This is a genomic window from Nocardia abscessus NBRC 100374, from assembly GCF_000308455.1.
Classification (GTDB): Bacteria; Actinomycetota; Actinomycetes; order Mycobacteriales; family Mycobacteriaceae; genus Nocardia; species Nocardia abscessus.
This window is the reverse complement of sequence record NZ_BAFP01000274.1, coordinates 343,167-392,035: the sequence shown is the minus strand read 5'-3', so window position 1 is coordinate 392,035 and position 48,869 is coordinate 343,167. Positions and strand designations below refer to the sequence as shown.

Sequence of the window (48,869 nt, the reverse complement as noted above, 5' to 3'; positions counted from 1 at the left end):
AGCCACTCGGACGCGAGCCGGGCCGCGAACGGCGCATGCTCGGTCTCGCTTCGCTCGAAACCCGGGGATGAGGTGAGCTGGTGGTGTGGGTGCGATGACCTCGCTGTCGGGGGCGCGCGATCAGCTTGCGGTCGGGAGCATGATCTGTCGCGGTGGTGGCCTGAGTTGCCTCGATTTGTGCGCGGGCGAGCTTCACCGACGCCGCCCGCGATCCCGCGTACGCCGGGCCGGGCCGGGCCGGGCCGGGCCGGGCCGGGCCGGGCCGGGCCGGGCCGGGCCGGGCCGGGCCGGGCCGTGAGGACGTTGCTACCGGTCACGTGGATTCGCCGCATGCGCTCGCAAACGGCAGGCGCGGCGACGGTCGCTTGTTAGCACGCGGCGCAAGGCCTGCAGGCGGGGGCAGTCGCTGCGCCGCAAGGGTTCTCGTCGCTCCGACGCGCCATCGTGTGACGGCAGGTACAGCACAGCAGGTCAAGCGCAGTTCACCCAGGCGGTGACCGCATTGCCGTCCACGGCGTATTCGATCCCGCGGGCGGTCAGCATGCGCAGCACGGCTGCGTTGTCCGCCGTCGTGCTCACCAAGAGGTTCGCGTAACCCTCGGCGGTCGCCCGCTCGATCAGTCCGCTGAACACCGCGGTTGCGATGCCTGCTCCCCTGCGGGAACGGCCGATCCATACTCCGGCCTCGACAGCGCCCGCCGCGGCGGGGAGCGGACACAGGCGTGCCGCTCCGACCACAGCGCCGTCCACGCGGATGCCGTAGGTCGACTCGATCGGCGGACTCCCCAGCGCCCGGCTTCGGTGGAATGCCAAGAAGCTCGCTTCCCGCTGGGCATTCCAGTCGCTATCGGGCCCTTCGACCGGCATCACCTCGCCAGGCTCCGCATCTGCCACCGCCGCCTGCAGCAGATCGGTGAGCAACTGCTCGTCGAGCGGTTCCAGGGTGACATGGCCGGGCACAGCGCCGATCCTGTCACCCGGCACGGTCGCCAGGCGACCGGTTTTCCGCCCGGCTCAGACCGGGGTGATCGGCAGACGCAGCGCGCCGGGCGCGGCGACCGGGACCACCGGGTTCTTCGGTCCGATCGACGCGAGCCTGCGGTAAGCCGCGCCCAGGGGCGGGCGCTGGTCGTCCTCGCCTTTGTTCGGCCACAGCGCCATCGCGCGTTCGGCTTGGGCGGTGATGGTCAGCGACGGATTCACGCCCAGGTTCGCCGAGATCGTCGAGCCGTCGGTGATGTGCAGACCCGGGTGTCCGTAGACCCGGTGGTACGGGTCCACAACGCCGGACGCGGGCGAGTCGCCGATCGCGCAGCCGCCGATGAAGTGGCCGGTGATCGGGATGTTCATCAGATCGGTCCAGGCGCCCTGCGGGAGGCCGTCGATCTTCTCCGCGATCCGCCTGGTCACCTCGTGACCTTCCGGAATCCAGGTCGGCGGCGCGGCGCCGTCACCCGGCTTGGTCGTCATGCGCCTGCCGAACAAACCGCGCTTGGTGTAGGTCACGATCGAGTTGTCGACGTTCTGCATGACGAGCACACCCACCATGCGCTCGGACCAGTGCCGCGGATTGTGCAGCCGATGAAGGTTGCGTCGCTGCGCGATGAGCGATTTCACCCCGAGCAACCAGCGGGCCTTGCCCTCCTGACCGTCCACCAGCACCGTGGTCAGCAGACCCATCACGTTGCTGTTCTTGCCATAGCGGACCGGCTCGACGTGGGTGTGGTCGTTGGGGTGGATGGACGAGGTGATCGCGACGCCTTTGGTGAAGTCGGTGTCCTTGCGCAGCGACCGCGCGGCGAGCACCGCTTCGGAGTTGGTGCGGGCCAGATACCCCAGACGCGGCGAGACATGCGGCAAGCTGCCTCGCTCGCGCAGCCGGTGCAGCAGCTTCTGGGTGCCCAGCGCCGCGGCCGCGAAGATTACCTGGTCTGCGGTGAACGTCTGCTTCGACTTGCGCACCCACCTGCCGGTGCGCACCGTCCGTACCTCGTAGCCGCCCTCCGGCCGGGGCCGCACGTCGGTCACCGTCGTCAGGGGATGCACCGTGGCCCCGGCCTTTTCGGCCAGATACAGGTAGTTCTTCACCAGGGTGTTCTTCGCGCCGTGGCGGCAGCCGGTCATGCATTCACCGCAGTGCGTGCAGGTCGAGCGCGACGGGCCGACTCCGCCGAAGTACGGGTCGGCGACCTCTTGGCCCGGCCGGGAATCGCCGTCCGCGAACAACACGCCCACCGGGGTGCGGCGATAGGTGTGGCCGATGCCCATGTCCTCCGCGACCTCGCGCAGGATCCGGTCCGCCGGAGTGGTCGCCGGGTTCTCGGTGACGCCGAGCATTCGTTTCGCCTGGTCGTAGAACGGCGCCAGCTCCGCGCGCCAATCGGTGATGTGCGCCCACTGCTTGTCGCGGTAGAACTTCTCCGGCGGCTCGTAGAGCGTGTTGGCGTAGACCAGCGACCCGCCGCCGACCCCGGTCCCGCTCATGATGAAGGTGTCGTTGAGCAGCGTCAGCCGCTGGATGCCGTAGCAGCCGAGTTTCGGCGCCCACAGGTACTCGCGCAGATGCCAGGAATTCTTCGCGTACTCGTCGTCGGCGAACCGACGGCCCGCCTCGAGCACGCCGACCCGGTATCCCTTCTCGGTCAACCGCAGCGCGGCAACGCTGCCGCCGAAGCCGGATCCGATGACGAGCACGTCGTAGTGGCTGTCCATGTACTCGAGCGTATGGCGGTAAACGCGCAGGCCGGACGAGAGATACGGACGCGATATCGAGATTTCCGGCCATCTTCGCCCCCGGTCGCCCCCGCGGCGAGCAACCGGCCGGGAAGCTCCGGCGGCCACTCGTATGCTCACTGCGTCGCGTCCAGCGAGAGGGAGAACCGGTGACGGATCGCGAAGTACTGACCTGGGAGTCGTTCGGTTCCGCCAGCCGGGAGCTGGCGACGACCATCGCGGCGGACGGTTTCGAACCCGACCTGATCCTGTCCATCGCCCGCGGCGGGCTGTTCGTGGCGGGCGCGCTCGGCTACGCGCTGGAGGTGAAGAACCTGCACGTGATGAACGTGGAGTTCTATACCGGCGTCGACCAGCGCCTCGATTTGCCGGTGATGCTGCCGCCGGTGCCGCAGGCGGTGGATCTGGCCGGCGCCACCGTGCTCGTCGCGGACGACGTCGCCGACACCGGCGCCACCCTGAAGCTGGTCCGCGACTTCTGCTCCGGCAAGGTCGCCGAGGTGCGCTGCGCGGTGATCTACCAGAAGCCGTGGTCGGAGGTGGACAGCGAGTACGTCTGGCGGCGCACCGACCGGTGGATCAACTTTCCGTGGTCCACCGAGCCACCGGTGATACAGCGCCGCCCGCGCGTGCTCGACGCGTAACCGACGGCACGGCCGCCGGACATCGCTCAGCGACTGGAGCCGCTCGCAGACAGCGAGGCCAGCAGGCAATCCCAGTGCGGAGCGCCGCCGGGACAACCCGGGCTCGCGACGGGGGCCGACGCTTCGACGGGCTGGGCGGACTCCAGCGGTACAGCCGAAGCCGGGACCGCGGGAGCCAGCGGAGCCAAAAGCAATGCGACGATGAACATTCCGGCGCGGAGTCGGGTACGCATCGAGGTTCCTTCGAGCGGCGAGGGCAGCCTCCGCCAGAGACCGGATCAGCTCAATCGCCTTGCGCTTCAGCCACTCCGCCGCTCGGACAGCACCGCCTCCAGGCGTTCACCGAGCGCGTTGACCTGGTCGCGCAGCTCGATGACCGCGTCCACGCGATAGCCGACCTCGCCCAGCACCGAGACGATCATCGACCTGGCTTCCCGTTGCAGCGCATCACCCGCTTCCGTGGAGCGCAGCTCGACCGAGCGGCGGTCGTGCGTGCACCGGACGCTCTCGACCAGTCCTCGCGACTGGAGACGCTGGATCAGCGGCGAGACGGTGCCGTAATCCAGGCGTAGCTGTTCGCCCAGCTCCTTCATGGTCATCCCCGGCCGCTCCCAGAGCGCGAGCAGGGCGATGTACTGCGGGTAGGTGACCTCCATCGCGTCCAGGAACGGCCGATACGCCGCGGTCATCGCGCGGGAGGTGGAGTAGAGAGCGAAGCACAGCTGATCTGCGAGCGCGAGCAGATCGCGCTCTGCCGCTCTCGCGGTGGCGGGCGCCCCGGCCGGGTCGACACGCACCGCTGGAGAAGGATGCGCTACATCGGACATCAGGACACCCTACTGGAGCGAATCCGCATGTCCTGCTCCGACCGAGTCGCCTGCTGGATGACCGTTCGCACCCCAGCACGTCCAGCCGAACAGTCAGAGGGCGAGCATGGCGGCAGCGACCTGGTCGGCCGCGGCGTGCCGCAGGGCGGTACCCATGTCGTCTAGGACGAGCAGTCGCGCCGCGGGGATCTCGGCGGCGAGGACCTCGCCGTTGCCGACCGGGAAGAACGGGTCGGCGCGACCGTGCACCACGAGCGTGGGCACTTCGAGCTCACCGAGCCGCTCCCGCCATCGCGGGGCGCAGTCGATCCGGGAGAACACCATCCCGAGCTGGTTCGCCTGGTGCACCGCGGGATCGCTCGACGGCGTCCGGTCCCAGATACGGGCCGCCGTCGCCCGCGCTTCCTCCGGATCGTCGCCCAGCGGCTCGGCGCCCTCGGCGGCGAACGCGGCGACGGCATCCCGGTCGGTCCAGTCCGGCATCGGGTGGGAGAACAGCGCGACCATGATCGCCGGGTCGTGGTCCGGCAGGTCCTCGTCGACCGGGCCCGGCGCCACCGGCCGGGTGCCGACCAGGGTCAGTGCGGAGAACACCTCCGGGTAGTCGAGCGCGGCGACCTGAGCGACCATTCCGCCGACGCCGACCCCACCGAGATGGGCGGTCTCGGCGCCGAGCACCCCTACCAACGCGGCCGCGTCGGCGACGAGATCCCGCAGGTCGTACGCCGGATTCTCCGGGTCGAGAGTCGTCGACGCGCCGGAGTCACGCAGGTCGTAGCGGACCACGCGCCGCCCGCCCGACGCGAGCCGCTCGCACAGCGCGTCGGGCCAGGACAACATCGTTGTGCCGCCGACCAGCAGGACCAGCGGATCGTCCGCACGGCCGAAGCTCTCGATGCCGAGATCCACACCGTTCGCCCGTACCGTGGTCATGCCAGATCGAAACGGTCTCGTCATGCCTGAACTCCTGTCTGTCGGTATATCCAGAGGTATAGACGACGGATCCACCCGAAAGTCATCGGTGCAGCCGAAGTCGCGTACACACTCCTGCGAACGCCCCGAGCGCGGCAATACCGGATGTCCTGAGCCGCAGCGGCGCTGGCCCGCCGACCACTGCGGCGTGGCCGCTTCGCTCAGCGCTACATGTGGCAGGTGCGGATGTTTTGGTCGATGGTTCTACGGTGCTGTGGTGACGCCGGAGCTGATCAGAGTGATGGCGGCGTTCGAATCCCGTGGGTCGCAGCATGTGCGTGAGTGGCCCTGACTCGGCTCGATTCAGTGCGCACGGCATGGGTCATCCGAGCGGTTGCCCGTTTCCGTCTCGTCGGGGTGGGTAGCTCGGAGTGGAACACACGAAAGTTCGTGCTGGTCGCGGACTTCGGTGGCGAGACGCCGCGGGCGTCGGCCTCGGCTCGGCTCGGGTCGCGGCGAACTTGCTCGATCCGGTTGGAGGAACAATGAGTCGATCGCTGATGAAGGTTGTCGCCGCGGCGGCGCTGGCGTGCGGCCCGGTCTCGGCCGGCGCCGGCGCGGCGGTCGGTGTTCCACAGTTGCCGCCACCGCCGATAGGCGGTGGATCAGGGATCGTGATCGATGATCAAGCCGAGTGCACGCTCACCACCATCGGCTACGACGCGAGCGGCCGGTTGGTGGGGTTGACCGCGGGCCATTGCGGTGAGCCCGGCGCGCGCGTCGCGTCCGTGACGTATCCCAGCTACGGAGTGCTGGGGCGCTTCGTCTACGCCGATCGTGAACTGGACTACGGGATCATCGCATTCGATGCCGCACGGGTCGATCCCACCCGAGACGTCGGCGGGTTCTTCATCGACGGTCTCGGCGCTCCCGCGCAATTTCCCGACGTCGTGTGCAAGAAGGGCCGCACCACCGGCCGGACCTGCGGTGTCGCCTGGGGCGACATGATGGGCGACAGCCGCGACACCTGGACCCAGATGTGTGTGCTCAAAGGCGATTCCGGCGCGCCGGTGGTGATCGGTTCGACCCTGGTCGGCATGGTCAACGCCTACTTGGGCATGGGGTGCCTGGGGCCGGAGGTGGGAACCGACATCAACGCCATCCTCACCGACATCGACGCCCGCGGTGACATAGGCGCCGGATTCCGGCCGATCTGAGATTGCGACAATTCCTGGATGGCGGTGCTGCTGTCTCGACTCGACCGGTTCAACCAGCGACATCCGTGGAGCCACAACGATCACTACGGCCGCTGGGTCGTCGGTCGGGTGGCGTCGTCCGGAGCTCGTCACGTTCTCGATGTCGGTTGCGGCACAGGCAACCTCGTCGCCCGGCTGCGTCAGCGCGTCACCACCGTGACGGCGCTCGAACCGGACCCCGCGACTGCCCGGGTCGCGGCGGAGCGCTTCACCGACGATCCCGCGGTGACCATCGTGCACGCCGATTTCGCCGGGCGGGACCCACGGCGGCGCTGGGACGCGATCACCCTCGTCGCCGTCCTGCACCATCTGCCCCTGGCGCCGACCTTGCGCGAGTTGCGCGACTGTCTGGCACCGGGCGGGCGGCTCGTGATCGTCGGCTGCTACCGCCAAGCCGGACCCATCGACTTGCTCGCCGACCTGCCTGCCATAGTCGCCAACCCGGTGATGGGACTGATCGAGCACCCGGCCCGAGCCGCCGCGCTGCCCCCGCATATGACCGCACCGACCGCCGATCCGAAGGAAACTCTCGCGGAAATCCGGGCCGCCGCCGCGCGGGAACTGCCGGGGGCCCGGATCCGGCGTCGCCTGTTCTGGCGATACTCCCTGGTCTATGACGCCCCCGCCGACCGTGCCACCGACTCGATGAACCAGGAATGAGCGCTGGACTCGCGCCACCAGCCTGACGCGGTTGGATCGTTCCGGCTGTTGCTCGGCGATCCGGGCCGCGTTCGGTCGTGCTTCAGCCCCCGGCCGCCTGCCGGTCGACAACGACACCAGGAGCCACCGTCACGCCGCTTGTTCGAGACGCGCCGCCGCGGCGACACGCCCGACTCCCGAGCACCGATGGAGCGCCGCCGTGCAGCTGCTGTTCGGGCTACCATCTGGATGAGGTCGCTCACCAGCGGTTTCAGCCGGTGATCCGCATCGCCTTACGCCGGTAAGCGGACCCAGCGCCGGTGAGTTGCCCGCACTTGCGCAAGGTGTCAGGTCAGAGGTTCCCATGTCTGACTATGACGGCGCTCCGGGGCCGCCGCGGCGCAACCTAGGATGATCTCCCGATCCCGGGCGCGACGGGCCGCAAGCGCGGAGGAAGCGAGTTGCCCTCGACGACAGTCTGATTCGGATCTGATCGGTCGGTGAACAGGAAGAGGCCAGGAGGAATGCGGGTGGGCATGGCAGCGCGATCTGGGAAGCAGCGGGTTGTTCGTGGTCGGCTGAGGAAGACCGGCGCTGCCATGGTGACGGCTGTGCTCATGTCGTCGCTCGGTGTGGCCGCGGCTACCGCCGCGCCGATCCACGCACCGATATTGCGCGCACCGGCAGGCGGTCACACGGAGCTTTCCGTGCCGTCCAGCATGGGGCCGATCAAAGTCCAGGTCCAGTGGGCCGCCCGCGGCGGGAGCGCGGCCCTCTACGTGCTCGACGGTCTGCGTGCGCCGGCCGACCACAATCAGTGGACGACCGATACCGACGCCCTGCGCCAGTTCGCCGGAGACAACGTCACATTGGTGTTCCCGGTCGGCGGACACTCGAGTTTCTACACCGACTGGTACCGGCCGAGTAGCACCAACGGTCAGAAGACCACGTACAAGTGGGAGACCTTCCTCACCCGTGAACTGCCTGCCTACCTGCAGCGGTACGGTGTGTCGCGAACCAACAACGCCATCGTCGGCGCCTCCATGGGGGGTAACGCCGCCCTGACGCTGGCCGCCCACCATCGCAACCAGTTCAAGTTCGCCGGCTCCTTCTCCGGATTCCTGCACCCGACGTTTCCGCTCTGGAACGAGGCGATGCGTGCCGCCATGTGGGACGAGGGCAACTTCAATGTGGACGACATGTGGGGTCCGGTCGGAGACCCGGCCTGGAGCCGCAACGACGCCACCGTGCAGGCGGAATTGCTGCGCGGACTGCCGATCTACGTATCGACCGGCAATGGCCTGCCCGGTCCGCTCGACCTGCCGTACGGAGTCGGGAACACGGTCAACGCGATGGGCCTGGAGTCGATGACGACCGCTGCCGCCCAGATGTTCCGTGATCGAATCGCGGCGCTGGGGATCACCGCCCGCGTCGACGTCATCGACGGAACGCACACCTGGCCCTACTGGCAGCAAGCGCTCGCGACTGCGCGTCCGATGATCCTCGATACGCTCGGCGCGCACTGACCTGCTGCCACCAACGCAGTTCGTCTTCCCCGCCGAGGCACGCACAGCTGTCGCCGCTGTCGACCGGCAACTGCCGAGGGCCGAGCAGCCACCGAATCGCAGCGACCGTCGCCGAGGCGGCGGATCGGTGTCCCGCCATGGGCGATCGTCGCTAGGCTGACGCCGTCGAAGGCGCCCGGACGACCGTTCGCGGTGCGGCAAGGTCAGCACCGATGGCCGGTGTGGAACCAGTGAGGTGTGCGCGATGCGGGACAGTCGGTGGCGGCGGGCGGTGGCGGCCGTCGTATGCGGAGTCGGCCTGTGTGCGGGATCGTCGGTGAGCGCGGTGGCCGACCCGGTCGGTGACGCCGGTGTCGTGTGGTTGTGCAGGCCGGATCAGGCGAACGATCCCTGCCGCAGCGGCTCGGCGACGACGGTGCGGCAGGCGGGGCAACCCGATGTGCGTGAGCAACCAGCTCCCGCCGCCGATTCCGAGGTGGACTGCTTCTATGTCTATCCCACGGTGTCACTGGAGCCGACGCCCAACTCCGACACCGCGGTGACACCGGAGGTACGGGCGGTCGCCGAACAGCAGGCGGCCCGATTCTCCCAGGTCTGTCAGGTGTTCGCGCCGGTGTACCGGCAGCGGACCGTTACCGCGCTGGCGGCGGAGCGGGCCTACTCCCCCGAGCAACGCGCCGAGATGGCGCGGATTGCATACGAGGACGTCCTGCGGGCGTGGCGGCAGTTCGTCGCAGAGCGCGAGAGCGGAAGGCCGGTCGTGCTGATCGGGCATTCGCAGGGTGCGCGCATGCTGCGCCAACTGATCCGAGAGGAGATCGAACCGCAGCAGGCGGTGCGCGACCGTATCCTGTCGGCGATCCTGCTCGGCGGCAATGTGGTGGTGCCGAAGCACGCTGACGTCGGCGGCGACTTCCGCTACCTGCCGCTGTGCCGCAGCGAGCGGCACACGCGATGCGTGCTCGCCTGGCAAACCTTCGGCGCAACCCCGCCCGCGGACAGCCGATTCGGCCGCAACCCGATGACCCCGGAGCCGCTGCCTCGGCCGTACGGCCCCGACTACGAGATCGCCTGCACCAACCCGACCTCGCTGGCCGAGAACGAACCGCGCACCGCGGCCACCGTGCTCCGCACGAGCCCGGTGCCCAGCCCGCTCGGCGTGGAAGTGGCGCTGCGCCGCGGGCCATCCGCCGTCGCCGCGCCGACCCCGTGGCTGGTCCCCGCCGAAAAGTACCGGCTCCAGTGCGTGCGCGGCGGCGACGCCACGGCACTGCTGGCGACTCCGGAACCGGGCAGCCCCGAGCTGTACCCCGTCCCCGACGCGAACTGGGGTCTGCACCTCACCGACGTGGAGATCGCCCTCGGCGATCTGGTTCGCATCGTGGCGTCCCAGCGCGGCGCCGATCGCGCGGCGCACCGCTGAAACCACCGGCGCCGCCGGGACGCGCTCGCACCCGAGCGGCGAAAATCTTGCACCGGTGGCCGTGTCAGCAATCTGCGGGGAAACTTCTGTGGCAGGGTGGTCGGCTGTGCAGACAATCCTGATCACGGGGGCGACATCGGGTATCGGTCTCGAATCGGCTCAGCAACTGGCGGCGCAGGGGCATCGGCTCGTCTTGGTCGGCCGGAATCCACAGAAGCTCTCCGGTGCGGCGCGACTGGTCCGCTCGGCCGGGGCGGCGAGCGTCGACACGCTGGAGTGCGATTTCGCCTCGCAGTCGTCTGTCCGGCAGCTGGCGAAGGAGGTGCTGGCCACGTATGACCACCTGGATGTGCTGGCCAACAACGCCGGTGGCTATTACCCGACCCGAATCGAGACCGAGGACGGCATCGAGTCGACGTTCGCGGTGAACCATCTCGGCGGTTTCCTGCTCACCGAACTGCTCGTCGATCTGATGGTGCACAGCGCCCCGTCCCGCATCGTGTTCACCTCATCGGTCATGCAGTTCGGCGCCACCATGGATTTCGCGGATCTCGGCTTCCGGCGCGGATATTCGGGAGAAAAGGCCTACAGCCGCTCCAAATTGGCGAATGTCCTCTACGCCCGGGCGCTGGCGCGGCGCCTCGACGGCACCGGTGTGACAGTCAATGCCTTCCACCCCGGTGCGGTAGCGACCGGAATCTGGGATTCGATGCCCTGGTTCGGGCGACCCTTCGCGGCGCTCGCCAAACGAGTGTTCATGATCTCCGCCGCGGAGGGCGGCCGGGCACTCACCTACCTGGCCACCGATCCCGCCGTCGCCACGGTCAGTGGCTGCTATTTCCAGAAGAACCGCATCAAGACTCCGTCGCGTGCGGCGCAGGACGACGCGGTCGGACAGCAGCTCTGCGATGTCAGCGCGACCTTGGTCGGGCTGACCGACTAGACGCAGCGGACCGGCGACGCGTTGTCGCCGAGCACAACACGACCTTCGTCGCCGACTGGAGCAGAAAGCAGGGGACCATGCTTCGTACGCGTTTCGAGTCGATCGGCTCGTACACACCCACCACCGTCCGCTCCACCGAGGATCTGATCGCCGACCTGGCTGTGCCGAGGTCGCTGGATCTGGAGCGAATCACCGGAATCAGGAATCGGCGGGTCTACGACTCGGATCCGGACCGGTACGAATCGTCCTTCGAGCTGGCGTTGCACGCGATCGAGGATTGTCTGCGGCACTCCGATTACCGGGCCGACGAGCTGGACATCGTGATCTCGGCTTCCATCACGCGCACGCGTGGCGCGGGGATCTTCTGTTACGCACCGTCTTTCGCGCTGATGCTGGGCAGAGCGATCGGTGCGAAGACGGCACGGCACTTCGACGTTTCGAACGCCTGCGCCGGGATGATCACCGGTGTGATGGTGCTCGACCGCATGATCAAGGCCGGTGTCGTGCGCAATGGCCTGGTGGTGAGCGGTGAGCAGATCACGCCGATCGCCGAGACAGCTGTCCGCGAGATCAGCGAACCCTACGACCCGCAGTTCGCGGCGCTGACCGTCGGGGACGCGGCAGTCGCGGTCGTGCTCGACGGCCGCGGTAACGACGACGACGAGATCCACTACGTCGAACTGATGACCACGGCCGACGGCGCCGAGCACTGCATCGGAATGCCCAGTGACCGTACCGGCGGTATCGCGATGTACACCGACAACCGCGCCATGCAGAACGAGGCCCGCTATCAGCAGGCCATCAACCGAATGGCCGACTTCCTCGCCGAGAACGGGCGCAGGTGGGAGAGCGAGAAGTACGACTACTGGATTCATCACCAGTTCAGCGCCCCGGCCATCGACTACATCTCCGATCTGACCGAACGTCACTTCGGCACGCCGATGCCGCAGGCTCTCAACGTGTTGCACGACTACGGCAATACCGCCTCTACCTCGCACTTCCTGGTTCTGCACGAGCATCTCGCGCAGGAGAGAATTCCGAAAGGGTCGAAAATTCTCATGATTCCGGCGGCGTCGGGCATCGTCTCCGGATACCTCGCCGCGACCATCTCGCGTCTGGAGGCATGAGAATGGGGACGACGATCATCTCGGCCGCGACGAACTCCGACCCGGACACCGGTAGCTACTTCGAACTGGCCGCGCGCGCGGCACTCGCCTGCGTGGAGCGCTCCGGTGTCGGCCTCGACGAGGTCGGCATGCTGGTCAACGCGGGCGTCTTCCGCGACTGCAACATCTCCGAGCCCGCAGTGTCGGCGCTCATCCAGAAGCGGATCGGCCTGGGACTGGCTTACGAGGCAGAGCGTGCTCCTACCTTCTCCTTCGACCTGATGCACGGCGCCACCGGGCTGCTGCATGCCCTCGTGACCGCCGATTCGTTCCTGGCAACGGGTGCCGTGCGGTACGCGTTGCTCGTCGCGGGTGACACCCACCCCTCGACCCGGCGCCACGTCGCCGGTTTCCCGTACAGCGCGAGCGGCGCGGCGCTGCTGCTCGGGACTTCGCCTACCGCAGGCGGATTCGGCCGGCTCCAGTTCCGCGAGACCACCGGCGTCGTCGACCCGACTGCCTGGGTGGCCTTGGACGATGCCGGCGCAGACGGCCGTAGCGCCATGTGCGTTCGCGCCGGTGCGGAGGACCCGGTCGCTCTGGCGACCGCGGCGGTGCGCTCCTGCCTGGACGCGGAAGGACTCGACGGCGTCGACTTCGCCGAGGGGAACGCGGTGCTGCTGGCTCCGGTCCGGGATTTCGGATTCCGTACCCGTTTGGCCGACACCCTTGCCATCCCGTCGTCGTCGGTCGTCGGTTTCGACCCCTCGATCGGAGATCCCTACACCGCGGCCCCCGTCCATGCGTACCTCAACGCACTGGACACGGGTTTGGTCGACACCGCGCGCACGGTGATCTTCCTGGCCGCGGACGGCGCATCGGCCGCCTGCCTCGCCTACCACCCACGGCTGGTGTCACCGGCGCGGCAGAAAACGCACGCGTAGAACCGGGAGCGGCCATGACGAGAAGCCCCCCTGCCCCGCCTCGGATGGTGGAGTAGCCCCCGTTGACACCGGCAGGGCCGGTGGCAGCGCCGAGGACGCCGTTCAGTAATCCGCCTCGCGGGCGATCACCTCGTTGACTCGGTGGGAGAAATCTCTGAGCAGTCCCATGCGCCGGTCGATCTCCCCGTTGGAGTTGGCGGGCGCCCGTGAAACAAAGGCCCATTCGAGTTGGAAGTCGCACAGCATCGCGTTGATCGACTGCGCGTTCCGGAGGTCACGCGTCCACGCCGTCGAGACGCCGAAGAACCGATCGAAGGCCGCGCAGGCGGCGGCGCAGGCGAGCAGTGCGTACCCCCAGCTCGGGTTGACGGCATCGACTCCGGCGGTGGTCAACAGGGGCACCAGGATTCCGAGTAGGCCCAGAACGATCACCGCCGCGGTGAGGGCTAGGCTCGTCCGCCGCTTCATCTGTTTGTCCCGCGCATACCAATCGCGTGCCTCTATGGCATACGTCTCGACGCGTTGAAACAGCCGGGCAAGGGTCTCATCGGAATTCGACCAGTCGGCGGAACGGAGGTCCAGCGAAGGCGGCACTCCGAGGTCCTGCGAGCGATCCCCGCCGAAGGGCGATCGGTGCTCTGTCACGGCCGTACTGTAGCGCCCACCACCCTCGAAGTTCATATCTTCAGCTGTTGCGCAGGTCGGCAGGCGGTACCGTGCACGGCTCGGACGTTCGATCGGTCCCCACGACACGTGCGACGCGCTGCCGCAACAGGTTTCAGGCTCTGCACACGATGGCTCGATCTCGCTGGTCTACGCGGCCGTGCGCGCGGTGTAGAGGTACTTCGCGCGACGAGGCGCCACACCTGCCGCGGCCGCGAGTGCCACGGCGTAGAGCCGCAACGCGTGCCGGTCCCCCGGACGCTGCGGCACGCCCAGCAAGTCGCGGGCTCGCGGGTGCTGTATCGCGCGCACAACGCGGTTCGGCAACGCCCGCGGTATCCACGCGTCCGGGCGCAACACCTGCGGCGCCAGTCGCAGCGCGGCTGGACTCACGCGCAGCGCCGTGCCGCACGCCTCGTCGAAATAGTCGCGGAACTCCGGCAGCGTGCGCGGCATATGCCGAGCGGAGATGCCGTATCGGTCGTACCAGACGACACTTTCGTCGTAGAGGCGCAAGCTTTCCGTGGGCGTCAGCGGACGAATGAACGTATTGATCGCGAAGAACAACGTATCGACATACGTCGCATGCTGGAAGAAGAACACGTCCGGCCGAAGCGCGTGATAGCGGGCGCCGGAATCGTCGACGCCTTGCACATGGGCGTGCCCGGCATGGATCAGCGATCGCAGATCACGGCCCGAGTACGCGATCTGAACCATCGCGTTGACGGTGCGCCGCTTGTGCAGCCACAGCCGGTAGGTCACGTGCTCGGTGAGCGCCGTCGCGATCGCTGGATGCAGGATCTGCAGAGCCACCGCCCGGGGAAGTGCCAGCGCGAAACGACGGTCACCGAGGTACTTCCGCAGCAACGGCCCTGGTGGGTCAAGGCCGCCCGCGCGACGCTCGGCGTGCGCCCCGGCACCGTTGAGTCCGGTCTTCACACCAATGTTTTCCCGAGTTCGCGCCGCCTGCGCATCTCACGGAGATACGTTTCGAACGGATACAAGCGCCAACGCTCCGGCAGCACGCGCATCACCAGCCCGATCGAACGCATCGTCCGCTCGAACACCCGCTGCCGGCGAGGGCTCCACGCCAACCCCAGCTCCTCGCGGAAGCGTTGCGGGAGAAAGCCGGTGGTGAAGAACCGGTTCACTCGGCGAAACAGCACCCGCTCGACTCGCCGGTAGGGCCCCAGATCGACAACCTGATCGAGCAGATACGCCCGCACTTCCTCGTCCACCGCGAGGTCGGACAGCTTGGCGTCCCAATATTCGGCGAATGCCGCGCGATCGCGCGGCCACAGCTCCGGGCGCATCTGCAATGTCGTTCCGAAGCGGCTTGCCTCACGGTACAGCTCGTCGGCCAGATCGTCGTCCGCGCGGCCGTAGAGAAAGGTGAGCGAATCGAGAGTGCCGCGGTAGAGGCATGCGGCAACCCACAGTTGCAGTTCCGGATCGAAGGCGTTGTACTTCACCGGACTGTCGGGACCGGATCGCACATGACGATGTGACGTGTCGACCGCTGCCCGATAGGCCGCTCGGTCTTCCTCGGTGCCCAGCATCGCCACCGCCAGATAGGTCAGGGTCGTGCGGCCGCGTTTGCGGGGATGCAGGGTGTACCGACCGCTGTCGACCGTGCTCTCGACCACGCCGCGGCCGACCGGAGGCAGGCTGAGCTGCATGATCACATTGGCCGGGCCGCCCAGCAGCGCCGCGGGCCCCGCCATGTAGCGGCGTCGCCGGCCGTGCTCCACCCCGGAAATGGTCGATGACCGCGCTGACGGTTCAGGACGAGACATACGGGCTCCACTCGCTCAGATCAGGTTCTTCTGCTTGCGGATCCGCCGCCGCAGGTCGACCATCAGCCCGTGCGATCCCCCGTGGCGCACGAAGCGGGGAATGAAGCGGTTGACGAAGGAGACGAACACGAACAGGTTCTCGAAGCGCCGCTGGTCGGCGGCGGTCCACTCGACCCGGAGTTGTTCGCGGAAGATAGGGGCCAGGAACCCGATGGTGAGGAATCTGAGCAGGTTCCGGAAGGGCAGCCGCAGATACCAGTGGATCATGCGCAGGTCGAGCAGGCTTTCGAGGTAGCCGCGTACGTAGTCGTCGAGCACGACTTGTTCGCACGCGGCGTTCCAGTACTCGTCGAACGCGGCCCGGGTCGCGGGCCACATGTCCTCGGTGACCTGCAGGGTGGTGCCGAGAGTGGAGGACGAGGCGTAGAACGCTTCGGCCTGCTCGTCGTTCATCCTGCCGTGCAACAGCTGATAGGTGTCTTCGAAGCCGATGTACAGGCAAGCGGCGACCCATAATTGGAGGTTGCGGTCGAACGCGTTGTACTTCACCGGCGCTCCCGGGGCCGAATGCACCTGCCGATGAGCCACATTCACCGCTTCCCGGTACGCCTTGCGCTCCTCGTCCGTGCCGAGAATGGCGACCGCGAGATATTGCGTCGTGGTCCGCGCCCGCTTCCACGGGTGCTTCATCAGCGATCCCGACTCCACCTTGCTTTCGGCCACACCGTAGCCGACACCCGGCCGGGCCATCTGCATGACGACGTTGGCGGCAGCCCCCGCGAAGGACCAGAAGTCCAGCGCGTCGGTGAGCTCGAGGGGTCGTTTCGTGAACGGCTGATGCGTCACACTGATGCCGATCCGGGTGCGGTCCTTGGTGAGCGGCACGTTCTGGTCGTGATCGGATTGATGAGCGACTGCGGTCATCGTGGTTTCCTTCCCTCTGCGTTCAGGTCGCGCGAGCAGACGAATCAGTCGCGTCGACGCCCGGACGGACGCCGCCGAACACCGGCCCGGCTACGGCCCGCCCCACCCGTCCAGCCGCGGTGGCATCGGACTCTCCTGCGTACGACGACCCGAGCTAGCCATCTGACATTATGTTACTGAATATTCTCACGCTCGCATAGCGCATTCGAGTGTCGATACTGCACTCTGTAGTGCAGATTTGCATTCTATTGCTGAAATATGTAGTTGAATGTTCCTATCCCGCACGGGATCTGGGCCGCTCACTTCAGCACGACGGGCGGCTGGGGGGCCGTGTCGAACAAGGTGACCTCCATCAGGCGGATCACGGCATCTCGCGGAAGGTCGCGCCTGCCGTCCCCCAGCGCTCTACCGAGGTCGACGACCAAGCCGAACGCGGCGTGCACGAGAATGCGCGCCTGCGCTTCGGAGAGGTCGGATCGCACGGCGACAAGCAGTTTCACCCACTCGGCCACCGAGAGCCGCTGGATGTTGCGCAACACCACCCGGTCCTCAGGGGGAATGTGGGAGAACTCCGTGTAGTAGACGAACGTCAGTTCCCGCTCGGCGAAGGATCCTGCCACGTAGAGGGCGATCAATTCGGTCAGCGCCTCGCCCGGGGTGGCCGACGAGGCGATGGCGGGACCGATAGCACCGGCGACCCGGTCGGCGGCCCGACGGAAAGCCGCGGTCAACAGATCGCTTTTGCTGCGGTAGTAGCGGTAGACCGCCGACGCGGCGGTCAGATCCGCCGCGGTCGCGATGTCTTCGACGCTGACATTCGGATATCCCCGCTCGTGGAACAGTTCCACGGCTTTCGTCAGCAACAGTTGATGCTTGAAAGGAGTGGGCGTGTCCGTCGCCCGCGCCGCGGCGGGAGACTGCTCGGCGAAGGCGGGCAGTTGCGCGTGCACCGCCGTCCAGCACGCAGAAGTAAGCAGCGCCGCAAGGGATTTCGTCGGTAGTGCGGCGTGGTGGTCACCGATGCTGCTGACGACGCTGAGCACCGCCACGGCCCGGACGAATCTGTCCTGCTTGCTCCACTGCGGGCGCACGGCACCGATCAGCTGCCCCAGCGCGGCGAGCGAGACCGCGAACTGACCGGTGAGCGTCTCGCCGTCGTCCTCGTCGAGGTAGCGACCTTCCCAGCGCGCCAGGGTGACGGTCGGCCGGTTGGCCAGGGCCTGGGCGACGAGCGCATCGATGACGTGCCGCAAACGGGCGGCGGCGCTCCAGGTTTCGGCCTGCGCCGGAAGCGTCGCGGCCTCGACGGTGACCTGCCCCAAGCGCAGCAATTCTTCGCGGAACAGCGCGTACTTGCTGGGGTAGTGGCGATACAGCGCCGCGGAGCTGATGCCGACCTTGGTCGCGATCTCCTCCATGCTCACGCCGTGATAGCCGAGTGCACCGAACGCGGCCGCGGACGTCGCCGCGATCTGCGCCTTCCTGTCACGCGGGCGTCGCCGCACCGCCCGCTGCGAGCCGGGCTCGGTCCCGGCGCTCTTTTGCCGCACCACTCTGCGCACCGCCGACCGTCAGGGTTGCGGCGGCGTCGTCAAGGGCGAATTGACCTTGTTCACCAGCCAGCGGTCCCCGACTTTCTCCAGGCGCATCACCATCGACAGCTGACCCGGCGCGGGCTTGCCCTTGGTGCCGAGACTGGTGATGGTCTGGCCGATGATCACGATAGCTTCGGCCGAGTGTTCGTCACCGGCGCGTATCGCGCACTGCACGTCCCGCGTGGCCGAGGTGACCTCGCCTTGGCCGAGCACTTCGCGCAGTTCGGTGCTGGTGGACTCGAACTGTTTCTTCCAGTCGCCGGTGGCGCCGTCGGTGACCGCGGCGAAATAGGCGTCGAGGTTCTTGGAGTCGTAGTTCGCCAGGATGGGCGCATAGCGGCAGGCGGCGGCGCGCGCGTCCTCCTGCGCTGCCAGCTGGTCCTTGCTGTTGTCGCTCTGGACGTACCAGTAGCCTGCCGCGGCCACCGAGACGCCCACCAGTATCGCGGCGGCCGACCGCACCGCGATCGTGCCGGGACGCCCGATCGGCAGACCGCGCAGGCGGCGCCACCAGGCCGGGGATTCGGCGGCAGCGGTGGTGTCCGCCCCGCGGTTCACCTCGACCGGCTTCGCGGCGGCGGAGTCGGATTTCCCCGGCTCGGCCGCTTGCTCGTCCGTGGATGGCGCGGGCGACTCGGCTTCGGCGCTCGAATCGATGTCGTCACTGGTCATGTGCATTCTCCTAGTTGCCGGGGACCGGGCGCGACAGTTCGTCGCCACCTACGCCCGGTGGCCGGGTGGCTCCGTTGTCCGGCACGTCGGGACGTGGCGCATTCGCCGAACCGCGCACCTGCAGGGCGGGATCGCTGGTGACGCAGTAGTTGTAGAGCCGGATCCGGGTGTCGGTCATCTTGTCCGTGGGGACCACGGGGATGGTCTCGTACTCGCACGTGGGGCGCGGCCAGAAGTCGACCAGCGTATGGAAGGCGTTGTCGTGCGCGGGAATTCCCAACGCCTGCGAGCCGACCCGCAACGCAGGGAACAGTGCCGCGATCGCCGGTGCGCGCAGTTTGGCGGCCTTGGTGATCGCGACGAAGTTCGTCACCAGGTTCGTGATGGGATCCTGCGTGCGGGACACGAAGCCGCCGAGCGTGTTGAGCTGGTCGGGCCCTTCGTCCAGGAAGTGCCGTACCTCTCGGTCGGCTGCCGTCAATTGCTCGAACAGCACGCCGCCCGTGCGGGTCAGTGTCGCGAGGTCCGGTTGCGCGTGTGAGGTCGTCTCCGCGATCACTTCGAGGTTCTCGATCAGTTGCCGGGTCTGCGGGAGCAGATCGCTCAACCCGGCCATGGCGCGGCTGATGCCCGACACCATGTTCCGCAGCTGGTCCGGGCCGCCCGCCAGCGCCTTGTCGAGTTCGTCGATGATCACATTCAGGCGGTCCGGGTTCAATCCGCCGATGAAGCCACTGAGATTGGTCAGCACCGACTGCACGCTGACCGGGACGGTGGTCCGGGAGCGCTCCACCAGAGCGCCGTCGGTGAGATAGGGGCCGGTGTCGGAGTCGGGGCGGAAGTCCAGGTACTGCTCGCCCGCCGCCGACAGCCGGCCGACGGCGACCGTGCCGCCCACCGGGATCTTCGCCCCCGAATCGATCTCGGCCACGGCCGCGACACCGCTGCCCGCGACTTTCACCTCACGGACCTTGCCGACCCTGGTACCACGGAAGGTGACGTCGTTGCCTGCCGACAAGCCGCCCGAGGACTGGAGTTCCACTGTCACCGAGTAGTTGTCGCGCAGTGGATCGATCCGCAGGACTTCGGCGCCGAGATAAGCCGCACCGAGGACGAGCACCACGACCAAGCCGAAGTTCGCCACCGCGACGCGGCGGCGCACCAGCCACTGCCACAAGGGGGAATTCATCGGCCGCCTCCTTGCTGCTGCGGTTGCTGTGGCGGACTGGTGACCCGACCGATCACCTTCTCGATGACCTGCGCCAAGCTGCCGATGAAGGCGGGCACGTCGCCGACTTCGGGCAGCCTGCTGCCGCTGGGATCGGTCAAGGCTCCGACACTGAGGTAGGACACCGTCGCCGCGACGGCCAGGGCCGGGCCGTCCAAACTCGCCATCAGCGATGGGTACAGGGTGTGTAGACCGTCCAATGTTCCGCCCAGGTCGTCGCCCATCTGGGTGAAGCCCGCCATCAACCGCTGGATGCTGTCGAACAGGCTGACCGCCTGCGGCCCAGTGGTGTCGGTGAAGTCACCCAGGGCGGTCATCGTGACCGAGACCTTGTCGAGCAGGTCCACGATGGACTGATTGTTCTCGGCGAACAGCGCCAACAGCCCCGGGAAGGTATCGGCGGCATCGCCCAGTTCCGCTTTCCGCCTGGCCAATTCCCCGGTCAGCACATTCAGGCCGGCCAGGACGTTGTCGATGTCGCCGGTTCGCTGATTCAGCGCGGCGATGACGCTGGTCAACTCGCTGAGCAGGTGCGCGAGCTGCGGCGCGCGGCCGGCGAACATCGAATCCATCTCTGAGGTGATCTTCGCGGCCTGGTTGATGCCGCCGCCGTTGATCAGCATCGAGACCGACATCATCAACTGCTCGACGGAGGCGGCAGCCGAGGTGTGCTCGGTGCCGATGACGTCACCGGCGCGCAGGTTCGCACCGTCCGGTGCCGCCCTCGGCAGTGTCATCGCCACGAAGATGTCGCCCAGCGGCGTCGCCTGCCGCAATTCGGCGGTGGTGCCCCGTGGCAGCTGGATGTCCTCCCTGATCAGCATTTCCACCTCGGCGATGAAGTTGGTCGTGCTGATCGCGGTGACGACTCCGATGTCGGTGCCGCCGATTTTCACGTGCGCGTGGTCGGGCAGATTGAGCGCGTCGCGGAAAGCCGCGCGAATCGGATAGCCGGGCGCCCCGATGCCCGGTTTGGGCATCGGCAGATTCGCCACCGTCATGGTGCAGCCTGTCGCGGTGCTCAACGCCGCGACCAGCACGGACGCCACCGCGGTGCGCCGGAGCGCGTTCGTGCCGATCATTTCGAGATCCCCAGAAGCGCTGCGGTGAGGCCGAAGTCGGGCCCGAAGTCCTGGATCTTTCCGGTGCGGCAGCCGTCGAGGCGCATCTGGATCCGTTCGCAGAACTGCGACAGGACCTCGTTGTCGAGCAGGACCTTGTCGGTCAGCGCGTGCAGGCGCAGCGCTTGATGTTCCCGGCTGACGGCGTTGGACAGGTTCTCGAACAGCAGCGGCCCGACGTCGACGATCTCGGTGAGGCCGCGGGCGTTGGCGCGCATCTGTTCGGTGATGGTCGTGAAGCGCTTCAGCGCGCCGACGAGCTGATCGGAGTTCTCGCCGACCAGCGTGGAGGTGTTGGTGACGAACTGGTCCAATTGCCGCAGGACCGCTTGCAGACCGGGCGCCTGGTCGCCCAGCAGCTGGACCAATTCGGTGAGGCGGCCGCTGAAGTCGCGGACCGTCCGGTCGTTCTGGGCGATGATGTGGGTGATCTCGTTGAGTTTGATGATCGTGTTCGAGATCTGGTCTTTGTTGGCGAAGGTCACCTCGAAGGCCGAGGACAGCGCGTCCAGCGTTTCGCGCAGTTTGTCGCCGTTGCCGTCCAGGAGCGGGAACAGGACTCGGCTGGCCATCGGACCGTTCTGGTCGTCGCCTTTCAGCGCGGCTCCGAGCTGGTCGAAGTTCTGCAGGATGCGGTCGAGTTCGACCGGTGTCCGCGTCCTGGCCAGCGGGATGTGCGTTCCGTCGGTCAGGATCGGCCCGTCGCCGCTGTAGGCGGGGGCGAGCTCGACATGGCGGTTGGTGATCAGCTGCGGCGACACCAGGGCGGCCACGGCATCGGCCGGGATCTTGGTTCCCTTGTCCAGGCTCATGGTGACCTGCACGTAGCTGCCCTTGGCTTGCACCGTGTCGACGCGGCCGACCGGAACGCCGAGCACCGCTACCTCGTTGCCCGCGTAGAGTCCCGCCACGTTCTCGAAGTCGGCGCTGATGCGCACGTGTTCGCCGAGGTACTGCCTCGGCAGCGCGGTCAGGCTGTCGGGTACGAGCCCGCAACTCGCGGTGACCAGCGCGGTCACGATCAGCACGCCTAGCTCGGCGAGTCGTCGTGTTCTCATCAGTTGCACCCCTGTACGGCTCGAGCGAAACACAGCCAGTTGTCCGGGAAGAACCACGGCGCCCACACGTCGCCGTAGGGCCCGTTCCCGACGGCGTTGTTGAACTGCCGCAGAGCGATGGGCATGTTCTCGTAGAGTCGGTCCAGGTTGTCGCGGTTCTTCGCCAACCCCTCCGACATGGTGTTCAGGTCGTGGATCAGGGGCGCGAGCTGGCCGTTGTTCTCCAAACCCATCTCCTGCAGCAATCTCGACAGGGCCGCGACGTTGTCGAGCAACTGCTGCAACAGGTCCTGCCGCTTCTGAACGGCGGTGCCGATCGCTTCGCCGCGAGTCAGCAACAGCAGCACGCTGTTCTGGTTGTCCGAGACGAGCTGGGACACCTGGTCCATGCTTTTCAGCAGCGAGTCCACCTCGTCGCGGCGATCGGTGACGACCTTCGCGAGCGCACCGATACTGTCGAGCGCCTGGACCGCCAGCTGCGGGGAATCGCCCATCTGCTGGTCGACCAGGTCCAGCGCCTGGCGGAGCTTCTGCGGATCGAGACGTTCGATGCGTTCGAAGGAGTTCTTGTACTTCGGGTCCTGGATCACTTTGCTCAGGTTGTACGGCACCGAGGTGTTCTCGATGCGGATGCGGTTGCCCGGCAATCCCTTTCCGTCGCCCGGCACCAGGTCCACGTGCAGGCGGCCGAGGATCGTCGACATCTTGATGGCCGCGCGCGCGTCCGGGCCGAGGCGAAGATCGCGACGCACCTTCAGCTCCACCGCGACCTTGGTGCCGTCGAGCCGAACCGCCTGCACCGCACCGACTTCGATACCCGATACGTCCACTGTCGCGCCGGGACGCAGGCCGGCCGCCTGAGCGAATTCGGCATGAATCGTCTTCTCTCCCAGTCGAGCCTGGGTCAGGACACTGGATCCGATCAGGAGAGCCGCCACCGTGACCGCCGCGATCAGGCCGAGCCGCAGATATCTGTTCCGCAGAAATCCCGGCCATGGGACACCGATGCTCATCGGCACACCTCCGAATGTGAGTTGCCGCCTACCTGGGAGAAAAGCCCCGGAGGCAACAGCACGCCCCACAGGGACACATCGAGGCTGCACAGATACGCGTTGCCGTAGGCGCCGTTGCTGGTGAAGCGTGCGACGCCGTTGAGGACGGCGGGCAGTTCGACCGCGGCCCGGTCCAGGGAGGCGCCGTTGAGCAGCAGCAACGCGACACCGGTGCCGGCGTCGTTCTGCGCCTTCGACAATCCCGGCTTGACCTGCATGATCAGGCGGGTCAGCGAGTCGGTCGTCGCAGCCACCCGGTCGACCGAATGCTTGAGACTCTCGCCTTGCGAGTAGAGCGCCTCGACGAGCGCCCTGGCCTGGGTGAGCAGCGTCTCCAGCTCGCCGCTGCGGTTGGCCAGGCCGCTGATCACCGAACTGAGATTGCCCAGGACCTCCCCCAGGATCTCGTCGCGCTGCCCGAAGGTGCCCGCCAACTCGGCGGCTTGGGTGAGCAGGCTGCTGAGGGACACCTGATTGCCCTGAAGCGCCTGGATCAACGTCTCGGACAGCGAATTGACCTGATCGGGCTGCAGCACGCTGAACAACGGCTCGAACCCGGACAGCAGCGCGGACACATCGAACGAGGGCTCGGTTCGCTCCAGTGGAATCTGTGCCCCCGCCGCGACGACGGCGCCCGCTTCCTTGCCCGGCGCGAGGGCGATATACCGCTGTCCGATCAGATTCTGGTAACGCACCAGCGCCTTCGTCGTGGTGGTGAGCCGCTGGCGTTCGTCGATCCGGAAATCGACCCTGGCGCGGTAGCCGTCGGTGAAGTCGATCTCGTCCACGCGGCCGACCCGCACGCCCGCCATGCGCACGTCGTCCCCGACGCGCAGTCCCAGGACATCGGAGAAGACCGCCGAATAGCGATGCGTGTCGCCGTCGACCGACCGCTGCAAAGTGGACCAGATGGTGAAGGTGAGCGCGACGGCCACCACCGCGAAAAGGCTGAAGCCCAGCAGCGCCTTGGCTGATTTCATCGTCCCGCCCCCTCGTTGTCGGCGGCGGTCACGGTGACCGATCCACCGGCCAGCACCGGACTCAGCAACAAGTACTGCGCCACGGTCGGCCGCGTTCCGACGATCGCCGCCACGGCGTCGGACCCGCGTAGCGCGATCGGCTGCACCGGAGCACCAGGAGCCCGCACGTCGGGTGCTACCGGTGCGACGGGACTCGGCGCAGGCGAAAAACCGGGTATGGACGGCAGACCCGGGAGGAAGGGAAGCCCGGGAATCGCGGGCAGTTCAGGAAGCACCAGCCCCAAGGCACCCAGGGGCGCAACCGGTACCGGTGCGGGCCCTGCCGCGTCGAGCCATTTCGGCATCAGCTGTGGCGGGTAGTTCTGCTCGGGCGCCACCTCGGGCACAGTGGCGCCGCCACAACGGGGGCCGTACTGGTCGCCGTAGTGGGGGCAGTCCTGCGCCGTGTACTGCTGGAAGGGTGTGAACGACACGTCCATCTTCCACACCATCTGTTTGGCCGGCCCGAAGTGGAACGTGGTGGCCAGCCGTCGCAGCGCCACGTTCAGGTTCGCGGCCGTGTAGGGAATGGCTTCCGGGTCCTTGGCCAGGCTGCCGAACAGGTCGTCCAGCCCGGCGACGAGGAACTTGCCTGCGTCGGGGTTGCGGGCGAAGAGCGCGTTGACCGAATCCACTGTCGCGTTTCCGGTGGCGAGCAGGTCGATGAGTTTCGTGCGCCGTTCGGCCAGTGTTCGTGCGGTGGTCACCGATTCCGAGAGCACCCCCACCAGTTCGTGAGCCGACTGGCTCAACGCGATCGACGCTCGCCCGAGATCCCCGAGCAGTGCGTCGATGCCCGGAGTCGCCCTGATCTCGGTGAGCCAGTTGTCCAGGCGCTCCACCGTCGAGCCGGGCACGCGCGCCGCGGGGTCCAGCGCCGCCGACAGGGTGGCCAGCACCCGGCCCAACTTCTCGGGCTGGATGTTCTGGAGCACGTTGCGCAGGACATTCAACGTCGTCTGCAAGGCCACTGTCTCGCTGCCGGTGTCCTCCGGAATGGTCGCGCCCGCCCGCAGCGTTCTCGTTTCCGGGCCGTTGTCGACGAGTTCGATCGCGGTGACGCCGAACAGGTTGTTCGGAATCACCCTGGCGGTCACGTTCACCGGAATCGTCGACGCCAGACCGGGTTTCAGATCGACGCCGGCCCGCTGCTCGGCTCCTCGGGCCACCACGTCGACCCCGGCCACCCGGCCCACGACCATCCCGCGGAATTTGACGTCCGCCCGTCCGGGCAAGCCGTCGCCGGTGCTGGTCAACACGATGGTCACGGGGACCTTGTCCTCGAAGTATCCGGTGTAGCGCAGCGCGAGCAGGTACAGCAGAACCGCGATCGTCGTCAGCACCGCCAGTCCCGCGAGGGTCAATTGTCTGGCCGTCGGTCCACGGCCGCTGGGGTCCAGAATCATCCTCGGCTCACCCCGAAATCCGGAATCCGGGATCGATGCCCCAGATGGTCAATGTCAGAAAGAGATTCGCGAACACCATCACGACGATCACCATCTTGATGGCACGCCCGGCCGCGACCCCGACCCCTTCCGGGCCACCTGTGGCGACGTAGCCGTAGTAGCACTGGATGAACGTCGACAGCATCACGAACACCACTACCTTGAGCAGCGAGAAGAAGACGTCCGTGCCGATCAGGAACTGAAAGAAGTAGTGATCGTAGGTGCCGGCCGCGGTTCCTCCCAGGAACAGCACCGTGATCTTGGTGGTCAGGTAGGCAGTCGCGAGGCCGATGCTGTACAGCGGGATGATGGTCAGCGTCGAGGCGATCATGCGCGTGCTGATCAGATACGGCAGCGGCCGGATGGCAATGGACTCCAGCGCATCGATCTCCTCGGAGATGCGCATCGAGCCCAGTTGGGCGGTGAACCTGCATCCCGCCTGGATCGCGAAGGCCAAGGTCGCGAGGATCGGCGCGAGTTCACGGGTGGTCGCGAAACCGGAGATCGCGCCGGTGAGCGGGGACATGGTGAGCAGGTTCAGAGCCGTGAACGACTCCATCCCGACGATGATGCCGCCGAACGCGCACAGGATGACGACGACACCGATCGTGCCGCCACCCACGATGAGCGATCCGTTGCCCCAGCCGATATCGGCGGTCAACCGCGCCACTTCACGGCGATAGTGCTTGAGGACGAACGGAATGGCGATCAGAGCCTGGAAGAACGTGATGGCTTGATGCCCCACGCGTTGATTGGCACGAACGGGCCCGAGTGCGGCTTGCCCGACGGCGTGCAGGGGCTTCAGCGCCGGGGGCGTGTAACTGCTCGCCATCCTCACACTACTTTCGCGGGGAACAGCGTGTTGTACAGCTGGGTCAGGATGATGTTGGTGGCGAACAACATCAGCGCGGAACTGACCACCGCCGAGTTCACCGCGTTCGCGACACCGCCTGGGCCGCCGTGCGCGTGCAAGCCGATGTCACAGGCGATCACCGCGGTCAGCACCCCGAAGATCGCGGCCTTGACCAAGGCGATGATCAAATCGTTGGCTACCGCGAAGGACGCGAACGAGCTGATGAACGAGCCGGGCGTCCCGGACTGGGCGTACACGTTGAACATGTACGCGGTCGCGAAGCCGACGAAAACGACGAATCCGCAAAGCAATACGCTCACCAGCACCGCCGCCGCGAGACGGGGCGCAACCAGGCGGCGGACCGGGTCGACTCCCATCACCATCATCGCGTCGATCTCTTCCCGGATGGTTCGTGACCCCAGATCGGCGCAGATCGCCGAACCGACCGCACCGGCGACCATCAACGCCGACACCAGCGGCGCGCCTTGCCGGATGATGCCCAATCCCGCGACCGCGCCGATGAATGTCGTCGCACCGACCTGGTTCACCAGAGCGCCGACCTGAATGGACACCACGACGGCGATCGGAATGGCCACGAACACCGTGGGCGCCGCCGATACGTTGGCCATGAACGCGCACTGCTTGATGAACTCCTGGTAGGGAAATCTTCCCCGGACCAGCGAGACGAACAGTTGCACAATCGCTTCGCGGCCCAGGGTGACTTGCCGGCCCAGCGTTTCCAGCGAGCGCTGGGGGTGGCGCCGCCACAATCCCGAGGCGCTGTCGATGATCTTCTCGAGCTCGCCCGGTTCTCGTGGCGGTCGCTCGTCGGCTGGTGTTCGCAGCGAGGCAGTCACCGGTGGCCGTTCCTTTCCGATTTCCCGTCCGCCGCCGGCGGCCGCCCCTTCGGGGGGTGCGGAGCGTGTGCAGTGTTGCACACATCACAGACGTCGTACAAGTGATAAGTGATCGTCTATTTCATATCCGAAGCCAGCCGCAGCCCCGCTGCGGGTACTCCAGTCCTCGCTTACCTGCCGTGTGAGCTTCGCATTTCCACCAGATACAGCCAGGTGGACAGTAGTCCGGAAAGCGAGTGAGTGTGTAAGTAACTACATATTCTTCCACGCCATGGACGGCCGGGGCCGCAGGAGCGGCTAGGCGAGGCCTTCCAGCCAACGTTGCAGCAGCACCACGAGGGCTACGAGCACCACACAACCGGCCGCCAGAAGGCTGAGCACAGCCACCCAGAGCCCGAAGCGGAGAACGGGATTGACCTTCATCCGCCCACCGAGGATCTTGACCACGATCACCAGGACGTCGATGAGCCACACCAGAGCCATCATCAGGTCATGCACACATTCGAGAAGGTGAGCACCGGCCAGCACACGATCGAGCCCAGGAACGACACGACCAGATCGAGGCCGTGCATGGCGCGCAGGTGACCGGTATGGGTGAGGGTCCAGATCACCCCGATCAGCCCATACGGAACGCCGATGATGATGAGGGTGCCGAGGAACTCGGAAACCTTCATCTCATAACCGAGTATTCGGTCGAGTTTCTTGAGCATGCGTCGATGCATCCTTTCGCTCCGATCCCACGCCGCCGCGGGCTGGGACACCTGCCGTACCGCAGGTGTCCGCCCGCACCGCCGAACCAAGGGGACCCGAGCCGCTATGTTAGTCGCAATTCTTCCAAGTATGGAACCACTTCGGACAAATCAGCTCTGACTTGTTGGATCTGAGCAGCACATAGCATCCTGTGCGATCGCCCTCTATCCCACCATGTTCATGGATATTCTCTATCGCATCCAGGGTCATGGGCTACGGGTTCATCTCGAACGTGCCGGCGTAGCTCAGCACCTCGTCGTGCAGACGCGCGGTTCGCCGCTGGTCGATGACCGGTTTGCGCAGCGCATTCCGGGCCCAGTCCTGCTGAGCAGGGGTGGAGGAAGCCTTCGAGAACACCCCGAGCGCGTACGCGGAGAAGTCCCGAACGAACACCTCGAAGATCGAATCCACGAGGTCGTCGGACGTCCCGGCGATCGCGGCCTGCTCCAGGACGAGCTGCCCATAGGGCAGCAGCGTGAACAACTCCCCGACCGCCAGTTGATAGTCCAGGTCCTCCAACTGCGCCGCGGTCGGCGGCGCCTGCACCGGGAACTGGGTGAACTGCTCGGCCTGCTCGACGAACAGCGCCACGTTCGGCAGGTGCCGGTAGGGCGCGTACGCGGGCCGCCAGTCGGCGAAGCGAACCTTGCTCAGTCCGGCCGCGCCCGGCTGCCGGAACAGTGACTCGTCGTCGCCGGGGTCCCGTCGCACCGGCACCGCGGGCAGGTCCGCCGGATGGAAGAGGAAGTTCGGCATGAATTTCAGCGTGAGCGCCATATTCACGTGGGCGGTGCCCTCCAGCCGGGGCATGGAGTCGATGGTGCCGCGCGCCATCGCGAAGTAGGTGTCCTTCTCGAAACCCTTGGCGGAGATGACATCCGACAGCTCACGGAACACGCGCTCGGCCTCGCGGGTGACCTTCATCTTGCCGATGGAGTTGAACATCACGAAGCGGCGATCCTCCGGCGTCGAGCAGCGCATGTAATCGATCGCCCGTTCGTGGTAGAGGCGCATGGCGTTCATACGCACGTAGCTGTCGGACAGAATCTGGCGCACCTGCGCGAAGTCGGTGACCGGATGCCCGAACAGGATCTTGGCGGAGGCGTGGTTGATCGTCTCGTAGAAACAGTGCTCGGTGATGCCCAGCGCGACCATGCCGATGTTGAACTTGCCGCAGTTGACCGCGGCGAGCGCGGCGTCGAACGCCTTGCGGCCCACGTGCAGCACGTCGTCGGCCGAAACGGGATAGTCCACCAGGTCGTAGGCACTGACGAAGTTCTGGCCGTGGATGACGTTCTTCACCAGCCGGTAGTTCGGGTGCCTGCTGTCGGCGACGAACCAGACGTACGCGTCGGGACCTTCGAGGTCGGTGCGCCTGCCGATGGTCGGCACGATCCGGGCCACGTTGCCGTTGCCGATGTAGTACTTGCTGCCGGTAGCGGTGAACCCGCCCGCCCCGTCGGGGGTGAGCAGCATATCGGTGGCGTAGATGTCGGCGCCGTGATCCTTCTCCGACAGCCCGAAACCGATGATTCCGCCGCGGTCGAGCTCCTCGGCGGCGCGCAGGTGCGCCTTGCCGTTGGCGCTCTGCCAAATGGTGGCGAGACCGAGTGTGGAAACGCCCCAGGCGTACCAGTACTGCGGTCCGTAGAAGCCGGTGATCTCGTTGAACCGGGAGATGAACGCGGTGTCCCAGCGCTTGTCCGGGTCTTCGTCCGCGCTCGACCGCGGTGTCGCCATGTACGCGAGGATGCGGCTCTCGGCGAGGAACTCCATCCAGTCCTCGTACCACTCGGCGCGCTGCGCGTCGCCGGTGAGCGCCCGCTTGCCCTTCTTCTCGAAGAAGTCGACCACCGAACGCAACCGAGCCCGCGTAGCGGGATCGAACTCCTCGAACGTTTCGGTCTTCGGGTTGAACAGGACCATGGCGAACGCCGCCTTCCAATGTGATGGCAAGTGCCATCACATTAGAACTGACGGCATCCGTCGTCAATCCGTTGGCGCTGCTCACATGCTCAATCCCAAAGGTCGCCACAGGGCAGCGCGGGCAACCCGACGTCGACGTTGTCGTCGATCGTGACGATGAGCTCCGGATGACTGCTCGCCAAGACCTCGGCCACACTCGCGGCCTGTTCGGCGCACGCCTGATAGTCCAAGACGAGAGCACCGGATTCGATATGGATATGTCGAACGTTTTGCGGGTTCACCATCTCGACTCACTGCACCATGCGCACAAAGGACAGGAACGGCGCCCGCCACGACATCCCTCGCCGACTGCGCCCGATTGCGCGGACCGACGAACGACCCGACTCCCGCCACCGTCGTTCCGACCGGCAGCGACACTGCCGACCAGCAGTGCCCGGCTGCGTATTATGTTAATGCATATTCATACCATCAGGCGACTGCCCGGAGGGAGCGAGTTGGAGTCCCGGCGGGAAGAAGTTAGAAGCTTGCCGCGTTCACCCGCAACTGCCAGCGGTAGCCCAAAAGCCACGTTGCGTTGCCTTCTGGATAAGTTATCCTACATTCGATAGAGAAGGCGCATGCCTGTCGCTGCCGTGGGCACCAACCAGCACCCCCTGAGGACATGAGAGACAGTAAGTTTCAGTCTCTCAAAGCGTCAACTCGAGTGCGGTCGCAGACGAAATGAACGGCTGACCATAAAGGCCTGGAGCTGCCGGGTTCCCCGAAGTTGTGGCATGGCCCACAACCGCAGGTCACAGCAAAATGATCGGTCCATACCATTCATCCTTGAACCATGCGATTGGTGATCATCGGCGGCGGCATCCTCGGCACCGCCCACGCCTTGGCCGCGATCCGCCGCGGACACGAAGTCGTGCAGCTGGAACGGGAACCGGAAGCCCGCGGGGCGACCGTACGCAATTTCGGCCTGATCCGGGTGTCCGGGCGGTCGGCCGCGGAACTCGACCTCGCCCTGCGTTCGCGGGTGCTGTGGGAGGAGATCGGCGGCAAGGTGCCCGGAGTCGGATTCCGGCCGGCGGGCTCGCTCACCCTGGTGCGCACCCCGGAGGAACTCGCGGTGGCCGAGGCCGCGGCGGCCGGTCCCGAGGCCGAGGCGCGCGGGTTCGAATTACTCGACCCGGAGCGCGTGCGCGCCGTCAATCCCGCGCTGCGCGGCAAATTCCTTGCCGGACTGCATTGTTCGACCGATGCCGTGGTCGAGTCACGGCAGGCGCTGCCCGCGCTGCGCGCCTACCTCACCGCGAGCGACCGCTACACCTTCCATTCCGGCACCGAGGCCAGGACGGTCACCGACACCGGTTCCGGCGCGCGGGTGCGCGACGACCGGGACCGCGTCTTCGACGCCGATCTCGTGCTCGTCTGCCCCGGCGCGGCGCACACCGGCCTGGCCAGGGAACTGGCCGGAATGCTGCCGGTGCGGCGGGTCCGGCTGCAGATGATGCAGACCGCCGCGCTGGGCGAACCGCTCACCACGGCGGTCGCCGACGGCGACAGCTTCCGCTACTACCCCGGCTTCGCGGGCCCCGAGGTGGACCTGCTGAACCGGGAACAGTCGCAGACAGCGACCGCCGCCGAGCACAAGATGCAACTGCTGTGCGTGCAGCGCTTGCACGGCGGTGTGACCATCGGCGACACCCACGAGTACACCGAGCCTTTCGCATTCGACCTCGACGAGGCCCCGTACGAACATCTCACCGCCGTGGCCGAGGAGTTGCTGGGCCGCGAACTGCCGCCGATCGTGCGGCGCTGGGCAGGCGTGTACAGCCAGAGCGCCGACCCCGATGTCCCGGTCACCCGCGCCCGAGCCGACCGGCACGTCCGGGTGATCACCGGCCCCGGCGGCCGCGGCATGACCCTCGGCCCCGTCCTCGGCGAGGAAACCGCCGACCTGCTCGGACTCTGACGATCGACCATGCCGGACAACACGATCGAAGTCGCCGTCCTCGCCATGGCCGGGACCACGGTCGCCGACAGCGGACTCGTGCTGCGCGCTTTCGGGGGCCGCCACGACCGAAGCGGGCATCGAACCCGTATCCGACGCGGTGGTTCGGCGTCCACCCCGCCGAGCCTGCCGGTTTCGACCATCCGGCGCCACAACTGCCACCCTGTGTCGCAGTAGAGATGCGGAGGATCGACATACCCCCGCTCCAGCCATTCGGAGAAATCGTCGAGGTTCTCGTCCTCGGATTCGGCATCCGCCAACGCGGTGAACTCGCGCATCCGTCGAAGAATCCTTGCCGCGCACCGACATCCGGGCCTCGTCTCGCCGTCCGGTCGCGACATTATGCGTTACCAGACGTATCCCAAACCCCGGGAGCCGTTGTGCTGGCACACCACAGAATCCGCGTGTCGATTCGCGCTGATTGCCCCGCGTGTAAAGAATGCTCGCAAGCACGAAAGCGATTGTCCGCCACAGCATAACGCGCAATATGGAGCGGACGGAATGACTGGAGAAATAGCGGTGGTACTCCTGTGGGTGGCAATTGTTGCCATCGTCCTGGTTCTGCTCGGCGGTGCGGCCGCGGCCATGGTGTGGGATCCGAATTCCCGCCGTGCGGCCCGGACGGCCGACGAGGGGGCCGCACTGCCGCTGGCGAGCATGGGGTCCGCGCACGAGAGTTGGCCGCGCCGGCACTGAAGCGTCGCACGCCGGTCGTCGGTCCATCCGCGCACCAGACGATTGACCGCCCGGGATCCCCCGTCGGCGAATTTGCCAGCAGATTGCTGTTTACCGTGCATTAGGGCTTCCGGGCACCTGTTCACCGGGTAGTTTGAGCGTGCAGGAACGCTGCGCCGCGACTCGCCGGGCGCCTGCGCGGCGCCGGCACCGCCAATTCCCGGAAAGAACGGAGGTGCAGCAATGACAGGCACCGATACCGCTCCCGAACCGTGGCCCGCCTTGCGCGTCGATAGCTGGACTCCTACGCGCGAGACGCTGCATATGTGGACACAGATCGTCGGCAAGATCAGACTCTCCCGCGCTCCGCTGGTCAACCACTGGTGGCAGGTGACGTTCTACGTCAGCCCGAGAGGACTGACCACCTCCGCCATCCCGCATGCGGCGGGGTGCTTCGATATCGAGTTCGACTTCCTCGACCACCGGTTGCACATCCGCTCCAGCGATGGCCGCACTCGCCAGGTCGCGCTCGAACCCAAGCCGGTGGCGGCTTTCTACGGCGAAACCATCGATGCGCTCGGCGAACTCGGCATTCCGGTGCACATCCAGGGCAGACCCAATGAGGTCGAGCCCGCCGTGCCGTTCGCCGAGGACTACGAGCACCGCTCCTATGACGCCGCGGCCGCCACCCTGTTCTGGCGGCAACTGATCGCCGCCGATCGCGTCATGCACCAGTTCCGATCGGGTTTCCTCGGCAAAGTGAGCCCGGTGCACTTCTTCTGGGGAGCGATGGATCTGGCCTGCACCAGATTCTCCGGGCGGGCCGCTCCGCGACACCCGGGCGGCGCCCCCAACTGTGGCGACTGGGTCATGGTCGAGGGCTACTCGCATGAACTGAGCAGCTGCGGCTTCTGGCCGGGCGGCGGCACGGAAGGCGCCTTCTATGCCTACGCGTACCCGGAGCCGGACGGCTTCTCCGACTACCACATCGGTCCGCGAGAAGCCTTCTACAGTATGGAATTGCGGCAGTTCCTCCTGCCGTACGAGGCGGTTCGCACCGCCGAAGCGCCCGAATCGGCGCTGCTCGAGTTCCTCGACACGACGTACACGGCCGCCGCCGCGCTCGGCCACTGGGACCGCTCGGCCCTGGAGGCGGACCCGGGCCGCTGGAATCACAAGCGCCGAGTCCGCGACTTGGGCGTGGCGCAGCCGTGATCGGCTCCGACGGCAAGTAGTGCGCCGATGACGGCCGCGCTCCATGGTCGCTATGCGCCTCGGCGCGTCGACCACGAAGACTCTCGCCAACTCGCAGACGTTGCGCCCGCGACCTGGCGAACGGCACGTTAGACAGGGTGTGAATCTTTTTGCGACGTCCGGTCCAACCCGAGCCATCGGCCTGCGAGCTGGGACGGCGAGCAAGCCGCAGCACGTGATCAGGCCCTCGATCGAGGGTCATCCCCAGCACTGGGAATAAACACGTGTGTTGGGTCACCGATCAATGTATCGTTATATGACGGCACGTTAATCGACGGGATGAATCTCATGGAGAACACAAGGAAGCGCGTAACGGTGCGTCGAGTGGTGGCTTCGGCGCTGATCGGTGGGGCGGTCGTGACGGCAGCGTCCGTCGCCGCGCCGGAATCGTTCGTGACCACGACAGCGGACCGGTACTCGCACAACCCGGCCGACAAGCGTGGTTCCGGCGTGGGAGAGCGGAGTCGCAGCAGCAATCACGGCGGATACCGTGGACGCAACGAGCGCCCTTGCCAGTACACCCCCGAGGGATACTGCACCGGACGGCGCTGACGGCTTCGCTGCCCGCCGCGGCGGCACCACCGGATCGCCTGGGCGGCCCGAAACGGGCCGCCCTTCCGCGCGACATCAGCCCTGGGCCGGGCCGTAGTCGAGGTGAACGACGCCGTTGGCGTAGACCTCGTGCTCTTTGAGCGCCAGCTTGGTCGCGTCGACGCCGTCGCTCCACAGGCGCTTGCCCTTGCCGAGCGCGATCGGGTAGACGAACAGGTGCAGGTCGTCGACCAGGCCGTCCGCCAGCAGCGCCCGCACCAGCGTGCCGCTGCCGCTGATGTAGATGGTGCCGTCGATTTCGTCCTTGAGCTTGCGGATCACGTCCGGGTCGTAGGCGCCGACGCGGGTGCTGTTGGCCCATTCCACCTGCGGCTCCCGGGCGCCGACGACGTACTTCGTCGTTTCGTTGAAGAACGGCGCGCCCGGGTCGTCCTCCACGGTGCGGGTAGACCAAGCCGGGGCGAACATCTCGAACGTGATGCGCCCGAGCAGGATCGCCTTCGACGCCGAAGTGATCGCCCCGAGGGTCTCCCCCATCTTCGGGTCGAATCCGTATTCGAAGGTCCAGGACGGATCCTCGTACACTCCGTCGAGTGCTATGAACTCGTGAACTGCGATGGTGCCCATGGTGTTTCCTCTCATCGAGTCCGGCGGTTGCCGGGGTGCGGCCGGTGTCGCTGCCTGGAACGACTCTGCTGGTACCGCCTTACGGTTTGTTTACGGTTGCTCCGTACCTTCGGGACGGACACCGCCCGAGCATGCTTTTCTACCGCACGAACGGGGTCTTCGCCCGTGCCTCGCGCAGGGCGCTCGCCCACCACAGCAGCTGGTCGAGCACACCGTCCACAGCCTCGTCCAGTTCCGGGTCGCGGCGCGGCCAGCTGCCGTCGCTCGCGTAGCGCTGCCATGCCTTGGTGATGGTGAGGGTGCGACGGATGGGCACCGCGTTCAGTTCGCCGAAGACCGGGCGCAACTGGGCGGCGGCGTGACCGCCGTCGGCGTCGCCGCCGTATCCCACCACCGTGACGGGCTTGGCCGCCCATTCCGCGTCGAACCAGTCGACGGCGTTCTTCACTGCCGCCGGGAAGCTGCGGTTGTACTCCGGAGTGACCAGGACGAACGCGTCCGCGGCCGCCAGCCGTTCGCCGAGCTCGCGGACCGCTGGTGGCGCCGGCTCGTCGTGGTCGGTCAAACGGTCGGGCAGCGCGGCCGTCGCGAGATCGATCCGGTCCAGGTCCACCTCGGGGCGGCGGCACATCCGCCCGGCGAACCAGTCCGCCACCGTGGGACCGAAACGGCCGGTGCGCGTGCTGCCCACGATCAACGCCACCCGTACCGGATGCGGGCCGATCATCGCGCGTCCCGCACCGGTGCGTCGCCCAGGACACCGCCGACGAGCCGGAACATCTCCTCGACGCGGACGCCGGGAGCGGCCGACATCTTCTCGTCCGGCCCTGCCTTGTCACAGGTGAGCAGAACCGACGCGGCCATACTGGCGGTGGTGGGTTTCATGTCTCGACTCCTTCCGGGAGTTCGGGTTCGGCGTTCTCACTGTGAGTCCTCCACCTTCCGATTTGTTTGCGGTCGCCTGTCGTACCGCTCGCCTAGGCTGCTCCCATGCGTTTCGGGGTGCTGGGTCCGTTGACGGTCTGGACGGATGCGGGTGCCGTGGTGCCGATTCCGGGCGCCAAGGTCCGGGCGCTGCTGGCCGACCTGCTGGTCACCCCCGGCCAACCGGTGTCCGGCGACCGGCTGGTCGACGACATCTGGGCCGACGACCCGCCCGGCAATCCGGCGGGCACGCTGGCCGCGAAAGCCTCGCAACTGCGCAGGGCGCTCGAAGACGCCGAACCCGGCGGCCGCGACCTGGTTGTCTCCCCGCCGCCGGGATATCGGCTGGCCACCTCCGACATCGACGCGCAGGAGTTTCGCGCACTGGTGGCGTCCGCGCGCGCCGCCACCGAGCCGGCCGAGCGGGTCCGGGCCCTCACGGAGGCGGTCGCTGTCTGGCGTGGCCCCGCGTTCGCCGATTTCCGCGATGCTCCCTTCGCGCAACCCGCCATCGCACAGCTCGAGGAGCAGCGTCTGGTGGCGGTCGAGGAGCTGGCCGAGGCTCGGTTGTCACTGGGCGAATACCGGGAGGTCGCGGGGGAACTCACGGCGTTCGTGGCAGCCCATCCGCTGCGCGAGCGGCTGCGCGCCGCCCACCTGCGCGCACTGTACGGCGCGGGAAGGCAGGCCGAGGCGCTGGTCGGTTACGAGGATCTGCGCAGGCGCCTCGACGACGAACTCGGCATCGACCCGGGCCCGGAGCTGGTCGCGCTGCACCGCGCGATCCTCGAGCAGGATCTGCCGCTTGCCGCGCCGCCACCGGAAACCGCGGTCACCCGGCGGCGCACCTCGAACGTCCCGGCGCAGCGCACCGAGCTGATCGGTCGCGATACCGACCTCGCGCAGTTGTGCGACACCGTCGCCACCGCCCGGCTGGTCACGCTGACCGGACCGGGTGGGGTGGGCAAGACGCGTTTGTCGCTCGCCGCCGCGGCGGCGCTGACCGAGCGGTTCGCCCACGGTAGCTGGCTGGTCGAACTGGCCGCGCTGCAACCGACCTCGACCGACGGCACGTCGTTCCTCGCCGATGCCGTGGCCGGTGTGCTCGGCATCCGCGCCGCCGACGGCGCCGACATCACCGGGCTGTTGTGCGACGCATTGTCCGACCAGGAACTGCTGTTGGTGCTGGACAACTGCGAGCACGTGGTGGATCGAGCCGCCGAACTCGCCGAATCGCTGCTCGGCGCGGCACCGGGACTGCACATCCTGGCCACCAGCCGCGAACCGCTCCGGCTGCCCGGTGAGGACATCGTCGCGCTGGAACCGCTCGAGGTGCCCGCCCGGGACGCGGCGCTCGACGAGATCGCCCGCACGGGCGCGGTGCGCCTGTTCGTGACGCGAGCACGGGCGGGCGCCCGCGATTTCGTGCTCGACGCCGACACCGCGGCGCCGGTGGCCACCCTGTGCCGCAGGCTCGACGGCATCCCGCTCGCGCTGGAACTGGCCGCCACCCGTGTGCGCGCGCTGGGCGTGCACGAGATCGTCGCCCGGCTCGACAACCGGTTCAAGCTGCTGGCCACCGGGCACCGCGGCGTGCCGCCGCGGCAGCAGACGCTGGCGGCGATGATCGACTGGAGCTGGGGCCTGCTCGACGCGACCGAGCAGGCGGTGCTGCGCAGGCTCGCGGTGCATACGGGCGGATGCACCCTCGCGGCCGCGGAGGCGGTGTGCTCCGGCGAGGGCGCGACCCCGGTGGACGAATCGGTCGTCGCCGACGTCATCGCAAGGCTGGTCGACCGCTCGCTGGTACATACGGCCGGGCGGCGCTACCGCTTGCTGGAATCGGTGGCCGCGTTCGGTCTCGACCGGCTGGCCGACGCAGGCGAGTTCGACGCGGCGCACCTGGCTCACCACCGGTACCACCTGCGGCTGGCCGAGCGCGCCGAGCCCGAGCTCTACGGCGCCGACCAACGACGCTGGCTGCGGTGGCTCGACGAGGAGACGGCCAATCTGCGCGCGGCGCTGGACGGCTTCATCCGCGCGGGCGAGGCCGACCGAGCGCTGCGGTTGGTGAACGCGCTCGCGTGGTACTGGCAGTTGCGCGGCCGGCTGAGCGAGGCCCGCCGCTGGCTGGACGCGGCGCTGGCGCTCGGCGGTTCGCCGCCGCACCGCGCCCGAGCCCTGGCGTGGAGCGTCGGATTCGCGTTCCAGCAAGGCGAGTTCGGTGCCGGGGCGGCCGAGCGGGCCGCGGTGTTCGCGCTGTACGACACGGTCGACGATCCGGCGGGGCGGGCCCGCGCGGAGCTCTTCCTCGGATCGTCCGCGCTGGAGTCCGGGGACGTCACCGAGTCGGAATCCATGCTGTGCAAGGCACTTCCGGTCTTCGAAGAACTCGGCGACCGCTGGGGTGTCGCCGCGGGACACGTGGCGCTGGCCAAGGCCGCCCACAATCGCGTGGACCTGGCAGCGCTGGAGCGGCACGCGCGCACGGCCGCACGGTTGTTCGCCGAACTCGACGACCGCTGGGGCAGGCTCCAGGCCGCGGAATGGCTGGGCGGGCTGGCCGAACTCACCGGTGAACTGGCCGCCGCCGCCGACATACACGCCGAGGCACTCGGCCTGGCGCAGGAGCTCGAGCTATGGGGGCAGGCGTGCACCCATCTGTCCTGGATGGGCTGGATCGCCATGCAGAACACCGACTTCGATCGGGCCCGCGCGCTCGGTGAACAGGCGCAGCGGATCGCGGCCGAGCACGGATATGAACCGGGCCGGTTGTTCGCCGCTGTCGTGCTCGCGTTCACCGCGCGGCGCGACGGCCGGTTCGAGATCGCCGAGCAGATCCTGCGCGAACTGCTCGCACTCCCCCTCGCCGAGGGTGCGGAGACTCCGCTGTTCCTGCCGATGCTCCAAGTGGAGCTGGGCTACATCCATGAACGACGCGACGATTTCGCCGCCGCGTTCGCCCTGTACCTGAACGCGTTCGACGGCGCCCAGCGTATCGGCGCGCCGCGCGACACCGCCTTCGCCCTGGCCGCACTCGCCTCGGTGCTGGCCGGAATGGGCGAGCCGGACACCGCCGCCCGCCTGCTGGGCGCCGCGGCCGCCGTGCGCGAGGTCAACGGCATCGCGCTGCTGCCCGCCGAACGCCCCGACATCGACCGTCCGGCGAACCTCGCCAGAACGGCGCTCGGCGAGCGCTCTTTCGCCGAAAGCCACACCGCAGGAACTCGGTTGACGCCAGTCGAGGCCCGCGACCTGGCCGCCTGCGCCGTGCTCGAAATGCCCGGCCTCGCACCGGCGGGCAGCCACACCGCCCCGGAGGCCGCGCCCGCCGCACGGTGAAGTCGTGACCGCCTATGGAATCCGAGAACCGGCCCGACGGAGAACCGTCGGGCCGGTGCGGCACGAGTCCGGGCCGCGCGTCAGCCGATGATCGCGTTCATGATGGTGCCGGCGCTCGTCGCCACCGCGCCGCCCGCCATCGCGCTGGCGACCATCTTCGGTGACTGCAGCGTGCCGCCGTTCCATTTCTCCCACGCGAACCTGCCACCGCCGTAGGTGATCGCCGTGATCCCGGACAGCTGAACCAGCCAGGTGAAGTAGCGGCCCATCTGCATCAGTTTGTCCGCGAGCGGCGGCTCTTCCGCGGTCGGATTTTCGAACTGCTGCGCGATCAAAGTGTCGTGCAGCGCGGCGAGAATCATGCTCACGTTCGGGCTCCTTTTCGCATGCCGAGATGACGGTGGAGACAGATTCGAGCCTGCTTTCAAACGCGTGACAAGATCGATTAGACCGCATGGAGCAGGTGCATTCCCGGCGACACACCGCGGCGCGCATGATTCAACTCACAGCCCCCAACCGTGCCAGGTGAGGCTGCGACCTCTACGATTTCACTTAGTGCAGGGGCTGACATCAAGTCGGTGCAGTGCGGCGCCGAACCTTCCGCTGAGATCACCGTGACCGGGAGGGCACAATGCACACCGCTTTCTTGATTCCACTGCTCATCACTCTATTGATCGTCACGGCGACGGCCGTCGTGGCCGGTTACGCCACAGTTGTCGCAGCGTATTGGTTCGAGCTGCGCTCCACCGAAAAACACGGCGGGCGGCCGGACATTTCGCCGCGCTGACCATTCGTCGAATACGCGCGACGGGCCGGGGCGTCGCTGCGACACCCCGGCCCGTCGCTTTTTCTGATCAGACCGTTACACCCGATTCGGCGGTCACCGTCTCGCCGATCCACGGCAGGACCGCGTCCCGGACGCGCACCGTTCCCGGCAACAGGCCATTGGCGGCCAGCAGGTCCGCCGCGTGCTGCTGTTCGTCCAGGAATTCCTCCGAAACGGGTCCGACCCCGAAGGGCCTGCCGCGCAGGGCGGCTTCCCACGCGTCCAGGCTCGCGGTTCCGCCGCGGGCGGCCACGTCGTCCACGAAGTACTGGGCGGCCGCGCGCGGGTTCTCCTTGATCCACGCGTCCGACTGTCGCAACGCGGTGACGATCGCCGTCAGCGCCGCCCGGTTGCCCTCGGCGAAGTCACGACGGGTGAACCACAGCGAGGGATGACTGAACAGGGATTCGGTGTCCACGAGGGTCCGCAGCTCGGCGGCCGCCTCGATCGAGGCAAGACCCGGATACGCGCCCACCCAGGCGTCCAGGTCGCCACGCAGCAGCGCGGCGCCGCCGTCGTGCACGTCGGTGTCCACCGGCTCGATGTCCTTCCACGCCAGGCCCGCGCGGTCCAGCGCGAGCAACGCGAGTGTGGTCTGCCAGGAACCGTGGGCGATGCCGACGCGCTTGCCCTTCAGATCCAGCACCGTCTCGATGCCGGAATCGGCCTTGGTGACCAGGCGGCCGTTCTCCACTCGTGGTCCGGAGATGCCGACGTAGACGATGTCGCGGCCGTTGGCCAGCGCCGTCAGCGGAGGTGTGAAGCCGGTGCCGATGAAGTCGTAGCCGCCGGTGAACAGGTGATCGGAATGCAACGACGGCAGTTCCGTCCTCGGGTCGACCGGCGCCGGGCGCGGCAGGTCGCGCAGGTCGACCCATTCCACGTCGGGCAGCAGGTTTTCCAAGATGCCGCGGTGACGCAGGACGAACAGGGAGTTGTTGTGCGGGAAATAGCCGACACGAATGGTCATGATCGCTCCTCGATTTCGCTACAACTGCCGGTCAGATCAGGCCGCGGCGACGGGCCTCGTCGGCGAGTCCGCTGCGGCTCCACTGCACCGCGAGGTTGGAAGGATCGAATTCGACCGAGCCGCCCAGGGTTTCGGCGATGGCCTGGTATTGCGCGCCCTCTTCGAGCAGCACGACGAACTTCGCCAGCTCCAGCAGCCCCGAGCGGCCGATCACATTGGCTCCGCCGTTGGCCTCGAAGATGGCGACCAGGTCCGGATCGTCGACCAGCTTGGACAGGATGAAATCGCCCGCGCCGATGCTGCGGTCGATGTGCGGTGGGATGGCCCTGGAGAGGGTGAGACGCTGCGAGGCCGCGTAGCGGATCGGCAGCGTGCGGTGGGTCTGCGCCCACCCGCCCAGCCACGGCGTGTGGATGTGCACCACGGAGGTGATCTCCCGATGCGCGCGGAACACCTTCGCGTAGCCGGTGACGAATCCGGCGGCGCCCGATCCGGACAGCACCTCCCCGTCGAAGGTGGCGACCACCGGCGCGAGGGTCCGGTCCTCGGCCCAGGGCCCCGGTTCGTTCAGTGCGACGGCGATCTCCTCGCCCGGCACCCGTTCCACGAAGTTGACGGTGCCGTTGCCGGATACGGTGCCGGTCTCCCGGAACACTCGGAATGCCTTCTCGGCGTCGCGGGTCGCGGCGGCGACGAAAGCGGTGACGGACTCCGGCAACCGGGTCTCGGTGGTGGTCATGATCTCTCCTGAATCATCGAGCGGGGGTGAGGGATGCCGCGGCGGCGGACGCGGTGAGCCGGGATCGGCCGAGCAGGGGAAGCACCTCTTCGCCGACGCGGTAGGCCTCCTCCAGATGCGGATTGCCCGCGAGGATGAACGCGTCGACGCCGAGGTCGATCAGTTCGTCGAGCCGCTGCGCGACCTGCTCGTAGCTGCCCACCAGGCCGAACGCCGGGCCGCCGCGGATCAGGCTGAACCCGCACCAGACGTTGGGCTGTACTTCCAGGTCGCGATATCCGGTGATGGTCTCGGGCACCCAGCCCTGGATGCGGGCGGCGCCGACCGAATCGCCCTTGGCGGCGCGCTCGGCCGCGCCGCGGTCGACGAAGGCCCAGCCCTTCTCGATCTCCGCCCAGGCCGCCTCCTCGGTGTGCCTGGCCAGTACGTCGATGCGGACAGCGAATTTCGGTGTGCGGCCAATTGTTTCGGCATGCGCGCGCACGCCGTCGAACTTGGCGCGCAGGTCGCCGAAGGGCTCCAGCCAGGACAGGTAGTAGTCGGCGTGCCTGCCCGCGGCCTGCACCGCGGCGGCCGAGGACCCCGAGAAGTACACCTCGGGGAACGGCTGCCCGGCGATGCCCGGTGCGAGCGCGGCGCCCTCGGTCCGGAAGAACCGGCCGTCGTGGTCGTAGGGATGGCCGTCCCACACGCCGCGCAACACGTCGAGGAATTCGCTCGTGCGCGCGTACCGATCGTCGTGCGAGACCTTGTCGCCCCACCACAACTGGGCGGGTCCGCCGCCGCCGCTGATGATGTTGTAGACCAGCCGGCCGCCGGTCGCGCGCTGCAAGCTCGCCGACATACGCGCCGCCTGCACCGGGTGCAGGAAGCCGGGCTGGAAGGCGACCATGAACCGGTAGGTGGTGGTCTCCCTGGCCAGCGCCGCGGCGACCGCCCACGGGTCGTCGGTCACCGGGAACGACGGCAGCAGGCCGCCGAGGAAACCAGCCGATTCGGAGGCCTTCGCCACCGCCGCCATGTGGTCGATGTAGCCGTAGCCGTCGAGTGCACCGGCCCGGATGGCGGGCGCGATATTGCCCGGTCCGTACCCGTTGGCGTGGCCGCGGTTGTATCGGCGCGGCGTGCGCAGCGACGCGTGGTCGCCCTCCATCCCGATGCGCCAGTAGATGTCGATGGTCATGCGGTTGCCTCCTGAGCGGTCAGGGTGCGGCCGATCGGGTCGGCGAGGAACAAGAGGTGCTCGCCCGCGCGGTGCAGTTCCTCGATGTGCGGGTGCCCCGAGAGCACCACGCTGTCGACGCCTGCCTCGACGTAGGCCGAAAGATGGTGCGCCACTTGGGTATAGCTGCCGACGAGTCCGATGTTCGCGGCGTATCCGAGAGCGCCGAACCCCGCCCAGCGACCGTCGCCCAGATCGTGCTCCCATGCCCCGGGGCCGTCCGGGTGCACCTCGCGCCACTGGCGTTCGGCGCGCGCCCACGCCTCGGCTTCGGTCTCCCGCGCGATGACCGGCAGCTCCAGTCCGGCGCGCACCGTCCGCCCCGCCGCCGTCGCGCGCTCGCGCAGGGCGGCGATCTCGGTGCCGACGCCCGCCGCGGTCTCGGTGAAGACGTGCACGTCCCCGTGCTCCGCCGACAGCTCGAGCGCCGCGTCGGAAGCACCGGTCAGGTAGACCGTGGGGAACGGCAGCCCGGACAGGATGCCGCGGAAGCCGCCGTCGATCACGTCGTAATGCGTGCCCGCGTAGTGGAACCCGGTGCCCGCGAATCCCGCCGAAGGCGCCGGAGCGTCGTTCCATACGCCGCGGGCGACGGTGAGGAACTCTGCGGCCCTGGCCAAGCGGTCGTCGCCGGTGACGCGATCACCGCGGGCCCGCGCGTCGGCGGGATCGGTGTCGACGGCCAACTGCCAGGCGAGGCGGCCGCCGGAAAGGCGCTGCAAAGTGGCGGAGATCTTCGCGGCGTAGACCGGAGTGCCGAAAGCGGGCTGGAATTCGACGACGACCCGGGAGTACCGGGTGCCGCGCAGCGCGCCGCCCGCCACGATCCACGATTCCTCGCCCGCCGGATCGTAGGGCGCGAGCACCCCGTCCAGTCCGGCGAGTTCGGCGGCATCGATGATCTGGGCGAGGTCGTCGAACGGACCGAATCGTCCCGGTCGCAGGTCCGTCGCGGGCGTCTGCGGCGCGGGTCCGCCGAATCCACCGCGGTTGCGCTGTTCAGGGCGGGCATGGCGGCCGTCTCCGCGAGAAGGCAGGCGCCACAGGAATTCCGTCATGCGGGGACCTTCCCGGACTCGACGAGTTCCCTGGCCCTGGCCAGCGGCTCGTGCGCGACCCAGGAGTCCAGGTCGAAGTCGGCGGCCAGGAAACCGTGCGTGTAGAGGAATTGCTTCTGCACGCCGATCAGCTCGATCCGCTCGTCCGACAGCGAGGGGTGCAGGCCACGGTGGAAGTTCTCGCCGTACGCGGCGACGACACCCTCCGGCCCGGACAGCGTTTCCCGCTGGAGCACGTCCCGGACCCCTTGCAGATCGCCCGCGGCCCAGTCGGCCGCGCGCAAGCTCTGCGCGAGGAACTCGACCACCACCTCCGGCCGTGACTGGAGCAGATCGGCGTGCACGGTGATCGGACGCGGCGTTCCGTTGTTGACCCGGAGACGCTTGGCGTCGGTGGCGTCCAGATCCACCGCGACGCGCAGGCCGTGCTCTTTGGCGACTTCCTGGGCGCGGGCGCCCTTGACGTAGATGGCGTCCACCTCGCCGCGCAGCAACTCCGCCACGCCCCAGGTGACCGCCCGGCGGTTCGCCTGAATCTCCGTGCGCACCTGCGGGTTCGGCTCGATACCGAACTCGACCACGCGCACGTCGGCGAGGGTGTGGCCACCGAGCCGCAGTGCGTTCGCGAAGCCGTGCAGGGCCATCGCGCGGGGGAAGCTGCGGGCCTCATCCTGCGCCCACGCCGGGACGCCGATGCGCAGACCGGCCAGCTCGGCGGGGCCGCCGACCGAGGACTGCGGACCGACCAGGATGGCTTGCGCCTCATCGATCCAGGTCAACCCGATCAGGCGGGTCGGCGAGCCCTGCGCCCGCGCGGCCAGGGCCGGAACGTTGCCGCCCTCGCGGATCAGCCCGGACAGGTCGTGCAGGAAATGGTGGCCCGCCAGCTCCGGCCCCGCGTCCTGCAGGACGCCGAACTCCAGCCCGGCCCGCGTGGCGGTGTCGCCGAGCCAGCCGAGGCTGTGCGCGAGCCCGCTCGCGGTCGGGACCGGGCAGCGGGTGTACCAGAGGGTGTCGGTCATGAGGCACTCCTTGGAGCGGGCGCGGGGCTACCCACGCCGAGTTGGGCGAGGAACAGGGATTGGTAGTGCAGGGTTTCGGGGTCGGCGCGGCCGCGCGGGCGAGCCACGTCGATGTCGACGTCCACGGCGAAACGCCCGCGGTCCAGGATCAGCACGCGGTCGGCCAGGCGGATCGCCTCGTCGACGTCGTGGGTCACCATGAGCACCGCGGGACGGTGCCGGGCGACCAGGTCGCCGACCAGATCCTGCATCTGCAGGCGGGTCAGGGCGTCCAGCGCCGCGAACGGCTCGTCGAGCAGCAGCAGTTCGGGTTCGCGCACCAGAGCGCGCGCCAGCGCCGCGCGCTGCGCCTCACCACCGGAGAGCGTGGCGGGCCACTGCCGCGCTTTGCCGTCGAGGTTTACTTCGGCCAGAGCCCGCAGCCCGGCTTCGCGGTTCTGCCGGGAACGGCGCTGCCCGACAATGACGTTCGCCAGTACCCGCTTCGAGGGAATCAGCCGGGGCTCCTGATACACGGTGGTACGTCGGCCTGGGACGAGCACTTCCCCTGCGTCCGGCACTTCGAGTCCGGTGAGCAGGCGCAGCAGCGTGGTCTTGCCGGTGCCGCTCGGGCCGAGCAGGACGACGAATTCGCCGCGCCGGATGGTCAGGTCGACGCCGTCGAGTACGGTCTTGTCCCCGAACGACTTGCGCAGGCCGGTGATCGAGACGGCGACCGGTTCGCCCGCCGCGGGCGCGGCGGCGACCTCGGGTCCGGGTTCGGTGACGGCGGTCATCGGATCGCCACCTGTCCGCGCCAGGGCATCGCGAAGCGCTCCGCCAACCGCACCAGCCCGTCGAAGACCAAGCCGAGCAGCGCGTACAACACGACGCACAGCACCATGTAGTCGGTGCGGTTGTACTCCTGCGCCAGGGTGACCAGGTAGCCGACGCCTTCCCTGGTGCCGACCTGCTCGGCCGCGATGAGACCGGTGATGCTGATCGACAGGCACACCCGCAGCGCCATCAGCACGCCGGGCAGCGCCGAGGGCAGGATGACCTCCAGCACCAGCCGCGGGCCGGTAAGCCCGAAACTGCGTGCGGCCTCGACCATCTTGCGATCGACGTTGCGGACGCCGAGGTAGGTGTAGGCGTACATCGGGGCCACCGTGGCGACGGCGATGAGCAGCACCTTGTACAGCTCGTCGATGCCGAACCAGGCGATGAACAGCGGCACCAGCGCGAGGAACGGCACCGCGCGCAGGATCTGCATCGTCGAATCGACCAGTTCCTCACCGAGGCCGGACAGCCCGGACAGCAGTCCGAGCGTCAGCCCGATGGCCACCCCGATGCCGACGCCGAAGGCGGCGCGCGCGAACGACGCGACCGCGAAGTCGAGCAGCTGGCCTGTGCCGAGCAGCTCGGTGAACGCCGTCCACACCGCGGGCGGGCCCGCCAGCACGCGCTCCGACAGCGCCCCGGTCGCGGAACCGGCCCACCAGCCCGCGACGATCAGTGCGGGAAGCAGGAACCGCAACGGCACCGAAAACCACGTGGGCCTGCGTTTTCCGACGCGGCTACGGGGCGGTGCGAGTTCGGTGGGCACCAGCCCCGCCGCGGCGATCACCGCCATCTCAGCTGCCCGCCTTCACCGATGCCAGCTGCTCGGGCGTCAGCTTGGACTTCAGGTCGTAGAAGATGTCGGCGGCGGTGATCCTGCGGGTGATGACGCCGTTGTCGAAGAAGGTGTTCACCACGTCGGCCAGGGCGGTGGCGTCGGCTTCGTTCGGCAGGTGCGGCACCGTGGCCTCGCCGCCCACCCGGTAGGCGTCGGTGAGCCGCGCGCCCGACAGCGCGCGCGGCCCGGTCTTTTCGAAGACGTTCTCGAAGTCGGCGGGGTTGGCCCGCTGCGTCGCCGTGAGGCCCTGCAGCACTTCGAGATACTTCGCCGCCACGTCCGGACGCTGATCGAGCACCTCGGTGCGGAACACGACGACGGTGTTGTCGTTGGAGCCGATGCTCTTCTCCGTGGCGATCTCGACGCCGCCGTTGGCCTTGGCCTCCTGGTAGGGCACCAGGAACGACGCCCAGCCGTCCACCTTGCCGGTCGCGAACGCCGAGGCGGCATCCTTCTGCTGCAGCGGAACCCGGGTCACCTTGTCGGCCGGGACACCCGCCTGCGCTAGCGCCTCGAGCAGGATGTATTCGCCCTTGGCCGCGGGGTTCACCGCGACGCGCTTGCCGACCAGGTCGGCGACCGAGCGCACGCCCGATTCCGGGGTCACGATGATGCCGCTCTGATCCTTGCCCGCCGGATCCTGCACCGCGACGATCCGCACACCGACGTCCTTGGACAGCGCGCCGACGACCGGGCTGAACGCCGCGCCGGAGACGTCGAGTTCTCTGGTGTTGAACAACTTCAGGTTGGAGCTGAAGCCGGGGGTGGTGGTGACCCACTCGATCTTCGCACCGAGCGGCGCCAGCGCCGCGTCGAAGGTTCCGTCGCGCTTGCCGACCGCCAGCGGGCCGGAGTTCCCCGGGTCGGCCACCTTCAGCACGAAGGAGGCGTCTGCGCCGGTGTCGCGATCGGTGTCCGAACCACACGCGGCGACCAGCGCGACGAGGGGAACGATCGCTAGCGCGATGCGCATGAGGGCTTGCCGCCTGCGGGACATCGTGAGGACTCCTTGTCCGAATTGTCGATCAATGGCTTCGCAGAGTAGGGACGCCAACGCTGGGTCACGAGGTAATGCTTTCCGTAGATCGGAAAGCTTGACATATCGAGTTCCGTGTACTGGTCCGGGTTTCGACCGCTATCGATCACTAACAGCCGGAACACCGGGCCATGGATCACACTGGGTCGCAGTAGAGTTTTCCAACTAACGGAAAGCACAAACCCTTTGGTCGGCATTTCTGTGTTACGGTCACATCCGTGGAACCCTCCGGCGTGCAGACCGTCACCCGCGCCCTGTCGGTCTTGGACTGCTTCCGCGACGGCCGGGAGCGCGGCGTCTCGGAGGTGGCGCGGCAACAGGGTCTGGCGGTCAGCACCACGCACCGGCTGCTGGCCACGCTCGTCCAGGCGGGCTTCCTGGAGAAGAGCGCCGAATCCAGCCGGTATCGCATGGGCGGCGCGCTGGCCGAGTGGGGGCAGATCGCCTATCGCCAGCACCGGATCTACCTCGCCGAACCGTATCTGGAACAGCTCGCGGGCACCACCGGAGCCAGTTGCTCGGTCGCCACTCGCCACGGCATCCACGCCGTACTGCTGGGCACCAGCCGGTGGCGGGAGACCGACGGGCACAAGCTGCAGGGCGTGCGACTGCCGCTGCACGCAAGCGCACTGGGCAAGGCCCTGCTCGCCTGGTCCGAAGCCACCGACGAGCAGTTACGCGAGCTCCCCTACGACGAGGGAACCGAGCGCTCGGTGTCCGGGCCCGCCGAGCTGCGCGCCGAACTGGTCACCACGCGGGAGCGCGGATACGCCTACAACGACGAGGAACTCGATCCCGGCTTCCGCACCATCGGCCTGCCCATCCTCGCCCCGGCGGGCCACTGCCGGTTCGCGCTCGGTCTGCGCGGCCCCACGACGCTGATGATCCCCGAGCGCGTGCCGTTCTTCGTCGAGCTCGCGAAGGTCACCGCGCAGGAGATCTCGGCCAGGTTCGCCGCCACCGACTGAGTCTCTCGAAACCGACGATCCGGTCGAATAACCGCCTGCCCCGTGCGCGCCGACCTATTCTTGACGCGTAAACCGTAGCGCTGGGT

General features: G+C 67.7%; 50 protein-coding genes. 15 read left to right on the top strand and 35 right to left on the bottom strand.

Annotation, left to right across the window (positions count from 1 at the left end):
- Window positions 1-471: 471 nt before the first annotated feature.
- Both ON19_RS38575 and ON19_RS38570 read right to left on the bottom strand, forming a co-directional pair.
- Entirely contained in the window at window positions 472-984 is a 513-nt protein-coding gene (locus ON19_RS38575) for a GNAT family N-acetyltransferase (RefSeq protein WP_043704536.1), read from the bottom strand.
- Window positions 985-1,014: 30 nt separating this feature from the next.
- The gene (locus tag ON19_RS38570; protein WP_043704534.1) at window positions 1,015-2,712 is read right to left on the bottom strand and encodes an FAD-dependent oxidoreductase; all 1,698 of its coding nucleotides are present in this window, start codon (window positions 2,710-2,712) and stop codon (window positions 1,015-1,017) included.
- Between the two features lie 170 nt (window positions 2,713-2,882).
- Here ON19_RS38570 and ON19_RS38565 point away from each other — a divergent pair, with 170 nt between their 5' ends.
- On the top strand, window positions 2,883-3,377 hold the full coding sequence (locus ON19_RS38565) for a phosphoribosyltransferase (RefSeq protein WP_043704533.1): 495 nt from the start codon (window positions 2,883-2,885) through the stop codon (window positions 3,375-3,377).
- Between the two features lie 26 nt (window positions 3,378-3,403).
- Here the strand turns inward: ON19_RS38565 and ON19_RS42745 are convergent, their stop codons facing one another.
- The 3 genes from ON19_RS42745 to ON19_RS38555 all read right to left on the bottom strand — a co-directional run bounded on the left by ON19_RS42745 (window position 3,404) and on the right by ON19_RS38555 (window position 5,161).
- The gene (locus ON19_RS42745; RefSeq protein ID WP_157230093.1) at window positions 3,404-3,610 is read right to left on the bottom strand and encodes a hypothetical protein; all 207 of its coding nucleotides are present in this window, start codon (window positions 3,608-3,610) and stop codon (window positions 3,404-3,406) included.
- 66 nt (window positions 3,611-3,676) lie between these two features.
- Window positions 3,677-4,204, bottom strand: coding sequence for a MarR family winged helix-turn-helix transcriptional regulator (locus tag ON19_RS38560; protein ID WP_083900005.1), 528 nt, complete (start codon window positions 4,202-4,204; stop codon window positions 3,677-3,679).
- Between the two features lie 93 nt (window positions 4,205-4,297).
- On the bottom strand, window positions 4,298-5,161 hold the full coding sequence (locus ON19_RS38555; RefSeq protein ID WP_372478695.1) for an alpha/beta fold hydrolase: 864 nt from the start codon (window positions 5,159-5,161) through the stop codon (window positions 4,298-4,300).
- Window positions 5,162-5,661: 500 nt separating this feature from the next.
- Here ON19_RS38555 and ON19_RS38550 point away from each other — a divergent pair, with 500 nt between their 5' ends.
- From ON19_RS38550 to ON19_RS38520, 7 genes are all read left to right on the top strand, one after another.
- The gene (locus ON19_RS38550; RefSeq protein ID WP_043704529.1) at window positions 5,662-6,333 is read left to right on the top strand and encodes a chymotrypsin family serine protease; all 672 of its coding nucleotides are present in this window, start codon (window positions 5,662-5,664) and stop codon (window positions 6,331-6,333) included.
- 18 nt (window positions 6,334-6,351) lie between these two features.
- Window positions 6,352-7,032, top strand: a complete 681-nt coding sequence (locus ON19_RS38545; protein WP_043704527.1) for a class I SAM-dependent methyltransferase — start codon at window positions 6,352-6,354, stop codon at window positions 7,030-7,032.
- A 578-nt stretch (window positions 7,033-7,610) separates the two neighbouring features.
- Entirely contained in the window at window positions 7,611-8,537 is a 927-nt protein-coding gene (locus ON19_RS38540) for an alpha/beta hydrolase (RefSeq protein ID WP_227954878.1), read from the top strand.
- A 244-nt stretch (window positions 8,538-8,781) separates the two neighbouring features.
- A complete protein-coding gene (locus ON19_RS38535) occupies window positions 8,782-9,960 on the top strand; it encodes a DUF3089 domain-containing protein (RefSeq protein ID WP_083900003.1) in 1,179 nt (392 codons plus the stop codon).
- Window positions 9,961-10,066: 106 nt separating this feature from the next.
- Window positions 10,067-10,903, top strand: a complete 837-nt coding sequence (locus tag ON19_RS38530) for an SDR family oxidoreductase (protein ID WP_043704526.1) — start codon at window positions 10,067-10,069, stop codon at window positions 10,901-10,903.
- 77 nt (window positions 10,904-10,980) lie between these two features.
- Window positions 10,981-12,030, top strand: a complete 1,050-nt coding sequence (locus tag ON19_RS38525; RefSeq protein WP_043704524.1) for a 3-oxoacyl-ACP synthase III family protein — start codon at window positions 10,981-10,983, stop codon at window positions 12,028-12,030.
- 2 nt (window positions 12,031-12,032) lie between these two features.
- Window positions 12,033-12,953, top strand: a complete 921-nt coding sequence (locus tag ON19_RS38520; protein WP_043704522.1) for a beta-ketoacyl-[acyl-carrier-protein] synthase family protein — start codon at window positions 12,033-12,035, stop codon at window positions 12,951-12,953.
- A gap of 102 nt (window positions 12,954-13,055) precedes the next feature.
- On the opposite strand, the gene ON19_RS39630 is transcribed toward ON19_RS38520, so the two are convergent.
- The 18 genes from ON19_RS39630 to ON19_RS38430 form a co-directional block, all read right to left on the bottom strand.
- Window positions 13,056-13,598, bottom strand: a complete 543-nt coding sequence (locus ON19_RS39630; protein ID WP_157230092.1) for an SLATT domain-containing protein — start codon at window positions 13,596-13,598, stop codon at window positions 13,056-13,058.
- A 168-nt stretch (window positions 13,599-13,766) separates the two neighbouring features.
- Entirely contained in the window at window positions 13,767-14,555 is a 789-nt protein-coding gene (locus ON19_RS38510) for an oxygenase MpaB family protein (RefSeq protein ID WP_083900001.1), read from the bottom strand.
- Window positions 14,552-15,367, bottom strand: coding sequence for an oxygenase MpaB family protein (locus ON19_RS38505; RefSeq protein ID WP_227954879.1), 816 nt, complete (start codon window positions 15,365-15,367; stop codon window positions 14,552-14,554). Before ON19_RS38505 ends, ON19_RS38510 begins: the two co-directional genes overlap by 4 nt.
- Window positions 15,368-15,427: 60 nt before the next feature.
- Window positions 15,428-16,336: an oxygenase MpaB family protein gene (locus ON19_RS38500; protein ID WP_043704521.1), complete on the bottom strand. Its 909-nt coding sequence runs from the start codon at window positions 16,334-16,336 to the stop codon at window positions 15,428-15,430.
- A gap of 299 nt (window positions 16,337-16,635) precedes the next feature.
- Window positions 16,636-17,886 (bottom strand): TetR/AcrR family transcriptional regulator, encoded by a 1,251-nt coding sequence (locus ON19_RS38495; RefSeq protein WP_227954880.1) that lies wholly within the window; start codon window positions 17,884-17,886, stop codon window positions 16,636-16,638.
- A 21-nt stretch (window positions 17,887-17,907) separates the two neighbouring features.
- Window positions 17,908-18,603 (bottom strand): hypothetical protein, encoded by a 696-nt coding sequence (locus ON19_RS38490; RefSeq protein WP_043704516.1) that lies wholly within the window; start codon window positions 18,601-18,603, stop codon window positions 17,908-17,910.
- Window positions 18,604-18,613: 10 nt separating this feature from the next.
- The gene (locus tag ON19_RS38485) at window positions 18,614-19,792 is read right to left on the bottom strand and encodes an MCE family protein (protein WP_043704515.1); all 1,179 of its coding nucleotides are present in this window, start codon (window positions 19,790-19,792) and stop codon (window positions 18,614-18,616) included.
- Complete coding sequence (locus ON19_RS38480; RefSeq protein ID WP_043704514.1) at window positions 19,789-20,913, bottom strand: MCE family protein; 1,125 nt, start codon at window positions 20,911-20,913, stop codon at window positions 19,789-19,791. Before ON19_RS38480 ends, ON19_RS38485 begins: the two co-directional genes overlap by 4 nt.
- The gene (locus ON19_RS38475) at window positions 20,910-22,010 is read right to left on the bottom strand and encodes an MCE family protein (RefSeq protein ID WP_043704512.1); all 1,101 of its coding nucleotides are present in this window, start codon (window positions 22,008-22,010) and stop codon (window positions 20,910-20,912) included. Before ON19_RS38475 ends, ON19_RS38480 begins: the two co-directional genes overlap by 4 nt.
- Complete coding sequence (locus tag ON19_RS38470; RefSeq protein WP_043704716.1) at window positions 22,010-23,023, bottom strand: MlaD family protein; 1,014 nt, start codon at window positions 23,021-23,023, stop codon at window positions 22,010-22,012. The genes ON19_RS38475 and ON19_RS38470 overlap by 1 nt, the downstream gene beginning before the upstream one ends.
- Window positions 23,020-24,042 (bottom strand): MlaD family protein, encoded by a 1,023-nt coding sequence (locus ON19_RS38465; RefSeq protein ID WP_043704509.1) that lies wholly within the window; start codon window positions 24,040-24,042, stop codon window positions 23,020-23,022. The genes ON19_RS38470 and ON19_RS38465 overlap by 4 nt, the downstream gene beginning before the upstream one ends.
- A complete protein-coding gene (locus ON19_RS38460; RefSeq protein WP_043704507.1) occupies window positions 24,039-25,487 on the bottom strand; it encodes an MlaD family protein in 1,449 nt (482 codons plus the stop codon). The genes ON19_RS38465 and ON19_RS38460 overlap by 4 nt, the downstream gene beginning before the upstream one ends.
- Window positions 25,488-25,494: 7 nt before the next feature.
- On the bottom strand, window positions 25,495-26,358 hold the full coding sequence (locus tag ON19_RS38455; protein ID WP_043704506.1) for an ABC transporter permease: 864 nt from the start codon (window positions 26,356-26,358) through the stop codon (window positions 25,495-25,497).
- 2 nt (window positions 26,359-26,360) lie between these two features.
- Window positions 26,361-27,236 carry an MlaE family ABC transporter permease gene (locus tag ON19_RS38450; RefSeq protein ID WP_372478696.1) on the bottom strand — a complete coding sequence of 292 codons (876 nt, stop codon included), beginning with the start codon at window positions 27,234-27,236 and terminating at the stop codon, window positions 26,361-26,363.
- A gap of 297 nt (window positions 27,237-27,533) precedes the next feature.
- Window positions 27,534-27,722: a hypothetical protein gene (locus ON19_RS38445; RefSeq protein ID WP_043704504.1), complete on the bottom strand. Its 189-nt coding sequence runs from the start codon at window positions 27,720-27,722 to the stop codon at window positions 27,534-27,536.
- On the bottom strand, window positions 27,722-27,946 hold the full coding sequence (locus ON19_RS38440; protein ID WP_043704503.1) for a hypothetical protein: 225 nt from the start codon (window positions 27,944-27,946) through the stop codon (window positions 27,722-27,724). The genes ON19_RS38445 and ON19_RS38440 overlap by 1 nt, the downstream gene beginning before the upstream one ends.
- A 253-nt stretch (window positions 27,947-28,199) precedes the next feature.
- Window positions 28,200-29,912, bottom strand: coding sequence for an acyl-CoA dehydrogenase family protein (locus ON19_RS38435; RefSeq protein ID WP_043704501.1), 1,713 nt, complete (start codon window positions 29,910-29,912; stop codon window positions 28,200-28,202).
- An 89-nt stretch (window positions 29,913-30,001) separates the two neighbouring features.
- Window positions 30,002-30,196, bottom strand: coding sequence for a hypothetical protein (locus tag ON19_RS38430; protein ID WP_043704498.1), 195 nt, complete (start codon window positions 30,194-30,196; stop codon window positions 30,002-30,004).
- Between the two features lie 548 nt (window positions 30,197-30,744).
- On the opposite strand from ON19_RS38430, the gene ON19_RS38425 reads away from it, so the two are divergent.
- From ON19_RS38425 to ON19_RS38410, 4 genes are all read left to right on the top strand, one after another.
- The gene (locus ON19_RS38425; RefSeq protein ID WP_043704496.1) at window positions 30,745-31,872 is read left to right on the top strand and encodes a TIGR03364 family FAD-dependent oxidoreductase; all 1,128 of its coding nucleotides are present in this window, start codon (window positions 30,745-30,747) and stop codon (window positions 31,870-31,872) included.
- Between the two features lie 9 nt (window positions 31,873-31,881).
- A complete protein-coding gene (locus ON19_RS44375; RefSeq protein ID WP_043704495.1) occupies window positions 31,882-32,088 on the top strand; it encodes a hypothetical protein in 207 nt (68 codons plus the stop codon).
- A 324-nt stretch (window positions 32,089-32,412) separates the two neighbouring features.
- Window positions 32,413-32,607: a hypothetical protein gene (locus ON19_RS38415; protein WP_043704493.1), complete on the top strand. Its 195-nt coding sequence runs from the start codon at window positions 32,413-32,415 to the stop codon at window positions 32,605-32,607.
- Window positions 32,608-32,829: 222 nt separating this feature from the next.
- Window positions 32,830-33,801, top strand: a complete 972-nt coding sequence (locus tag ON19_RS38410) for a DUF5996 family protein (RefSeq protein WP_043704491.1) — start codon at window positions 32,830-32,832, stop codon at window positions 33,799-33,801.
- A gap of 666 nt (window positions 33,802-34,467) precedes the next feature.
- On the opposite strand, the gene ON19_RS38400 is transcribed toward ON19_RS38410, so the two are convergent.
- The 3 genes from ON19_RS38400 to ON19_RS42735 all read right to left on the bottom strand — a co-directional run bounded on the left by ON19_RS38400 (window position 34,468) and on the right by ON19_RS42735 (window position 35,904).
- Window positions 34,468-35,019 (bottom strand): dihydrofolate reductase family protein, encoded by a 552-nt coding sequence (locus ON19_RS38400; protein ID WP_043704487.1) that lies wholly within the window; start codon window positions 35,017-35,019, stop codon window positions 34,468-34,470.
- Between the two features lie 139 nt (window positions 35,020-35,158).
- Window positions 35,159-35,746 (bottom strand): NADPH-dependent FMN reductase, encoded by a 588-nt coding sequence (locus ON19_RS38395; protein WP_043704485.1) that lies wholly within the window; start codon window positions 35,744-35,746, stop codon window positions 35,159-35,161.
- The gene (locus tag ON19_RS42735; RefSeq protein ID WP_157230091.1) at window positions 35,743-35,904 is read right to left on the bottom strand and encodes a hypothetical protein; all 162 of its coding nucleotides are present in this window, start codon (window positions 35,902-35,904) and stop codon (window positions 35,743-35,745) included. Before ON19_RS42735 ends, ON19_RS38395 begins: the two co-directional genes overlap by 4 nt.
- Window positions 35,905-36,009: 105 nt before the next feature.
- On the opposite strand from ON19_RS42735, the gene ON19_RS38390 reads away from it, so the two are divergent.
- Window positions 36,010-39,285: an AfsR/SARP family transcriptional regulator gene (locus tag ON19_RS38390; RefSeq protein ID WP_083899999.1), complete on the top strand. Its 3,276-nt coding sequence runs from the start codon at window positions 36,010-36,012 to the stop codon at window positions 39,283-39,285.
- Window positions 39,286-39,365: 80 nt separating this feature from the next.
- On the opposite strand, the gene ON19_RS38385 is transcribed toward ON19_RS38390, so the two are convergent.
- Window positions 39,366-39,647 (bottom strand): hypothetical protein, encoded by a 282-nt coding sequence (locus ON19_RS38385; RefSeq protein ID WP_043704483.1) that lies wholly within the window; start codon window positions 39,645-39,647, stop codon window positions 39,366-39,368.
- 269 nt (window positions 39,648-39,916) lie between these two features.
- Here ON19_RS38385 and ON19_RS42730 point away from each other — a divergent pair, with 269 nt between their 5' ends.
- On the top strand, window positions 39,917-40,072 hold the full coding sequence (locus ON19_RS42730; protein WP_157230090.1) for a hypothetical protein: 156 nt from the start codon (window positions 39,917-39,919) through the stop codon (window positions 40,070-40,072).
- A gap of 67 nt (window positions 40,073-40,139) precedes the next feature.
- On the opposite strand, the gene ON19_RS38380 is transcribed toward ON19_RS42730, so the two are convergent.
- Genes ON19_RS38380 through ON19_RS38345 form a run of 8 tightly spaced genes read right to left on the bottom strand, consistent with a single transcriptional unit; the run spans window position 40,140 to window position 47,776 of the window.
- Entirely contained in the window at window positions 40,140-41,081 is a 942-nt protein-coding gene (locus ON19_RS38380; protein WP_043704481.1) for an ABC transporter substrate-binding protein, read from the bottom strand.
- A gap of 31 nt (window positions 41,082-41,112) precedes the next feature.
- Complete coding sequence (locus tag ON19_RS38375; protein ID WP_043704480.1) at window positions 41,113-41,820, bottom strand: class II aldolase/adducin family protein; 708 nt, start codon at window positions 41,818-41,820, stop codon at window positions 41,113-41,115.
- 13 nt (window positions 41,821-41,833) lie between these two features.
- Complete coding sequence (locus tag ON19_RS38370) at window positions 41,834-43,003, bottom strand: LLM class flavin-dependent oxidoreductase (RefSeq protein ID WP_043704479.1); 1,170 nt, start codon at window positions 43,001-43,003, stop codon at window positions 41,834-41,836.
- Window positions 43,000-44,100 (bottom strand): LLM class flavin-dependent oxidoreductase, encoded by a 1,101-nt coding sequence (locus tag ON19_RS38365; RefSeq protein WP_043704477.1) that lies wholly within the window; start codon window positions 44,098-44,100, stop codon window positions 43,000-43,002. The genes ON19_RS38370 and ON19_RS38365 overlap by 4 nt, the downstream gene beginning before the upstream one ends.
- Entirely contained in the window at window positions 44,097-45,122 is a 1,026-nt protein-coding gene (locus ON19_RS38360) for an ABC transporter substrate-binding protein (protein WP_043704475.1), read from the bottom strand. The genes ON19_RS38365 and ON19_RS38360 overlap by 4 nt, the downstream gene beginning before the upstream one ends.
- Entirely contained in the window at window positions 45,119-45,898 is a 780-nt protein-coding gene (locus tag ON19_RS38355) for an ABC transporter ATP-binding protein (RefSeq protein ID WP_043704474.1), read from the bottom strand. The genes ON19_RS38360 and ON19_RS38355 overlap by 4 nt, the downstream gene beginning before the upstream one ends.
- Window positions 45,895-46,734 (bottom strand): ABC transporter permease, encoded by an 840-nt coding sequence (locus ON19_RS38350; RefSeq protein ID WP_043704472.1) that lies wholly within the window; start codon window positions 46,732-46,734, stop codon window positions 45,895-45,897. The genes ON19_RS38355 and ON19_RS38350 overlap by 4 nt, the downstream gene beginning before the upstream one ends.
- A 1-nt stretch (window position 46,735) precedes the next feature.
- A complete protein-coding gene (locus ON19_RS38345; RefSeq protein WP_043704471.1) occupies window positions 46,736-47,776 on the bottom strand; it encodes an NrtA/SsuA/CpmA family ABC transporter substrate-binding protein in 1,041 nt (346 codons plus the stop codon).
- A 257-nt stretch (window positions 47,777-48,033) separates the two neighbouring features.
- On the opposite strand from ON19_RS38345, the gene ON19_RS38340 reads away from it, so the two are divergent.
- Complete coding sequence (locus ON19_RS38340; RefSeq protein WP_043704469.1) at window positions 48,034-48,783, top strand: IclR family transcriptional regulator; 750 nt, start codon at window positions 48,034-48,036, stop codon at window positions 48,781-48,783.
- Window positions 48,784-48,869: the final 86 nt, after the last annotated feature.

What these genes read in the sequence shown, in the direction of transcription:
- ON19_RS38570 (WP_043704534.1), bottom strand. Translation starts at nt 2,712, where the DNA reads ATGGACAGCCACTACGACGTGCTCGTCATCGGATCCGGCTTCGGCGGC.
- ON19_RS42745 (WP_157230093.1), bottom strand. Translation starts at nt 3,610, where the DNA reads ATGCGTACCCGACTCCGCGCCGGAATGTTCATCGTCGCATTGCTTTTG.
- ON19_RS38560 (WP_083900005.1), bottom strand. Translation starts at nt 4,204, where the DNA reads ATGTCCGATGTAGCGCATCCTTCTCCAGCGGTGCGTGTCGACCCGGCC.
- ON19_RS38555 (WP_372478695.1), bottom strand. Translation starts at nt 5,161, where the DNA reads ATGACGAGACCGTTTCGATCTGGCATGACCACGGTACGGGCGAACGGT.
- ON19_RS38550 (WP_043704529.1), top strand. Translation starts at nt 5,662, where the DNA reads ATGAGTCGATCGCTGATGAAGGTTGTCGCCGCGGCGGCGCTGGCGTGC.
- ON19_RS38545 (WP_043704527.1), top strand. Translation starts at nt 6,352, where the DNA reads ATGGCGGTGCTGCTGTCTCGACTCGACCGGTTCAACCAGCGACATCCG.
- ON19_RS38540 (WP_227954878.1), top strand. Translation starts at nt 7,611, where the DNA reads ATGGTGACGGCTGTGCTCATGTCGTCGCTCGGTGTGGCCGCGGCTACC.
- ON19_RS38535 (WP_083900003.1), top strand. Translation starts at nt 8,782, where the DNA reads ATGCGGGACAGTCGGTGGCGGCGGGCGGTGGCGGCCGTCGTATGCGGA.
- ON19_RS38525 (WP_043704524.1), top strand. Translation starts at nt 10,981, where the DNA reads ATGCTTCGTACGCGTTTCGAGTCGATCGGCTCGTACACACCCACCACC.
- ON19_RS38520 (WP_043704522.1), top strand. Translation starts at nt 12,033, where the DNA reads ATGGGGACGACGATCATCTCGGCCGCGACGAACTCCGACCCGGACACC.
- ON19_RS38500 (WP_043704521.1), bottom strand. Translation starts at nt 16,336, where the DNA reads ATGACCGCAGTCGCTCATCAATCCGATCACGACCAGAACGTGCCGCTC.
- ON19_RS38490 (WP_043704516.1), bottom strand. Translation starts at nt 18,603, where the DNA reads ATGACCAGTGACGACATCGATTCGAGCGCCGAAGCCGAGTCGCCCGCG.
- ON19_RS38485 (WP_043704515.1), bottom strand. Translation starts at nt 19,792, where the DNA reads ATGAATTCCCCCTTGTGGCAGTGGCTGGTGCGCCGCCGCGTCGCGGTG.
- ON19_RS38480 (WP_043704514.1), bottom strand. Translation starts at nt 20,913, where the DNA reads ATGATCGGCACGAACGCGCTCCGGCGCACCGCGGTGGCGTCCGTGCTG.
- ON19_RS38475 (WP_043704512.1), bottom strand. Translation starts at nt 22,010, where the DNA reads ATGAGAACACGACGACTCGCCGAGCTAGGCGTGCTGATCGTGACCGCG.
- ON19_RS38470 (WP_043704716.1), bottom strand. Translation starts at nt 23,023, where the DNA reads ATGAGCATCGGTGTCCCATGGCCGGGATTTCTGCGGAACAGATATCTG.
- ON19_RS38465 (WP_043704509.1), bottom strand. Translation starts at nt 24,042, where the DNA reads ATGAAATCAGCCAAGGCGCTGCTGGGCTTCAGCCTTTTCGCGGTGGTG.
- ON19_RS38460 (WP_043704507.1), bottom strand. Translation starts at nt 25,487, where the DNA reads ATGATTCTGGACCCCAGCGGCCGTGGACCGACGGCCAGACAATTGACC.
- ON19_RS38455 (WP_043704506.1), bottom strand. Translation starts at nt 26,358, where the DNA reads ATGGCGAGCAGTTACACGCCCCCGGCGCTGAAGCCCCTGCACGCCGTC.
- ON19_RS38445 (WP_043704504.1), bottom strand. Translation starts at nt 27,722, where the DNA reads ATGATGGCTCTGGTGTGGCTCATCGACGTCCTGGTGATCGTGGTCAAG.
- ON19_RS38440 (WP_043704503.1), bottom strand. Translation starts at nt 27,946, where the DNA reads ATGCTCAAGAAACTCGACCGAATACTCGGTTATGAGATGAAGGTTTCC.
- ON19_RS38435 (WP_043704501.1), bottom strand. Translation starts at nt 29,912, where the DNA reads ATGGTCCTGTTCAACCCGAAGACCGAAACGTTCGAGGAGTTCGATCCC.
- ON19_RS38430 (WP_043704498.1), bottom strand. Translation starts at nt 30,196, where the DNA reads ATGGTGAACCCGCAAAACGTTCGACATATCCATATCGAATCCGGTGCT.
- ON19_RS38425 (WP_043704496.1), top strand. Translation starts at nt 30,745, where the DNA reads ATGCGATTGGTGATCATCGGCGGCGGCATCCTCGGCACCGCCCACGCC.
- ON19_RS44375 (WP_043704495.1), top strand. Translation starts at nt 31,882, where the DNA reads ATGCCGGACAACACGATCGAAGTCGCCGTCCTCGCCATGGCCGGGACC.
- ON19_RS38415 (WP_043704493.1), top strand. Translation starts at nt 32,413, where the DNA reads ATGACTGGAGAAATAGCGGTGGTACTCCTGTGGGTGGCAATTGTTGCC.
- ON19_RS38410 (WP_043704491.1), top strand. Translation starts at nt 32,830, where the DNA reads ATGACAGGCACCGATACCGCTCCCGAACCGTGGCCCGCCTTGCGCGTC.
- ON19_RS38400 (WP_043704487.1), bottom strand. Translation starts at nt 35,019, where the DNA reads ATGGGCACCATCGCAGTTCACGAGTTCATAGCACTCGACGGAGTGTAC.
- ON19_RS38395 (WP_043704485.1), bottom strand. Translation starts at nt 35,746, where the DNA reads ATGATCGGCCCGCATCCGGTACGGGTGGCGTTGATCGTGGGCAGCACG.
- ON19_RS42735 (WP_157230091.1), bottom strand. Translation starts at nt 35,904, where the DNA reads ATGAAACCCACCACCGCCAGTATGGCCGCGTCGGTTCTGCTCACCTGT.
- ON19_RS38390 (WP_083899999.1), top strand. Translation starts at nt 36,010, where the DNA reads ATGCGTTTCGGGGTGCTGGGTCCGTTGACGGTCTGGACGGATGCGGGT.
- ON19_RS38385 (WP_043704483.1), bottom strand. Translation starts at nt 39,647, where the DNA reads ATGATTCTCGCCGCGCTGCACGACACTTTGATCGCGCAGCAGTTCGAA.
- ON19_RS42730 (WP_157230090.1), top strand. Translation starts at nt 39,917, where the DNA reads ATGCACACCGCTTTCTTGATTCCACTGCTCATCACTCTATTGATCGTC.
- ON19_RS38380 (WP_043704481.1), bottom strand. Translation starts at nt 41,081, where the DNA reads ATGACCATTCGTGTCGGCTATTTCCCGCACAACAACTCCCTGTTCGTC.
- ON19_RS38375 (WP_043704480.1), bottom strand. Translation starts at nt 41,820, where the DNA reads ATGACCACCACCGAGACCCGGTTGCCGGAGTCCGTCACCGCTTTCGTC.
- ON19_RS38370 (WP_043704479.1), bottom strand. Translation starts at nt 43,003, where the DNA reads ATGACCATCGACATCTACTGGCGCATCGGGATGGAGGGCGACCACGCG.
- ON19_RS38365 (WP_043704477.1), bottom strand. Translation starts at nt 44,100, where the DNA reads ATGACGGAATTCCTGTGGCGCCTGCCTTCTCGCGGAGACGGCCGCCAT.
- ON19_RS38360 (WP_043704475.1), bottom strand. Translation starts at nt 45,122, where the DNA reads ATGACCGACACCCTCTGGTACACCCGCTGCCCGGTCCCGACCGCGAGC.
- ON19_RS38355 (WP_043704474.1), bottom strand. Translation starts at nt 45,898, where the DNA reads ATGACCGCCGTCACCGAACCCGGACCCGAGGTCGCCGCCGCGCCCGCG.
- ON19_RS38350 (WP_043704472.1), bottom strand. Translation starts at nt 46,734, where the DNA reads ATGGCGGTGATCGCCGCGGCGGGGCTGGTGCCCACCGAACTCGCACCG.
- ON19_RS38345 (WP_043704471.1), bottom strand. Translation starts at nt 47,776, where the DNA reads ATGTCCCGCAGGCGGCAAGCCCTCATGCGCATCGCGCTAGCGATCGTT.